Source organism: Microbacterium sp. SA39, from assembly GCF_000967865.1.
Taxonomy (GTDB): domain Bacteria; phylum Actinomycetota; class Actinomycetes; order Actinomycetales; family Microbacteriaceae; genus Microbacterium.
Genome location: NZ_JXRU01000030.1, coordinates 113,911 through 169,785, shown reverse-complemented (window position 1 = coordinate 169,785; position 55,875 = coordinate 113,911). Strand labels below are relative to the sequence as shown.

The 55,875-nt window shown below is 67.9% G+C and carries 50 protein-coding genes, 2 tRNA genes and 1 pseudogene (1 of these 53 only partly in view); 10 read left to right on the top strand and 43 right to left on the bottom strand.

The window, feature by feature from the left end; genetic code table 11:
* From obgE to rplU, 3 genes and pseudogenes are all read right to left on the bottom strand, one after another.
* A pseudogene (gene obgE / locus RS85_RS06705) lies at positions 1-370 on the bottom strand (GTPase ObgE); the annotation flags it as partial.
* A 114-nt stretch (positions 371-484) separates the two neighbouring features.
* Positions 485-742 carry a 50S ribosomal protein L27 gene (gene rpmA / locus RS85_RS06700; RefSeq protein WP_028501603.1) on the bottom strand — a complete coding sequence of 86 codons (258 nt, stop codon included), beginning with the start codon at positions 740-742 and terminating at the stop codon, positions 485-487.
* An 18-nt stretch (positions 743-760) separates the two neighbouring features.
* On the bottom strand, positions 761-1,069 hold the full coding sequence (gene rplU / locus RS85_RS06695) for a 50S ribosomal protein L21 (protein ID WP_046012653.1): 309 nt from the start codon (positions 1,067-1,069) through the stop codon (positions 761-763).
* A gap of 213 nt (positions 1,070-1,282) precedes the next feature.
* On the opposite strand from rplU, the gene RS85_RS06690 reads away from it, so the two are divergent.
* Entirely contained in the window at positions 1,283-1,552 is a 270-nt protein-coding gene (locus tag RS85_RS06690) for a DUF4031 domain-containing protein (protein ID WP_046012652.1), read from the top strand.
* Here the strand turns inward: RS85_RS06690 and RS85_RS06685 are convergent.
* A complete protein-coding gene (locus RS85_RS06685; protein WP_152642349.1) occupies positions 1,514-4,048 on the bottom strand; it encodes an Rne/Rng family ribonuclease in 2,535 nt (844 codons plus the stop codon). The two genes, RS85_RS06690 and RS85_RS06685, sit on opposite strands and share 39 nt — an antisense overlap.
* Before the next feature lie 284 nt (positions 4,049-4,332).
* Between RS85_RS06685 and RS85_RS06680 the strand changes: the two genes are divergently transcribed.
* A complete protein-coding gene (locus RS85_RS06680) occupies positions 4,333-4,944 on the top strand; it encodes a vitamin K epoxide reductase family protein (protein WP_046012651.1) in 612 nt (203 codons plus the stop codon).
* Between the two features lie 65 nt (positions 4,945-5,009).
* Here the strand turns inward: RS85_RS06680 and ndk are convergent, their stop codons facing one another.
* The 5 genes from ndk to RS85_RS19975 form a co-directional block, all read right to left on the bottom strand.
* Positions 5,010-5,426 (bottom strand): nucleoside-diphosphate kinase, encoded by a 417-nt coding sequence (gene ndk, locus RS85_RS06675; protein ID WP_046012650.1) that lies wholly within the window; start codon positions 5,424-5,426, stop codon positions 5,010-5,012.
* A gap of 1 nt (position 5,427) precedes the next feature.
* On the bottom strand, positions 5,428-5,850 hold the full coding sequence (locus RS85_RS06670; RefSeq protein WP_046012649.1) for a DUF4233 domain-containing protein: 423 nt from the start codon (positions 5,848-5,850) through the stop codon (positions 5,428-5,430).
* A complete protein-coding gene (locus RS85_RS06665) occupies positions 5,838-7,190 on the bottom strand; it encodes a bifunctional folylpolyglutamate synthase/dihydrofolate synthase (protein ID WP_046012648.1) in 1,353 nt (450 codons plus the stop codon). Before RS85_RS06665 ends, RS85_RS06670 begins: the two co-directional genes overlap by 13 nt.
* Positions 7,187-10,654, bottom strand: coding sequence for an isoleucine--tRNA ligase (ileS, locus tag RS85_RS06660; RefSeq protein WP_046012647.1), 3,468 nt, complete (start codon positions 10,652-10,654; stop codon positions 7,187-7,189). Before ileS ends, RS85_RS06665 begins: the two co-directional genes overlap by 4 nt.
* Before the next feature lie 339 nt (positions 10,655-10,993).
* A complete protein-coding gene (locus RS85_RS19975; protein WP_235282360.1) occupies positions 10,994-11,524 on the bottom strand; it encodes an endonuclease domain-containing protein in 531 nt (176 codons plus the stop codon).
* A 539-nt stretch (positions 11,525-12,063) separates the two neighbouring features.
* Between RS85_RS19975 and RS85_RS06650 the strand changes: the two genes are divergently transcribed.
* On the top strand, positions 12,064-12,714 hold the full coding sequence (locus RS85_RS06650; protein WP_046012646.1) for a pentapeptide repeat-containing protein: 651 nt from the start codon (positions 12,064-12,066) through the stop codon (positions 12,712-12,714).
* Here RS85_RS06650 and RS85_RS06645 read toward each other — a convergent pair.
* The 4 genes from RS85_RS06645 to RS85_RS06630 all read right to left on the bottom strand — a co-directional run bounded on the left by RS85_RS06645 (position 12,704) and on the right by RS85_RS06630 (position 17,647).
* Positions 12,704-14,212, bottom strand: coding sequence for an ATP-binding cassette domain-containing protein (locus RS85_RS06645; protein ID WP_046012645.1), 1,509 nt, complete (start codon positions 14,210-14,212; stop codon positions 12,704-12,706). The genes RS85_RS06650 and RS85_RS06645 overlap by 11 nt on opposite strands.
* Entirely contained in the window at positions 14,209-15,021 is an 813-nt protein-coding gene (locus RS85_RS06640) for an ABC transporter permease (protein ID WP_046012644.1), read from the bottom strand. Before RS85_RS06640 ends, RS85_RS06645 begins: the two co-directional genes overlap by 4 nt.
* Positions 15,018-15,953 (bottom strand): ABC transporter permease, encoded by a 936-nt coding sequence (locus tag RS85_RS06635; RefSeq protein WP_235282359.1) that lies wholly within the window; start codon positions 15,951-15,953, stop codon positions 15,018-15,020. Before RS85_RS06635 ends, RS85_RS06640 begins: the two co-directional genes overlap by 4 nt.
* Before the next feature lie 80 nt (positions 15,954-16,033).
* The gene (locus RS85_RS06630) at positions 16,034-17,647 is read right to left on the bottom strand and encodes an ABC transporter substrate-binding protein (RefSeq protein WP_046012643.1); all 1,614 of its coding nucleotides are present in this window, start codon (positions 17,645-17,647) and stop codon (positions 16,034-16,036) included.
* A 191-nt stretch (positions 17,648-17,838) separates the two neighbouring features.
* Here RS85_RS06630 and valS point away from each other — a divergent pair, with 191 nt between their 5' ends.
* The 3 genes from valS to RS85_RS06615 all read left to right on the top strand — a co-directional run bounded on the left by valS (position 17,839) and on the right by RS85_RS06615 (position 22,798).
* Positions 17,839-20,448, top strand: a complete 2,610-nt coding sequence (gene valS, locus RS85_RS06625; protein ID WP_046012642.1) for a valine--tRNA ligase — start codon at positions 17,839-17,841, stop codon at positions 20,446-20,448.
* Entirely contained in the window at positions 20,448-20,681 is a 234-nt protein-coding gene (locus RS85_RS06620) for a hypothetical protein (RefSeq protein WP_046012641.1), read from the top strand. Before valS ends, RS85_RS06620 begins: the two co-directional genes overlap by 1 nt.
* Positions 20,682-20,746: 65 nt before the next feature.
* Positions 20,747-22,798, top strand: coding sequence for a M3 family metallopeptidase (locus RS85_RS06615; RefSeq protein ID WP_046012640.1), 2,052 nt, complete (start codon positions 20,747-20,749; stop codon positions 22,796-22,798).
* 37 nt (positions 22,799-22,835) lie between these two features.
* On the opposite strand, the gene clpX is transcribed toward RS85_RS06615, so the two are convergent.
* From clpX to RS85_RS06565, 10 genes are all read right to left on the bottom strand, one after another.
* Positions 22,836-24,104 carry an ATP-dependent Clp protease ATP-binding subunit ClpX gene (gene clpX, locus RS85_RS06610; protein ID WP_046012639.1) on the bottom strand — a complete coding sequence of 423 codons (1,269 nt, stop codon included), beginning with the start codon at positions 24,102-24,104 and terminating at the stop codon, positions 22,836-22,838.
* Between the two features lie 157 nt (positions 24,105-24,261).
* A complete protein-coding gene (locus RS85_RS06605) occupies positions 24,262-25,113 on the bottom strand; it encodes an aldehyde dehydrogenase family protein (protein WP_046012638.1) in 852 nt (283 codons plus the stop codon).
* A 64-nt stretch (positions 25,114-25,177) separates the two neighbouring features.
* Positions 25,178-26,620 (bottom strand): aldehyde dehydrogenase family protein, encoded by a 1,443-nt coding sequence (locus tag RS85_RS06600; protein WP_046012637.1) that lies wholly within the window; start codon positions 26,618-26,620, stop codon positions 25,178-25,180.
* A gap of 8 nt (positions 26,621-26,628) precedes the next feature.
* Complete coding sequence (gene deoC / locus RS85_RS06595) at positions 26,629-27,630, bottom strand: deoxyribose-phosphate aldolase (RefSeq protein ID WP_152642348.1); 1,002 nt, start codon at positions 27,628-27,630, stop codon at positions 26,629-26,631.
* Complete coding sequence (locus RS85_RS06590; RefSeq protein WP_235282358.1) at positions 27,627-28,562, bottom strand: sugar-binding transcriptional regulator; 936 nt, start codon at positions 28,560-28,562, stop codon at positions 27,627-27,629. The genes deoC and RS85_RS06590 overlap by 4 nt, the downstream gene beginning before the upstream one ends.
* A 149-nt stretch (positions 28,563-28,711) precedes the next feature.
* The gene (locus RS85_RS06585) at positions 28,712-29,353 is read right to left on the bottom strand and encodes an ATP-dependent Clp protease proteolytic subunit (protein WP_046012636.1); all 642 of its coding nucleotides are present in this window, start codon (positions 29,351-29,353) and stop codon (positions 28,712-28,714) included.
* A 20-nt stretch (positions 29,354-29,373) separates the two neighbouring features.
* Complete coding sequence (locus tag RS85_RS06580) at positions 29,374-29,970, bottom strand: ATP-dependent Clp protease proteolytic subunit (protein WP_046012635.1); 597 nt, start codon at positions 29,968-29,970, stop codon at positions 29,374-29,376.
* Between the two features lie 79 nt (positions 29,971-30,049).
* Positions 30,050-30,544, bottom strand: coding sequence for a tetratricopeptide repeat protein (locus RS85_RS06575; protein WP_046012634.1), 495 nt, complete (start codon positions 30,542-30,544; stop codon positions 30,050-30,052).
* A 69-nt stretch (positions 30,545-30,613) separates the two neighbouring features.
* Complete coding sequence (gene tig, locus RS85_RS06570) at positions 30,614-32,137, bottom strand: trigger factor (RefSeq protein ID WP_046012633.1); 1,524 nt, start codon at positions 32,135-32,137, stop codon at positions 30,614-30,616.
* Between the two features lie 63 nt (positions 32,138-32,200).
* Positions 32,201-32,274: transfer RNA gene (locus RS85_RS06565), tRNA-Pro, on the bottom strand.
* 140 nt (positions 32,275-32,414) lie between these two features.
* Between RS85_RS06565 and RS85_RS06560 the strand changes: the two genes are divergently transcribed.
* Both RS85_RS06560 and RS85_RS06555 read left to right on the top strand, forming a co-directional pair.
* Positions 32,415-32,485, top strand: a tRNA-Gly gene (locus tag RS85_RS06560).
* A 102-nt stretch (positions 32,486-32,587) separates the two neighbouring features.
* The gene (locus RS85_RS06555) at positions 32,588-33,823 is read left to right on the top strand and encodes a hypothetical protein (RefSeq protein WP_046012632.1); all 1,236 of its coding nucleotides are present in this window, start codon (positions 32,588-32,590) and stop codon (positions 33,821-33,823) included.
* 72 nt (positions 33,824-33,895) lie between these two features.
* Here RS85_RS06555 and RS85_RS06550 read toward each other — a convergent pair whose 3' ends face one another.
* The 11 genes from RS85_RS06550 to RS85_RS06500 form a co-directional block, all read right to left on the bottom strand.
* A complete protein-coding gene (locus tag RS85_RS06550) occupies positions 33,896-34,249 on the bottom strand; it encodes an RNA polymerase-binding protein RbpA (RefSeq protein WP_046012631.1) in 354 nt (117 codons plus the stop codon).
* Complete coding sequence (secG, locus tag RS85_RS06545) at positions 34,249-34,497, bottom strand: preprotein translocase subunit SecG (protein ID WP_029261623.1); 249 nt, start codon at positions 34,495-34,497, stop codon at positions 34,249-34,251. Before secG ends, RS85_RS06550 begins: the two co-directional genes overlap by 1 nt.
* 81 nt (positions 34,498-34,578) lie before the next feature.
* On the bottom strand, positions 34,579-35,370 hold the full coding sequence (gene tpiA, locus RS85_RS06540) for a triose-phosphate isomerase (RefSeq protein ID WP_046012630.1): 792 nt from the start codon (positions 35,368-35,370) through the stop codon (positions 34,579-34,581).
* Positions 35,361-36,575 (bottom strand): phosphoglycerate kinase, encoded by a 1,215-nt coding sequence (locus RS85_RS06535; protein ID WP_046012629.1) that lies wholly within the window; start codon positions 36,573-36,575, stop codon positions 35,361-35,363. The genes tpiA and RS85_RS06535 overlap by 10 nt, the downstream gene beginning before the upstream one ends.
* A gap of 10 nt (positions 36,576-36,585) precedes the next feature.
* Positions 36,586-37,596 (bottom strand): type I glyceraldehyde-3-phosphate dehydrogenase, encoded by a 1,011-nt coding sequence (gene gap / locus RS85_RS06530; protein ID WP_046012628.1) that lies wholly within the window; start codon positions 37,594-37,596, stop codon positions 36,586-36,588.
* A gap of 103 nt (positions 37,597-37,699) precedes the next feature.
* Positions 37,700-38,326 carry a superoxide dismutase gene (locus RS85_RS06525; protein WP_046012627.1) on the bottom strand — a complete coding sequence of 209 codons (627 nt, stop codon included), beginning with the start codon at positions 38,324-38,326 and terminating at the stop codon, positions 37,700-37,702.
* A gap of 186 nt (positions 38,327-38,512) precedes the next feature.
* Positions 38,513-39,490: a DNA-binding protein WhiA gene (gene whiA, locus RS85_RS06520; protein WP_046012626.1), complete on the bottom strand. Its 978-nt coding sequence runs from the start codon at positions 39,488-39,490 to the stop codon at positions 38,513-38,515.
* 67 nt (positions 39,491-39,557) lie between these two features.
* On the bottom strand, positions 39,558-40,427 hold the full coding sequence (gene rapZ / locus RS85_RS06515) for an RNase adapter RapZ (RefSeq protein ID WP_046012625.1): 870 nt from the start codon (positions 40,425-40,427) through the stop codon (positions 39,558-39,560).
* 34 nt (positions 40,428-40,461) lie between these two features.
* A complete protein-coding gene (gene uvrC, locus RS85_RS06510) occupies positions 40,462-42,336 on the bottom strand; it encodes an excinuclease ABC subunit UvrC (protein ID WP_046012624.1) in 1,875 nt (624 codons plus the stop codon).
* Complete coding sequence (uvrA, locus tag RS85_RS06505; RefSeq protein ID WP_046012623.1) at positions 42,336-45,224, bottom strand: excinuclease ABC subunit UvrA; 2,889 nt, start codon at positions 45,222-45,224, stop codon at positions 42,336-42,338. Before uvrA ends, uvrC begins: the two co-directional genes overlap by 1 nt.
* Positions 45,225-45,279: 55 nt before the next feature.
* Entirely contained in the window at positions 45,280-45,723 is a 444-nt protein-coding gene (locus tag RS85_RS06500) for a MarR family winged helix-turn-helix transcriptional regulator (RefSeq protein WP_235282357.1), read from the bottom strand.
* Positions 45,724-45,767: 44 nt separating this feature from the next.
* Here RS85_RS06500 and RS85_RS06495 point away from each other — a divergent pair, with 44 nt between their 5' ends.
* A complete protein-coding gene (locus tag RS85_RS06495; RefSeq protein ID WP_046012621.1) occupies positions 45,768-46,010 on the top strand; it encodes a hypothetical protein in 243 nt (80 codons plus the stop codon).
* A 28-nt stretch (positions 46,011-46,038) separates the two neighbouring features.
* Here the strand turns inward: RS85_RS06495 and RS85_RS06490 are convergent, their stop codons facing one another.
* Both RS85_RS06490 and uvrB read right to left on the bottom strand, forming a co-directional pair.
* On the bottom strand, positions 46,039-46,377 hold the full coding sequence (locus RS85_RS06490; protein ID WP_046012620.1) for a TfoX/Sxy family protein: 339 nt from the start codon (positions 46,375-46,377) through the stop codon (positions 46,039-46,041).
* Between the two features lie 14 nt (positions 46,378-46,391).
* Complete coding sequence (gene uvrB / locus RS85_RS06485; protein WP_046012619.1) at positions 46,392-48,464, bottom strand: excinuclease ABC subunit UvrB; 2,073 nt, start codon at positions 48,462-48,464, stop codon at positions 46,392-46,394.
* An 89-nt stretch (positions 48,465-48,553) separates the two neighbouring features.
* On the opposite strand from uvrB, the gene RS85_RS06480 reads away from it, so the two are divergent.
* Entirely contained in the window at positions 48,554-49,174 is a 621-nt protein-coding gene (locus tag RS85_RS06480; protein ID WP_046012618.1) for a DUF4126 domain-containing protein, read from the top strand.
* Between the two features lie 15 nt (positions 49,175-49,189).
* Here RS85_RS06480 and RS85_RS06475 read toward each other — a convergent pair whose 3' ends face one another.
* The 7 genes in view from RS85_RS06475 to RS85_RS06445 are tightly spaced (at most 32 nt apart) and all read right to left on the bottom strand, a layout consistent with a single transcriptional unit that may run on beyond the window.
* Positions 49,190-50,413 (bottom strand): MFS transporter, encoded by a 1,224-nt coding sequence (locus RS85_RS06475; protein ID WP_082087517.1) that lies wholly within the window; start codon positions 50,411-50,413, stop codon positions 49,190-49,192.
* Positions 50,410-51,009, bottom strand: a complete 600-nt coding sequence (coaE, locus tag RS85_RS06470; RefSeq protein WP_046012616.1) for a dephospho-CoA kinase — start codon at positions 51,007-51,009, stop codon at positions 50,410-50,412. The genes RS85_RS06475 and coaE overlap by 4 nt, the downstream gene beginning before the upstream one ends.
* A gap of 32 nt (positions 51,010-51,041) precedes the next feature.
* Entirely contained in the window at positions 51,042-51,626 is a 585-nt protein-coding gene (locus RS85_RS06465) for a CoA-binding protein (RefSeq protein WP_082087516.1), read from the bottom strand.
* Positions 51,623-52,927: an O-acetylhomoserine aminocarboxypropyltransferase/cysteine synthase family protein gene (locus RS85_RS06460; protein ID WP_046012615.1), complete on the bottom strand. Its 1,305-nt coding sequence runs from the start codon at positions 52,925-52,927 to the stop codon at positions 51,623-51,625. Before RS85_RS06460 ends, RS85_RS06465 begins: the two co-directional genes overlap by 4 nt.
* A gap of 7 nt (positions 52,928-52,934) precedes the next feature.
* The gene (acs, locus tag RS85_RS06455) at positions 52,935-54,953 is read right to left on the bottom strand and encodes an acetate--CoA ligase (RefSeq protein ID WP_046012614.1); all 2,019 of its coding nucleotides are present in this window, start codon (positions 54,951-54,953) and stop codon (positions 52,935-52,937) included.
* Positions 54,944-55,801: an ABC transporter permease gene (locus tag RS85_RS06450; protein WP_046012613.1), complete on the bottom strand. Its 858-nt coding sequence runs from the start codon at positions 55,799-55,801 to the stop codon at positions 54,944-54,946. Before RS85_RS06450 ends, acs begins: the two co-directional genes overlap by 10 nt.
* Positions 55,798-55,875, bottom strand: the 3' end of a protein-coding gene (locus RS85_RS06445) for an aliphatic sulfonate ABC transporter substrate-binding protein (protein ID WP_046012612.1). Its footprint extends 975 nt past the window's final position; the window shows 78 of its 1,053 coding nt (coding positions 976-1,053); its start codon lies off the right edge, out of view; it ends in the stop codon at positions 55,798-55,800. Before RS85_RS06445 ends, RS85_RS06450 begins: the two co-directional genes overlap by 4 nt.

The following is a 55,875-nucleotide window of genomic DNA, read 5'->3' as shown; positions in this document are numbered from 1 at the left end:
CGCCCATCCCGCCCTTCGCGACGACGAAGCGCTCGCCCGGATCGATCATGTCGATCAGGACCTCGCCGGCCGTGTTCTTCACGACGGTGCCGACGGGGACCGGAAGCTCCAGCGTCTCGCCGATGAAGCCGGAACGGTGATCGCCCATGCCCGGGCCGCCATTGCCCGAGCTGCGATGCGGCGAGTGGTGGTACGACAGGAGGGTGCCGACCTGCGGATCGGCGACCAGCACGACATCCCCGCCGTCGCCGCCGTTGCCGCCGTCCGGTCCTCCGAGCGGCTTGAACTTCTCGCGGTGGACCGAGACACAGCCGTTGCCGCCCTTGCCCGCACGCAGGTGCAGCGTCACGGTGTCGACGAACGTGACCATGTCTCGATCTCCTCCTGATTTGTTCTCTGCGCCCGGCCGAACACTCGGCGGGCAGATACACGGACGGGGCGAGCCGAAGCCCGCCCCGTCCGGATGATTACTCTCGCGCTGTGATCACTCAGCAGCGGCGACGATGTTGACGACCTTGCGGCCACCCTTCGCGCCGAACTGGACCGCACCGGCGGCCAGGGCGAAGAGCGTGTCGTCGCCACCACGGCCGACGTTCACGCCGGGGTGGAAGTGCGTGCCGCGCTGGCGGACGATGATCTCGCCGGCGAGGACCTGCTGGCCGCCGAAGCGCTTCACGCCGAGGCGCTGGGCGTTGGAGTCACGACCGTTACGGGTGGAGCTTGCGCCCTTTTTGTGTGCCATGTCTTGGTCTCCTCAGCCTTACTTGATGCCGGTGATCTTGACGCGCGTGAGCTCCTGGCGGTGGCCCTGACGCTTCTTGTAACCGGTCTTGTTCTTGTACTTCTGGATGATGATCTTCGGGCCGCGGAGGTTGCCGATGACCTCGGCAGTGACCTTGACCTTGGCCAGCTTGTCGGCGTCGGTGGTCACCGTAGCGCCGTCGACGAGCAGCACAGCGGCGAGCTCGATCTTCTCGCCCTGGGCAGCCTTGACACGATCGAGCTGAACGATCGTGCCGACCTCGACCTTCTCCTGCCGCCCACCGGCGCGCACTACTGCGTAAACCACTTCATACCTGTTTCGTTGGGGAGCACGAGGACTCCGAGAATCTCACGGGAAGACTGTTGCTTGCATGCGTCGCGGACGACGAGTGCGAAGGCAAGGCTCTCCGCTCCGGCCGACGAGGACGGGACGGCATACGCACCAAGGAACTACTTTACCGGATGCGGGACGGTGTCGCAAAGCGAGCCCGGTGGCGTGTCCGCGTCATAGGCTGACGGGATGACCGTACTCGTCGACGATCCGCTGTGGCCCGCGCACGGGCGCCTCTGGGCGCACCTCGTCAGCGATGCGGATCTCGACGAGCTCCACGCCTTCGCGAAGGCGCACGACGTCCCCGCACGCGCCTTCGACCTGGACCACTACGACGTGCCCGCCGACCTCGTCCCCCGGCTCATCGCCGGGGGCGCTCAGCACGTCGAAGGCAAGGAGCTGGTGCGCCGGCTGATCGCCTCAGGACTCCGAGTCCGCGGCCGCGACCGGCGCCGCTGACGCGTCGTTGTTCACCGACACCGGAGTGCCGGTGAGAGCGGCCGTGGACACGCGACGACGACCGCGTCCCTGCCCCGGAGCCTTGGGCTCGGGGAGGGCGTCGAGCACGGAGTCGAGCAGCGCTTCCGCCGGCGACTTCGGCCCCTTTCGGTCGGAGCTGCGCTTCTTCCGCAGCTTCTTCGCCCGCTCGGGTGCGACGTCCTGAGCGGCTTCGGCCGAACCGGCATCCGCGGCGATCTCGACCGGCTCGAGGCTCGGTGCGAGAGTCGATGCGGCGATCTGAGCCAGCGCTGACTTCGCGCCCTCGGGGATGCTGTGCGTGACGTTCGGTGCGGGCGGCGCGCTCTGGTTCTGGCCGTTGCTGCCCCCGCGCTGGCGGCGGTTGCTCTGGCTGCCGCCGTTGCTGCCGCCGTTTCCGTTGCCGTTGCTGCGCTCGTTGCCGTTGGACCGGTGCTTGACGACGGGGTCGTGGTGCACGATGACGCCGCGACCGGCGCAGACCTCGCAGTTCTCGCTGAAGGTCTCCAGCAGGCCGAGCCCGAGCTTCTTGCGGGTCATCTGCACGAGACCGAGAGAGGTGACCTCGGCGACCTGGTGCTTGGTCCTGTCGCGGCTGAGGCACTCGATGAGACGACGCAGCACGAGGTCGCGGTTCGACTCGAGGACCATGTCGATGAAGTCGACGACGATGATGCCGCCGATGTCACGCAGGCGCAGCTGGCGGACGATCTCCTCCGCGGCCTCGAGGTTGTTCTTGGTGACCGTCTCCTCGAGGTTTCCGCCGGAACCGACGAACTTGCCCGTGTTGACGTCGACGACCGTCATGGCCTCGGTGCGGTCGATCACGAGCGAACCGCCGGAGGGCAGCCACACCTTGCGGTCCAGCGCCTTCTCGATCTGCTCCGTGATGCGCAACGCGTCGAACGGGTCGGTCTCGTCCTCGTAAGGCTCGGTCCGCTCGAGAAGGTCGGGGGCGACGCTCTCGAGGTACGCGCGGATGGTCTGCTGCGATTCCTCGCCCTGGATGAGCATCTTCGTGAAGTCCTCGTTGAAGACATCCCGGACGATCTTGACGAGCAGATCAGGCTCTGCGTGCAGCAGCGCGGGAGCCTGCTGGTTCTCGACCTGCTTGCGGATGTGCTCCCACTGCGCGGTGAGGCGCTGGACATCGAGGGTGAGCTGATCCTCGGTGGCCCCCTCGGCCGCGGTGCGGACGATGACGCCGGAGGACTCGGGGAGCACCTCCTTGAGGATGCGCTTGAGGCGCGCGCGCTCGTTGTCGGGCAGCTTGCGGCTGATGCCGTTCATCGACCCGCCCGGAACGTACACGAGGTAGCGCCCGGGAAGCGAGATCTGGCTGGTCAGGCGTGCGCCCTTGTGGCCGATCGGATCCTTCGTCACCTGCACCAGGACACGGTCGCCCGGCTTCAGCGCGAGCTCGATGCGACGTGGCTGGTTGCCGGTCTCGACGCCGTCCCAGTCCACCTCACCGGAGTACAGCACGGCGTTGCGGCCGCGGCCGATGTCGACGAAGGCCGCCTCCATGCTGGGCAGGACGTTCTGCACGCGACCGAGGTAGACGTTGCCGATGAGCGACGCGTCCTGGTTGCGGGCGACGTAGTGCTCGACGAGGACGCCGTCCTCGAGGACGCCGATCTGCGTGCGGCCGTTCTTGGCGCGGACGACCATCTTGCGGTCGACGGACTCGCGGCGGGCGAGGAACTCCGCCTCGGTGACCACCGGGCGGCGGCGACCGGCATCGCGTCCGTCGCGGCGACGCTGCTTCTTCGCCTCGAGGCGCGTCGAGCCCTTGATGGCCTTCGGCTCGGTGATGTACTCGACGACGCGCTGCCGCTGACGCGGCTCGTCGCGCTGATCGCGCTGGTCGTCTCCGTCGGAGCCGCCGCGGCGACGGCGACCACGACGACCGGCCCCCTGCTCATCCTGGTCGCGATCGGCGATGCGATCGAAGATGCGCTCGCTGCGCTCTTCGCGCTCGGGTCGTGCCGGCAGCGGAACGATCGCGGGAGCATGGAAGTGCAGCTGCGTCGAGACCTGCGAGACGAAGACCTCGGGAAGCAGACCCAGTGAGACGGCGGTGACGGGGGCGTCGGCGTCGTCGTCCGCCTCGGTGTCCGCGGTCTCGGCCTTCGTCTCCGCGACCGACTCGGTCGTCTCCACGTCCGACTCGATCTCGAGGGTGGAGGCCACGAGGGCTTCGGCGATGACCTCGGCGTCGGCCTCCGGCGCGACCGCGAGCGGCTCCTCCGCAGTACTCGCGTCATCGGCGGCGACGGTTTCGTCCACGCCCGGCGCGTCCGTCACGCCGTTGGCCGCGTCCGCGGCGATCTCAGCCTCGGCGAGTGCCACGGCGACCGCCTCGGAATCGATGACGGCCTCGTCGGCCTCCGGAGTCTGCGACTCCGTCAGCGGCTCCGCGGCGTCAGCCGGGATGTCGAGGGTAGGGACGTTGTTGTCATTGTTCTCATCGGCCATCTCTGGCTTACTCCCTGCGCGGGGCACCAGGTGCTCCGCGAAATCTCATGCGGTACCCGCAGGTGCCGCGAACTCAATCGGTGTGCGACCGGCTCATGGCTCTGATCGCGTGGGGCATGGGGCCCCGAAGTCTGTTCGTCGATGCGCGTAGCGGCGGCGCCGTTCATCGCATCACAGGCCATTATCGCACCAAGTCGCACGGAATACGGCATCCCGGGGTCGCGCGCGCGTTTTCCCCGGCCGGTTCTCCCGACTTCCATAGCCGTCACTGAGATAATCCGACCATGAGTGAGCAGCGCACCCGCCCCGTCGCCTACGCCGTCTGGCTGATCATCGCCGGCGTCGTCGGCTGGTTCGCCGCGTTCCAGCTGACGGTCGAGAAGTTCGCGCTGCTGAAGAATCCAGCGGAAGCGCTGGCGTGCGATGTGAGCCCGTTCATCCAGTGCAGCAAGAACCTCGAGTCCTGGCAGGGCGAGGTGTTCGGGTTCCCGAACCCGCTCCTCGGGCTGACCGGCTGGATGGCGCCGATCGTCATCGGCGTCGCGATCCTCGCGGGCGCGCGCTTCCCCCGCTGGTTCTGGGCGGCCTTCGGCGCCGGGATCACCCTCGCTTTCGGGTTCGTCTGCTGGCTGATCGGACAGAGCCTCTACGACCTGTACGTCCTGTGCCCCTGGTGCATGGTGACGTGGGCCGTCACGATCCCGACGTTCTTCGCGACGATGCTCCATCTCACACGCAACGGGACGTTCACGCGCAACGAGAAGACGCAGGAGCGCGCTGGGAAGATGATGATCTGGGTGCCGCTCGCCACGATCGTCGCCTACGCCGTCATCATCATGATGGCTCAGCTCCAGGGGCTCGAGTTCCTCGGCGAGATGGCGAAGCTCATCTTCTGAGACGCCGGACGCAATGACGAAAAGCCCGTCCCCTTGCGAGGGGACGGGCTTTCGTGTGTGAGGTGTCAGTCGAACCAGATGCCGAGCTCGCGCGCGGCGGACTCGGCGCTGTCGGAACCGTGCACCAGGTTCTGCTGCACCTTGAGGCCCCAGTCCCGGCCGAAGTCGCCGCGGATCGTGCCGGGCGCTGCGGTCGTCGGGTCGGTCGTGCCGGCGAGCGAGCGGAAGCCCTCGATCACGCGGTTGCCCGCGAGACGGATGGCGACCGACGGCCCGGACAGCATGAACTCGATCAGCGGCTCGTAGAACGGCTTTCCCTCGTGCTCCGCGTAGTGCGCGGCGAGGCGGTCGCGGTCGGGCTCGACGAGGCGGATGTCGACGAGCGCGTAGCCCTTCGCCTCGATTCGCGCGAGGATCGCCCCGGTGAGGCCGCGGGCGACGCCGTCGGGCTTGACGAGGACGAGTGTTTCTTCGGTGGCCATGTCATTCACTCTCTGTCGGAGTCTCGGTCGAGGTCTCGGTCGGACGCCGTGCGTCCAACCGGGCCCCCATGATCGTCGCATACGCCCACATGCCGCCAAAAATCAGGACGACGAACAGGATGGCGGGCTCGAGGAAGGCGGCCAGCGCGATGACGACCTGGATGATCCATCCGGCGGCGACCGCCCACGGCTTCGTGATCATCCCGGCGACGACGATGCAGGCGAGTCCGACGACAGCACCCGCCACAATGGCCCACCACGGCTCGATGCCGGCTGGAAGCGCCTTCAGTCCGAAGATCGTCAGCCCCGCGAGGAACACGACGATCGCCTCGAAGCCCAGCACGATGGGCGCCAGCTTCTGCACCAGTGTGCGCGGCGGCCGCGGACGGCGGACGGGCGCGGCATCCGCATTCACGCGCGCCACCCCGACTTCCAGTCCTCTTCCTCGGCCAGGGCGATCGCCTCGCCCGCGAGCACCACGGATCCCGCAATGACCACGGCGCGACGGTCGGAGGATGCCGCCCATTCGCGTGCCGCGTCCGCAGCGTCGGCCAGCGAGGGGTGCACGGTCGCACGGTGCCCCGCCTGCTCGACGAGATCGGCGAGTGCATCGGCATCGCTCGCTCGGTCGGACACGGGCGCAGTGGCGAAGACGTGCGCCGCCGCCGGGGCGAGCTGCGCGATGATTCCCGCAGCGTCCTTGTCGGAGAGCACGCCGAGCACCACGCCCCACTCGTCGAAGTCGAAGCTGTCGTCGAGGGCCTGCGCGAGCGCCTTCGCGCCGTGCGGGTTGTGCGCAGCGTCGACGACCACGGTCGGCGCGATGCCCAGCAGCTGCAGGCGACCGGGAGAGGTCGCGCCCTGCAGGCCGTCTGTGACGATGTCCGCCGCGATCCGCTGCGAGCCGCCGCCGATGAGCGATTCGACGGCGGCGACCGCGAGCGCCGCGTTGTGTCCCTGGTGGGCCCCGTAGATCGGCAGGTACTCCTCGACGTACTCCCCCGCGAGACCGCGGATCGTAAGGAGCTGCCCGCCGACCGCGAGCTTCTGGTCGGCGAGACCGAACTCCTCGCCCTCGAAGGCGATGGTGGCGTTCATCTCGGCCGCGACGCGGCGCAGCACCTCCGCCGCTTCCGGTGGCTGCTGGGCGGAGACGACGGCCGCGCCCTGCTTGATGATGCCCGCCTTGACCTGGGCGATCTCCGCGATCGTGCTGCCCAGGCGATCGGCGTGATCGATGTCGATCGGAGCGAAGACGGCGACATCCCCGTCGGCGGTGTTGGTGGAATCCCATTCGCCGCCCATCCCCACCTCGAGCACGAGCACGTCGATCGGAGCATCCGCCGCCGCCACGAACGCTAGCACCGTGAGCAGTTCGAAGAAGGTCAGCGGGGCGTCGCCCGCCGCTTCGAGCTCGGCGTCGACGATGCCGACGAACGGCTCGATCTCGTCCCAGGCATCCGCGACCGCGGCGTCTGCGATCGGCTCGCCGTCGATCATGATCCGCTCGGTGAACCGCTCCAGGTGCGGACTCGTGAACAGTCCTGTGCGCAGTTCGTGGGCGCGGAGAAGGCTCTCGATCATCCGCGCGGTGGACGTCTTCCCGTTCGTACCCGTGATGTGCACGACCCGGTACGTGCGCTGCGGGTCGTCGAGGAACGTCAGGATGCGCGCGGTGCGCTCCTTGCGCGGCTGCACCCACCGCTCCCCCGCCCGGCTCAGCAGCGCCTCGTAGACCGCATCGGCCCGCTCGCGATCGCTCATGATGCTGCCTCCCTGCTGACCGCTGCCGTGGCGTCGATCGTCACGATGATCGGGGCCTTCACCGAGCCCAGCGCTCGTGCGCCCGACCGGAACACGCCGTCGCCCGGGCTCGTGACGTCGTCGACCAGAGCGTCGATGTCTTCCGTCGGCTGCACCGCGAAGGCGATGGCCAAGGTCTCGGCGGCGATGAGGTCGGCGTGCTCCTCGAGCGCTGCCGCGTGGTCCGGCGCCGCGTTCAGGGCGAGGACGATGCGGTCGCTCACGTCGAGGCCCGCGTTCTTGCGTGCTTCCTGCACGACGCGGATGGCGTCACGCGCGAGGCCCTCTGCCTCGAGCTGCGGCGTGGTCTGCGTGTCGAGGAGCACGAACCCGCCCGAAGGGACGATCGCGAGCGCCTCGCCCTCCGGCCTTCCGGTGGTCTCCAGCGCGAGCTCGTACTCCGACGGCTCGAGGGCGAGCCCGCCCGCCGTCACGACACCGTCGACCTGCGCCCAGTCGCCGGCCTTCGCCGCCTTGATCGCCGTCTGCACGTTCTTGCCGAGACGCGGACCGGCGGCGCGCGCGTTCACACTGAGACGGTGCGTGATGCCGTAGTCGGCTGCGGTGTTCTCCGCCAGGGCGACGAGCTCGACCGACTTGACGTTGAGCTCTTCCCGGAGGATGTCATCGAACTGTCCGAGTGAGGCGGCCTGCGCCGACACCACCGTGAGACGCGCGAGAGGCAGGCGCACGCGCAGCTTCTCCTTCTTGCGAAGGGCGTTGCCGACGCTGGAGAGCTCGCGGACGGCATCCATCGCGTCACGGATGTCGTCGGCCGCGGGGAACGCCGCGGCATCCGGCCAGTCCTGCAGGTGCACGCTTCGTCCTCCGGTGAGGCCCTGCCAGACGCGTTCGCTGACCAGCGGCACGAGCGGAGCCGCGACGCGGGTGAGCGTCTCCAGCACCGTGTAGAGCGTGTCGAACGCCTCCCTGCTCTTCGGGTCGGCGGTGACGCCCACCCAGAACCGGTCCCGCGAGCGACGGATGTACCAGTTCGTCAGCACCTCGGCGAAATCGCGCAGACGAGCGGATGCCGTCGTCGAGTCGAGTCCTTCGAGATCCGTGCGCACCTCGCGGACGAGGTCGCCGAGGCGCGCCAGGATGTACCGGTCGAGCACATCCGTGGAATCGGTGCGCCACTGCGCCTCGTACCCCTGGCCGGACTGGGTCTGCGTTCCGTCTCGCTGCGCTCGCTCAACGACCGAGGTGGATGCATTCGCGTAGGTCGCGAAGAAGTACCAGGAGCTCCAGAGCGGCAGCAGGAACTCGCGCACTCCGGCACGGATGCCCTCTTCGGTCACCGCGAGGTTGCCACCGCGCAGCACCGAGCTCGACATCAGGAACCAGCGCATCGCGTCGGAGCCGTCGCGGTCGAGCACCTCCGACACGTCGGGGTAGTTCCGCAGCGATTTCGACATCTTGTAGCCGTCGCTGCCGAGCACGATGCCGTGGCAGCTCACGCCGGTGAAGGCGGGGCGGTCGAACAGCGCCGTCGAGAGCACGTGCATGACGTAGAACCAGCCACGCGTCTGCCCGATGTACTCGACGATGAAGTCGGCGGGCGAGTGCGACTCGAACCACTCCTGGTTCTCGAACGGGTAGTGCACCTGGGCGTACGGCATCGAGCCCGAGTCGAACCACACGTCGAAGACATCCTCGATGCGGCGCATCGTGCTGTTGCCCGTGGGGTCGTCCGGGTTCGGACGTGTGAGCTCGTCGATGTACGGGCGGTGCAGGTCGATCTCGCCCTCGGGGTTGCGCGGCAGCGTGCCGAAGTCGCCCTCCAGGTCCTCCAGCGACCCGTACGCGTCGACTCGCGGGTACTCCGGGTCGTCGCTCTTCCAGATCGGGATCGGCGAGCCCCAGTAGCGGTTGCGGCTGATCGACCAGTCGCGCGCACCCTCGAGCCACTTGCCGAACTGCCCGTGCTTGACGTTCTCGGGCACCCAGGTGATCTGCTCGTTGTTCGCGAGCAGATCGTCCTTGATGTCGGTCACCCGGATGAACCAGCTCGAGACCGCCTTGTAGATCAGGGGGTTCCGGCAGCGCCAGCAGTGCGGGTACGAGTGCTCGTAGCTCTGCAGGCGCACCAGCCGCCCGTTGTCGCGGATGATGCGCACGAGCGGAGTGTTCGCCTCCATCCAGAGCTCACCGGCGACGTCGGTGACGTTCGGGAGGAAGCGTCCGCCGTCGTCGAGCGAGAGGATCGTCGGAATGCCGGCGGCACCGGCGACCCGCAGGTCGTCCTCACCGTAGGCGGGAGCCTGGTGCACGATGCCCGTGCCGTCGGTGGTGGTGACGTAGTCGTCGACCAGGATGCGCCAGGCGTTCTGGGTGCCGTAGGTCTCCTCGTCCGCGTAATAGTCGAACAGACGGTCGTAGGTGACGTCCTGCAGCTCGGCGCCGCGGAGCGTCGCATCCACCGCGGCGAGCGCATCCTCGGCGCTCTCGTAGCCGAGGTCCTTCGCGTAGCCCCCGAGCAGGTCCCGGGCGAGCAGGTAGCGGTGGGCGGAGGCCTCGACAGCGGCATCCGTCGTTCCGGGCGTCCGGTGCACGTCGGCGGCGCCCGCGGGTCCGGCAGGAAGCACGACGTAGTCGATCTCGGGGCCGACGGCGAGCGCGAGGTTCGTCGGGAGGGTCCAGGGCGTGGTGGTCCAGGCCAGGGCGCGCACGCCGGTGAGGCCGAGCGACTCCGCCTTCGCACCGGTCAGCGGGAAGGTCACCGTCACAGAGGGGTCCTGGCGCATCTGGTAGACGTCGTCGTCCATGCGCAGCTCATGCGCGCTCAGCGGCGTCTCATCGCGCCAGCAGTACGGCAGCACGCGGTAGCCCTCATAGGCGAGGTTCTTGTCGTACAGGGTCTTGAACGCCCAGAGCACGCTCTCCATGTAGCCGAGATCGAGCGTCTTGTAGCCGCGGTCGAAGTCGACCCAGCGGGCCTGTCGGGTGACGTAGTCCTGCCACTCGTCGGTGTACGCCAGCACCGAGCTCTTCGCCTTCGCGTTGAAGACGTCGATGCCCATGGCCTCGATCTCGCTCTTCTCGGTGATGCCGAGCTGCTTCATCGCCTCGAGCTCGGCGGGCAGGCCGTGCGTGTCCCAGCCGAAGACGCGATCGACCTTGTGGCCGGTCATGGTCTGGAAGCGCGGGAACACGTCCTTCGCGTAGCCGGTGAGCAGGTGGCCGTAGTGCGGCAGGCCGTTGGCGAACGGCGGCCCGTCGTAGAACACCCACTCCGGCGATCCCTCGCGCTGCTCGATCGATGCGCGGAAGGTGTCGTCGTCCTTCCAGAACGCGAGCACCTCCTCCTCGATCTGCGGGAAGCGGGGGCTGGGCGCGACGGAGTCGGCGGCGGGGCCGAAGGAGGACGCGCCTGATGCGGCGTCCTGGGTCCCTGAGCGTGTCGAAGGGCGCGGGTAGGTCATGTCGTCTCGCAGTGATCGTCGTGGCGGATGCTCCTGCGAGGACGATCCTCACGGACCGCGGTACCACCTCGCGTGCGCGCCTCCCGGCGGGCCACTCTCACTGCGGCTGTGACGGGCCTGCCCCGCTCGGTTCTACTGGGCCGTCTCTCTGTCGAGAGGAGGCTGTTCTTCCGAGAGCTCCCCGGTGATGACGGATCGACGCTCGTTCGTCCATTGTACGCGCGTGGGACGGTCGCGGCGATCGCCCGGGAGACTCCCGCAAGGCTTTGCGCGGCTCAGAAGGTCTGCTGCGTGGCATCCGTCCTTGCGAAGCGCACATTACCGCGCGAGGCGTACAGCTCAACGAGCCCGGTGCAAACCTTGAGCGACCGCCCGCATGATCACATCCTGCACGGTCGCCCAGTCGAACATCATCTGGGTGTACGACACCCGGATGACGTGATAGCCCATGAGCATCAACTCCGCGTCGTGGCTGATGTCCTCGGACCGCTGCGCTCCGACGTGGTGCGCGCCATCGATCTGCACGATCAGGCGATCCCCGATGAGAGTGTCGACGCGGTGCCCGGCGATCCAGATCTGCACGCGGATCGGCTCTCGCAGCCAGCGAAGTCTCGCCCGAAGGTATGTCTCCAGCCCTGCATCGGCGAACGGGGTGGCGCGTCCGAGTACACGACGCGCCGCGGGCCGCCACGGGAACGCGCGCAGCCCCTCGACCGTGACGAGCGATTTGTTAAGCGCCGATTCCCATGTGGCGAGAGCCTGCTCGAACGGTTCGCACTCGGCGATGTGGGCCAGCACGTTCTCGATCGGGTCGACAAGAGTGCCAGGCTGTCTCGGCAATGGAGGCGTACCCCAGTGGTACTTCGCCACGACGGGCCTTCTGCCCACCGCGTTCGGAGGAATCGCGAAGTGGGGTTTTCCGCTGTGGTCGTGCAGCCAGAGACTAAACGGCTCGCCTGGGTGCGGCACGTCAGGATGACGCCGAGGCGAGCCGCGGCCACCAACACTCGGTCGGCTTCCCGCAGCGCCAGCCATCCCCGGCGAGGGCGGGTGAGGATCCCGCGAGCCACGGCCGTGTCGATGGCACGGCGGCTGAATCCGTTCTCAGTGACGACGGACGCACGAACGACGCCGTCGCGGTCGGCCAGAAAGGCGATCAGCTCATCGACAGTCTTCATGGGCGTAAGGGTGGCCCGGTCGCCGTCTTCTGCGAGGCGGATCGGCTCGCACCCGACGTGTTTCGGGGACAACTCGTTTCTTTTGCGCTAGGTCGTGGGCTAGTGGCTGAGCGCCCCACCCGGACATCTGCGTCTACCAAGGTCCCTTGAGCACGGAACGGCCTTGCGAGGAGCAATTGGCCGAGCGACCGGGGTGCCTGCCGTGTCCGCACCTCGGCATACCCTCGGAGGATGGCCCGCACGACTGACTCCCCCGCCGCTCCCCGCGTCTCGCCGCCCGATCTGCCCGACGAGTTCGCCTCGGCATCGGCCGCCCGCAGCGCGGACCTCCTCGCCGCGCGCCTCGACCTCGCCGGCAACGCCGACCTGGCGTACGCATCACTCGAGCAGTGCACGATCCGAGCGGATGCCGATGAAGTCGACCTCACCGGAGCGACGATCCTCGACGTGGCCATGACGCACGTGCGCATCGCCGCGCTGAAGCTGCGCGGCGCGGGGATCCGGCGTCTACAGATCGTCGGAGGCCGCATCGGCACCCTCGACCTCAGCGGTGCCCGCATCGACGAGCTCGAACTCCGCGACCTGCGCGTGGACTATCTCAACCTGGGCGCGGCGCGCGCCACCGACGTCGAGATCACCGGGTGCAGCATCCGGACCATCGACCTCCCCCAGGCCGAGCTCACGCGCGTCCGCTTCGATACGACGTCGACCGACGAGGTCGATCCGCGCGGCATGCGAGCCCTCGACGTGGATCTTCGTGGACTCGACGCACTGTCCTACCTCGACGCGAACAGCCTGCGAGGCACGACCCTGACCGGCTTCCAGGTGCAGCAACTCGCTGCCGTGATCGCCGCGGGCCTCGGCATCCAGCTCAAGGACTGACGGTCCCGCTCGCCTCGAGCAGCTCTCTCGTGAACGGGTGCTGCGGCGCGGCGAACACCTCGGCGGTGCTCCCCTGCTCGACGATGCGCCCGTCCTGCATCACGAGGATCTCGTCGGCGACCGCCCCGACGACGCCGAGGTCGTGCGACACCAGGATCATCGTGAGACCGCGCTCGCGCTGCACCCGGTCGAGCAGACCGAGGATGCGCTCACGCACCGAGGGATCGAGCGCGGAGACGGGTTCGTCCAGGACGAGCACCTCGGGATCGGCGGCGAGCGCGCGGGCGATCGCCGCCCGCTGTCGCTGTCCGCCGGAGAGCGCGTGCGGACGTCGCGCGGCCAGCCCCGGCTCGAGATCGACTTCGGCGAGAAGCGCCGCCACGCGGGCGGCGCGCTGAGCGCGCGGCACGCCGCCGGCCTCCAGCGCCTCTCGCAGCGAGCGGCCGACGGTCCACCGGGGATCGAACGCACCGAGCGGATTCTGATGCACGAGCTGCACCCGCCGGTCCCCGATCCAGCGAAGGGCGCCGTCGTCGGGCTGCTCCACCCCGACGATCATACGCGCGAGGGTGGTCTTGCCCGATCCCGACTCTCCGACGATCCCGAGCGTGCGTCCCTCGTGCACGGAGAAGGATGCCGCGACCACCGCCGACACCTCACCGAAGCTCGTCGAGACCTCGGTCACCACGAGCACGGGATCGGCCGCCGCGCCCGTCGACGACCGCGGCTCGTGGATCGTCGCGGCGATGAGCTGCTTCGTGTACTCGTGCTGCGGTCGTTCGAGCACCTCCGCGACTTCGCCGCTCTCGACGACAGCGCCGTGACGCATGACCAGCACCCGGTCGGCGAGGCGACGGACGGCCGCGAAGTCATGGCTGATGAACACGACGGCCGTGCCCGCATCGGCGATCTCCCGCAGCAGGTCGAGGATCCGTGCCTGCACGGTCGCATCGAGCGCGGTGGTGGGCTCGTCGGCGATCAGCACGGCAGGATCGGCGGCGAGAGCGGAGGCGATCAGCGCGCGCTGACGCAGGCCCCCCGAGAGCTCGTGCGAGTACTGGCGCGCACGGCGCTCGGCGTCGGGCATCCAGACCCGTCGCAGAAGCTCGCGCACACGTTCGGCCACCGCTGCACGACCTCGGACCATGCCGTGCAGCTGCAGAGGCTCGGCGATCTCGGCTCCGATCCGGCGCAGCGGGTCGAGCGACACCAGCGCATCCTGCGACACGAGGGCGATGCGCGCTCCCCGCAGGCGCCGCCAGTCGCGCTCGGCGAATGCCGCGACATCGGTCCCGCCGAGGGAAAGCCTTTCGACCGTCACATCGGCATCTGCCGGCGTGAGGCCGAGAAGCGCGCGGGCGGTCAGCGACTTGCCGGCGCCCGACTCCCCGACGATCGCGACGCACTCCCCCGGCGCCACGGAAAGCGAGACCCCGTCGACGACGGTCGTGCCGTCGAAGGCGATGCGAAGTCCCTGCAACTCGAGCGCCGCGCTCATGACGACCGGCCTTCCGCGCGTGCGCGGAGGATGCGCCCGACGACCGTCGCCGCGACCACGGTGAGTGTGATCGCGATGCCCGGGAACACCGAGATCCACCAGGCCTGCCCCAGCACGTTGCGACCGCCCGCGAGCATGAGCCCCCACTCCGGTGTCGGCTCGGACGGGCCGAGGCCGAGGAAGCTCAGACCTGCCGCGGCGAGGATGCTCGAGCCGATACCGATCGTCGCGAGCACGCTCAATGCCCCCAGCACCCCGGGGGCGACGTGCCGGAGGAAGGCCCGCGTCGGCTGAACACCCAGGATGCGCGCCGCCTCGACGTGCTCCGCGACGCGCAGCGTCCTCGTCTGCACGCGTGCGAGCCGGATGTACACCGGAACGGCCGCGAGGGTCACGGCGATCGCGATGTTCACCGGTCCGGGCCCGAGCACAGCCACGACGACGAGCGCCACGAGGAACTCGGGAAACGCCATCAGCACGTCGTTGATCCGCATCATGGACGCATCGACACCGCGAGGTGCGACACCGGCGAGCGCCCCCAGCAACAGGCCGGCGATGAGGGCCACGCTCGTCGCGAGCAGTCCGATGCCGAGCGAGCGGCTCGCGCCGTGGACCACTCGCGAGTACACGTCGCGTCCGCTCTGGTCCGTGCCGAAGAGGTGCTCGGCGCCGGGAGGGAGGAGCGCAGCGCGCACGTCGGTCTGCAGCGGATCGTGGGTCGCGAGAACTGCGGGCCAGACGGCTGCGAACGCGATCAGGATCAGCACGGCGATCGCCGCCCACAGGAGCACCCGCTGCGCGCGCCTCATCGGACACCGCCAGGACGAGAGGCCGTCACCCGCGGGTCGATCAGCGGATGCACGAGCTCGACGACGAGATTCACCAGGACGAAGACCACCGCGCTCAGCAGGATGATCCCGGTGATCACCGGCAGGTCGCGATCACTGATGGCGGCAAGCGTGACGCGCCCGAGCCCTGGGCGCGCGAAGACCGTCTCCACGAGCACCGCGCCGCCGAGCACCGAACCGGTGAGGTAGGCCGCGAGGGTCACGGCGTTCGCGGCGCCGTGCCGCAGACCGTGCCGGAGAGTGAACCAGGTGGGGCCGGCGCCCCGCGCACGGACCGTCACGGCGAACGGCATCCGCTCCGCCTGCACGAGGCCGTCGCGCAACACCTGGCTGAGCAGGGCGGCGACCGGCAGGGCCAGCGTGATCGCCGGGAGCACGATCGTCGCGGGATTGCGCGCTCCTGACACCGGGAACCACCCCAGGCCGAACGCGAAGACGCTCAGCAGGATCAAGCCGATCCAGAACACTGGCGACGAGAGCACCACGAGCTCGATGCTCGCGGCCACCGCACGCCCGGCCTGCCCCCGGACGAACAGCGCCACGGCGAGGGCGAGGACGACAGCGATCAGCAGGGCCAGCACCGAGAGCTGCAGTGTCGCGCCGAGCTGACGTCCGATGACCTCTGTCACCGGCATCCGCAGCTGGTACGACTCGCCCAGGTCTCCGCGCGCGAGCCGGCCGATGAAGGTCACGTACTGCTCGAGCGGCGGCCTGTCGAGACCGAGATCGCGGCGGATGCCGTCCTTCACCGCCTCGCTGACCTGGGCCTGCGGCCCGAGCATCACCGATACGGGGTCGCCCGGGATTACCCGGAAGGCGAGGAAGGCGACCGTCGCCGCGCCCCAGAGCACGATGACGACGGATGCTGCGAGACCGGCGACACGGAGAAGCACAGCCTTTATGCCTCTCCTCCGGCGCAGACCAGCACTGAGCGAGCGAATGCGAGTCGAAGTGTCGCTCAACGACCGATGTTTCAGCCGACGCTCACATCGTAGAACAGCGGCCGGCCGTAGAGGTCGTACTCGAGACCCTGGACCCGCTCACCGACCGCGGTGATCGCGGACGGGCTGTAGAGCGGAACGATGGCCGTGTGCTCGGCGTTCCACTCCTGCAGCTGCGTGTAGAGGGAGTTGCGCACGTCCTGGTCGCTGGAGGCGACGGCCTGTTCGAGCAGGTCGTCGACCGCCGGGTCGGAGACCTGCGAGGCGTTCTGGAATCCCTCGGTGTGCAGGTGGCTGCGCAGGAAGTCGGCATCCACACCGGAGAATCCCCAGTCGGTCAGGTCGAAGGTCTTCGGACCGTACTGCTCGTTGTACGCACCAGGCTCGAGGACCTCGCGCTTCACATCGAACCCGATCTCCTTGAGATCGGACTGAATCGCGTTGGCGAGCGCAGCGCGGTCGTCGGGGACGGGAGTCCAGGCGATCCAGCGTGCAGACAGCGGCTGTCCGTTCTTGGTGCGGATGCCGTCGGCGTTCCGCTCCGTCCACCCGGCCTCGTCGAGGAGCGCGTTCGCCGCCTCCTGGTCGAACGGCCAGCTGCCCTCGAGGGCGGCGTCGTATCCCGGCGTGGTCGAACCCAGCACGCTCCATGCGCGTGGGAACTGACCGAAGAAGATCTCCTTCACGGCCGGCTCGATGTCGATGCCGCGGGCGAATGCCTGCCGCACCTTCTCGTCTGCGAACACGCCGTACTTCTCGTTCAGGTACAGCGAGTACGGGAGGCCGGGGTATTCGACGGACTCGACCGTGATGCCGTCACCCAGGTCCTTCGCGAGGTTCGGCGGGATGTTGCTGGCCAGGTCCGCCTCGCCGCTCTCCACGACGCCGGTGCGCACGGAGGCCTCCGGCTGGATCTCGACGCGCAGCGTCTCGAACTTCGGAGCCTTCTCGCCGTGCGGGCCCCAGGCGTAGTCGTCGTTGCGCGTGTAGACGATCTCCTGGTCGGGGGTGTACTCGGTGAGCTCGAAGGGACCGGTGCCCACCGTGATTCCGGGACCGCCGGCTTTGAGCTGGTCGGCGGACTCCTCGAGCACCGCCGGCGAGTAGAAGCCGAGCAACGGTGTACTGGCCGCCTGCAGGAAGGGCGCATACGGCTGCGTGAAGCTGACCTTCACGGCGTGCTCGTCAATGACCTCGGTGCCCTCGTAGAAGTCGGCGCCCATCATGCTGGCCGCCTGCGCGGATGCGGTCTCCGGGTCGACGATGCGATCGAAGTTCGCCTTGACCGCCGCGGCGTCGAAAGCCTCACCGTCGGTGAACGTGACGTCGTCGCGGAGGGTGAAGGTGTACTCGGTGCTGTCATCCGAGACCTCCCACTCCTTCGCCAGCCACGGGGTGAAGGAGCCGTCGTCCTCCTGGAACACCAGCGAGTCGAGCACGGCGCGCTGCACCATGCCGGACACGTCGAGCTGGCTCACCTGCGGGTCCATGTGTCCGGCCGAGAGGTTGGCGCCTTCGATGGACCAGACGAGCTCGCCGTCGCCGTCGGTCTGGTCTGCGGGTCCGGCGCAGGCGCTGAGCACGAGAGAGGTGGCGGCAGCGAGTGCGGCGAAGGGCAGAACACGGCGCGCGGAATGTGCGGGCATGACGATTCCTCAGAACGAGCGGGTCGGGATGCCTCAAGTCTACGACCGAATTGTTGGACGGGGTCGATGTGCGTCCCTTCTCCGGCCGAGGCGTCGGCCGACGGTCGAGCCTCTGCTCGGTAGACTGGTCTGCACAACTCACACTCAGGCACGCTCACACAGTGCCGCATACATCGCTCAAGGAGACCGTCATGTCCATTCCCGACAAGCCCGTACTCGAAGGTCTCGAAGCGAAGTGGGACGCCGCGTGGGCGGAGCAGGGCACGTACCTGTTCGACCGCCTCCGCGCCGCCGAAGCCGGACGCGAGGGCGTCTACTCGATCGACACCCCGCCGCCCACGGCATCCGGCAGCCTCCACATCGGGCATGTGTTCTCCTACACCCACACCGACGTCAAGGCCCGCTACGAGCGCATGCGCGGCAAGACCGTCTTCTACCCGATGGGCTGGGACGACAACGGCCTGCCCACCGAGCGCCGTGTGCAGAACTACTACGGCGTGCGCTGCGATCCGTCGCTCCCCTACGACGCGGACTTCGCGCCGCCGTTCGAGGGCGGAGACAACAAGTCGAGCCGTGCGGCCGACCAGCAGCCCATCAGCCGTCGCAACTTCATCGAGCTCTGCGAGCGCCTGACGATCGAGGACGAGAAGCAGTTCGAGGCGCTGTTCCGCCAGCTCGGGCTCAGCGTCGACTGGACCCAGACGTACCGCACGATCTCGGACGACACCATCCGGCAGAGCCAGCTCGCGTTCCTCCGCAACATCGAGCGCGGTGAGGCGTATCAGGCGCTGGCACCAACGCTCTGGGACATCGACTTCCGCTCCGCGATCGCGCAGGCCGAGCTCGAGGACCGCGATCAGCAGGCGGCGTACCACACCATCGAGTTCCCCTTCGCAGACGGATCCGGCTCGATCGCCGTCGACACGACGCGGCCCGAGCTGCTCCCCGCGTGCATCGCGATCGTCACCCATCCCGAGGGTCCGCACAAGCACCTGATCGGCACGAAGGTGAAGACCCCGTTCTTCGGGGCGGAGATCGAGATCCACGGTCACCACCTGGCGCAGCCCGACAAGGGCACCGGTGCGGCCATGGTCTGCACCTTCGGCGACGTGACCGACATCATCTGGTGGCGCGAGCTGCGGACGACAGGCGGCGACTCTCTCCCCAACATGACCACGATCGGACTCGACGGACGTTTCCTTCCGGAGGCTCCGGAGACGGTCGCCGATGACGAGGCGCGTGCCTGGTACGCCGACGAATTGGGCGGCAAGACGGTCTTCAGCGCGCGCAAGGCGGTCGTCGAGAAGCTGCAGGAGACCGGCGACATGACCGCCGTCGGCAAGCCGTTCAACCATGCCGTGAAGTTCTTCGAGAAGGGCGACCGCCCCCTCGAGATCGTCTCGACCCGCCAGTGGTACATCCGCAACGGCGCACGCGACGGCGAGCTGCGCGACCAGCTGATCGCACACGGCCAGGAGCTCGCCTGGCATCCCGAGTTCATGCGCGTGCGCTACGAGAACTGGGTCGGCGGTCTGACCGGCGACTGGCTCGTGTCGCGTCAGCGCTTCTTCGGCGTGCCGATCCCGCTCTGGTACGCCCTCGACGAGAACCGCGAGCGTGACTACGACCGGGTGCTGACCCCGGACGCCGCATCGCTGCCCATCGATCCGACGACCGACGTGCCAGCCGGGTTCACCGAGGATCAGCGCGGTGCGGCGGGCGGCTTCGAGGCCGAGGCCGACATCCTCGACACGTGGGCGACGTCCTCCCTCACGCCCCAGCTGGCCGGCGGCTGGCAGCGCGACGAGGAGCTGTGGAACCTCACCGCTCCATTCGACCTGCGCCCGCAGGGTCAGGACATCATCCGCACGTGGCTGTTCTCCACGATGCTGCGGTCCACTCTGGAAGACGGCAGGACGCCGTGGCGCAACGCCGCGATCTCCGGCTTCATCGTCGACCCCGATCGCAAGAAGATGTCGAAGTCGAAGGGCAACGTCGTCACTCCCGCGGACGTGCTCGAGAATCACGGATCGGATGCTGTGCGCTACTGGGCGGCGTCGAGCCGCCTGGGCATGGATGCCGCTTTCGACCCGCAGAACCCGACGCAGGTGAAGATCGGTCGTCGTCTCGCGATCAAGGTGCTGAACGCGGCGAAGTTCGTGCTGTCGTTCCCGGTACCCGAGGGTGCCGAGGTCACGCATGCCCTGGACGCGTCGATGCTCGCAGCCCTCGACGGCGTGGTGACCGAGGCCACGAAGGCCTTCGACCGGTACGACGCCGCGCGCGCGCTGGAGCTCACGGAAGGGTTCTTCTGGACCTTCTGCGACGACTACCTCGAGCTCGTCAAGGAGCGCGCATACGACCAGACAGATGTGGGACAGGCATCCGCCGCCCTCTCGCTTCGCCTGGCGCTGTCGACGCTTCTCCGACTCCTCGCCCCGGTTCTGTCCTTCGCCACGGAAGAGGCCTGGTCCTGGTTCGAAGAGGGCTCGGTGCACACCGCAGCGTGGCCGGAGCCGCTCGGGTCCCTGAGCTCGTCGAAGGGCGAGGGCGACCCCGCCGTGCTGTCGGTCGCGAGCGAGGCACTCATCGGCATCCGCCGGGCGAAGACCGAGGCCAAGGCGTCGCAGAAGACCCCGGTATCTCGCGCCGCGATCGCCGCCCCTGCCGCCAAGCTCGACGCCCTTCGCGCCGCAGCCGACGACCTGCGCGCGGTCGGCCGCATCGCCGAACTCGAGTTCTCCGAGGCTGAGGAGTTCGCGGTCACCGCGATCGAGCTCGCCCCGGTCGAGGCATCGTGATGCAGCTGGGCACACGCTGGGCGACGGGAGCCGAGCCGCCGGCTTCGGTCCCCGCCGCCCTGCGGCCGGCGATCGCCGAGGTCGAGTCGAACCTGTCCGGGCCCCTGAGCCAGTCGACGGGGCATTGGACTCTCACCTGGCTGGAGGGCCGCGCGATCGCTGAGCTCGACGCGGGCTGGGAGGTCCTCCAGACCGCATCCGGAGAGGTCGTCGCTCGCCCCTTCCAGGACTGAGCCGGCGGAGCGTCGCGCTCGATGACATCAGGGAGCGGGAGCGCCGCGGTGGCTAGGCTCGGATGATGACCGACGCCTCGAATCCGCTGCTCCACCCTCCCGTCCTCCCCTACGGCCTCCCGGACTACAGCGCGATCCGCCCGGAGCATTATCTCCCCGCGTTCCACGCGGCGTTCGAGGAGCATCTGGGCGAGATCTCGCGGATCACGATGGTGCGGTCGATGCCGACCTTCGAGAACACCATCGACGCGATCGAGCGTTCCGGCGAGCTGCTCGATCGGGTGTCGCACGCGTTCTACACCGTGAGTTCGGCCGACGCGACCCCGGAGATCCAGGCGGTGGACGAGCAGCTCGCACCGCTGATGGCGGCGCATCAGGATGCCGTGGCCCTCGACAGCGCGCTGTACTGGCGCGTGCGGCAGGTGCACGACCAGCTCGACGCCCTCGGGCTGAATGCGGAACAGCGTTACCTCGTCGAGCGCCACCACCGCGAGATGACCCACGCCGGCGCGGCGCTCGACGATGAGGCCAAGGCCCGCCTGACGCACCTCAACCAGCAGCTCTCCACGCTGAGCAACACGTTCGAGCGCAATCTCCTGAACGACACGAACGACCTGGCGGTCGTGTTCGACTCTGCGGACGAACTCGTCGGTCTCAGCGCTGGCGAGCTCTCTGCGGCGGCCCGCGCCGCGCAAGATCGTGATTTGGACGGAAAGTACCTGATCGCGCTGCCGCTCTTCACCGGTCACCCGTACCTCGCACAGCTCCGTGATCGCGAATCCCGCCGCCGCATCATGGCCGCATCGCGTGCGCGCGGGTCGCGCGACAACGGCGACGACAACCGCCCGGTCCTGTACGAGATCGTGCGTCTCCGTGGGGAACGCGCAGAGCTGCTCGGGTACGCGTCGCACGCGGCCTACGTCACGGCTGACGAGACGGCAGGAAACCCCGAGGCCGTGGAACGGATGTTGCGCCAGCTCGCCGCTCCGGCCGCACGCAATGCCGAGGCGGAGCGCGAGGCCCTTCAGGCGATCGTGGACGAAACGGAGCAGCATCCGTTCGCGATCGAGGCGCACGACTGGGCCTTCTACACCGAGAAGGTGCGCAGCGCGCGCTACGACATCGACTCCGCCGCCCTCCGGCCATGGTTCGAGGCAGAACGGGTCCTGCAGGACGGCGTGTTCTTCGCCGCGACGCAGCTGTACGGGGTGACGTTCGCGGAGCGCCGCGACCTCGTCGCCTACCACCCCGGAGCGCGCGTCTTCGAGGTCAGCAACGCCGACGGCAGCACCCTGGGGCTCTACATCCTCGACCTGTACACGCGCGATGCGAAGCGCGGAGGCGCGTGGATGAACCCGATCGTCAGCCAGTCGCGGCTGCGCGGGACGGCTCCCGTCGTGGTGAACAACCTCAACGTGCCGCTTCCCGGCGAGGGCGAGCCCACGCTCCTCACGCTCGACGAGGTGACGACCCTGTTCCACGAGTTCGGGCACGCCCTGCACGGTCTCTTCGCCGAGGTGACATATCCGCATTTCGCCGGGACGAACGTCTTCCGCGACTTCGTCGAGTTCCCCAGTCAGGTGAACGAGATGTGGATCCTCTGGCCCGAGGTGCTCGACAACTACGCGAAACACTACGAGTCGGGCGAACCTCTCGATCCCGCGATCGTGGAGCGCCTTCGGGCGACCGAGACGTTCGACCAGGGTCATGCCACGAGTGAGTATCTGGCGGCGGCATGGCTGGATCAGGCGTGGCATCGAATCGGGACGGATGCCGTCATCGACGATGTCTCCGCATTCGAGCAAGCCGCCCTCGCCGATGTCGGGCTGAACAACCCCGTCGTGCCGACCCGCTACTCGTCGACGTACTTCGCACATGTCTTCTCGGGCGGGTACAGCGCGGGGTACTACTCGTACATCTGGAGCGAGGTGCTCGACGCCGACACCGTCGAGTGGTTTCTCGAGAACGGCGGCCTGACACGCGAGAACGGCGACCGCTTTCGGGCGCGCCTTCTCGGAGTCGGCGGTTCGAAGGACCCGCTCGAGGCGTACCGCGACTTCCGTGGCCGGGATGCCGAGATCGCGCCACTCCTCAAGCGCCGCGGACTCGAGGCCTGAGCCGGCGCGCGAGTGCTCCGCGTCAGCTTTCGGTCGCTTACGCGCTCTTGCGCTTGCGCTCCATCACGATGGTGGGCGGTGCGCCCTCGTCGACGGCGGCGCGGGTCACGATGACCTTGGCCACGTCTTCGGCGGAGGGGATCTCGAACATGATCGGCCCGAGCACGTCTTCGAGGATCGCGCGGAGACCGCGGGCGCCCGTCTTCCGTTCGACGGCGAGGTCAGCGATCGAACGCAGCGCTTCCTCATCGAACTCGAGCTGGACCCCGTCGATCTCGAACATGCGCTGGTACTGCTTCACGAGGGCGTTTCGGGGACCCGTGAGGATCTCCATCAGCGCATCCTGGTCCAGCGGCGAGACGTTCGTGACGATGGGCAGACGACCGATGAACTCCGGGATGAGCCCGAACTTGTGCAGGTCTTCCGGCAGGACCTCGCTGAACAGGTCGAGGTCCTTGGTCTTGTCGTGGAGCGGGGCGCCGAAGCCGATCCCGTGCTTGCCGACGCGAGCCGAGACGATGTCTTCCAGGCCCGCGAACGCACCGGCGACGATGAAGAGCACGTTCGTCGTGTCGATCTGCAGGAACTCCTGGTGCGGGTGCTTGCGACCGCCCTGGGGCGGAACCGAGGCGACCGTGCCCTCGATGATCTTCAGCAGCGCCTGCTGCACGCCCTCACCCGACACGTCGCGCGTGATCGAGGGGTTCTCGGCCTTGCGGGCGATCTTGTCGACCTCGTCGATGTAGATGATGCCCTGCTCGGCGCGCTTCACGTCGTAGTCGGCGGCCTGGATCAGCTTGAGGAGGATGTTCTCGACGTCTTCGCCGACGTAGCCGGCCTCGGTGAGCGCGGTGGCGTCGGCGACCGCGAACGGCACGTTGAGGCGCTTCGCGAGGGTCTGCGCGAGATACGTCTTGCCGCAACCGGTCGGCCCGATCAGCAGAATGTTGCTCTTGGCGATCTCGACCTCTTCGGCCTTCTGCTCGGCCGTCTGGAGCGTGCCGTGCGCGCGGACGCGCTTGTAGTGGTTGTACACCGCGACGGCGAGAGCGCGCTTCGCGGGCTCCTGGCCGACGACGTACTCCTCGAGGAACGAGAAGATCTCCCGCGGCTTCGGAAGGTCGAACTCCGCGACGCCCTCGGCGGAGGATTCCGCCATCCGCTCTTCGATGATCTCGTTGCACAGCTCGACGCACTCGTCGCAGATGTATACACCGGGGCCAGCGATGAGCTGCTGCACCTGCTTCTGGCTCTTTCCGCAGAACGAGCACTTGAACAGGTCAGCGCTTTCACCGATACGGGCCATGCGCGTCCTCCTAGGGGGGATCCAGAGATCGTCCTTCGAGCCTAACCTCTGCGTACGACACAGGGCCGCATTGGCGCGTACCGGTTCAGACACAGCCACGAACGGCGAGAGGCCCGGTCCGCAGTCGCCTGCGGGCCGGGCCTCTGCTGGTCTCAGATCAAACGAGACTCTTCGTGTGCCAGACCGTCTTCACCTCGGTGAAGGCGCCGATGCGCTCCGGAGAGGCGACGACCTCTCCGGGAGCGAGTACGCGCTTGAGCGTCTCGGCTGCGGCGATCTGCATGTCGACCCAGTCCAGGTCACCGGCGCCGGCGAGGTCGAGCGCGTTCACGTCCTGGTGCGAGGCGAGCCACGGAGCGATCTCGGCGGGCGAGCCGGTGAGCACGTTGACGACTCCCCCGGGCACGTCGCTCGTCGCGAGCACCTCGGCGAGGCTGATGGCAGAAAGCGGATGCTGTTCGCTCGCGATCACGACGACGGCGTTGCCGGCGACCAGGGCGGGCGCGACGACCGACACGAGCCCGAGCAAAGCCGAGTCCTGCGGGGCAACGATGGCGACCACGCCGGTCGGCTCTGGGACCGAGATGTTGAAGTACGGACCCGAGACGGGGTTGGCGTTGCCCGCGACCTGCGCGTACTTGTCGCACCAACCCGCGTACCAGACCCAGAGGTCGATCGCTTCGTCGACCTGCGCGGCAGCAGCCGACGAAGATCCGCCCTCCTGCGCGACGATCTCATCGATGAACTGTGCACGTCGGCCCTCGAGAACCTCGGCCACGCGGTACAGCACCTGCCCTCGGTTGTAGGCGGTCGCTCCCGCCCAGCCCTTCACCGCGGCGCGCGCCGCGACAACGGCGTCGCGGGCGTCCTTGCGGGAGCCCTGTGCGGCGTTCGCCAGGAAGGCCCCCTTCGGCGACAGCACCTCGTAGGTGCGTCCGGATTCGCTCCGCGGGAAGGCCCCGCCGATCGCGAGCTTGTACGTCTTCGGAACGGTCAGTCGCTTGCTCATGCGGAGATCTCCTTCTTGCGGGAAAGCGTTTCGTCTCGCTTCGCTCGCTCAACGACCGAGAGGCTCATGCTGCGGCTCCCTTGAGGTAGGCGGTAAGACCCTGGCGTCCGCCCTCGCGGCCGTATCCGGACTCCTTGTAGCCGCCGAACGGGCTCGACGGGTCGAAACGGTTGAACGTGTTGGCCCAGATCACGCCGGCACGCAGGCGATCAGCTACCGCGAGGATGCGCGAGCCCTTGTCGGACCAGATGCCGGCCGAGAGGCCGTAGGGAGTGTTGTTCGCCTTGGCGATCGCCTCGGCCGGGGTGCGGAACGTGAGCACCGACAGTACGGGCCCGAACACCTCGTCCCTCGCGATGCGGTGCGACGCCTCGACACCCGTGAAGATCGTCGGCGCGAACCAGAAGCCCTTCTCCGGGATCACGCAGTCGGCGGTCCAGCGCTCGGCGCCCTCGGCCTCGCCGATGTCGCTGAGCTCGCGGATGCGGGCCAGCTGGGCAGCGGAGTTGATGGCGCCGATGTCGGTGTTCTTGTCGAGCGGGTCGCCGAGGCGCAGGGTCGACAGGCGGTTCTTGAGCCGGTCGATGACCTCGTCGTGGATCGACTCCTGCACCAGCAGACGGCTGCCCGCACAGCACACGTGTCCCTGGTTGAAGAAGATGCCGTTCACGATGCCTTCGACCGCCTGATCGATGGGCGCGTCGTCGAAGACGATGTTGGCCGCCTTGCCGCCGAGCTCGAGCGTGAGCTTCTTCTTCGTGCCGGCGACAGCCTTCGCGATGTCGCGGCCGACGCCGGTCGAACCGGTGAAGGCCACCTTGTCGACGTGGGGGTGGCGGACGAGCGTGGCACCGGTCGCACCGGCGCCCGTCACGATGTTCACGACACCCGCGGGCAGGTCGGCCTGCTGCAGGATCTCGGCGAAGATCAGCGCAGTGAGCGGCGTGGTCTCGGCCGGCTTCAGCACGACGGTGTTCCCCGCGGCGAGAGCCGGAGCGAGCTTCCAGGCGAGCATCAGCAGCGGGAAGTTCCACGGGATGACCTGCGCGGCGACCCCGAGTGCGCGGGGGTTCGCGCCGAGCCCGGCGTAGTCGAGCTTGTCGGCCCAGCCGGCGTAGTAGAAGAACCACGACGCGACGAGCGGCACGTCGACGTCACGGCTCTCCTTGATCGGCTTGCCGTTGTCGAGGCTCTCGGCGACAGCGAGCTCACGAGCGCGCTCCTGCACCAGGCGGGCGATGCGGAAGAGGTACTTGCCGCGATCACGGCCGCTCATCCGCGACCAGGTCTTGTCGTAGGCGCGACGCGCCGCGGCGACCGCCCGGTCGATGTCGTCGTCGTTCGCGGTGGCGATCTCCGCGATGCGCGACTCGTCGGCCGGCGAGATCGTGCTGAAGCTCGCGCCGGAGCCGTCGACGAACTCGCCGTCGATGAACAGCCCGTAGCTGTCCTTCAGGTTGAGGACCGCCTTCGACTCCGGGGCGGGAGCGTATTCCAGAAATGACATGTGAATCCCTAGTCGATCGTGACGTAGTCGGGGCCGGAGTAGTGGCCGGAGCTGAGCTTCTGACGCTGCAGCAGCACGTCGTTCAGAAGGCTCGACGCGCCGAAGCGGAACAGGTGCGGCTGCAGCCACTCCTCGCCCACGGTCTCGGCGACGGTGACGAGGTACTTGACGGCATCCTTCGACGCGCGGATGCCGCCGGCGGGCTTCACGCCGATCTTCTCGCCCGTGCCGCGATACCAGTCGCGGACGGTCTCGAGCATGAGGAGCGTGGTCGGCAACGTGGCTGCAGGCTGGACCTTGCCGGTCGACGTCTTGATGAAGTCCCCACCCGCGAGGATGCCGAGCCAGGACGCCCGCTTGATGTTGTCGTAGGTGTTGAGCTCCCCGGTCTCGAGGATCACCTTGAGAGAGGCGTACGTGCCGTCTTCGCGACGGCAGGCCTCCTTCACCTGGGCGATCTGATCGAAGACGAGTCCGTAGCGCCCGGAGAGGAACGCCCCGCGGTCGATCACCATGTCGATCTCGTCGGCACCGGCGGCGACGGCCTCGGCGGTGTCGGCGAGCTTGATCGCGAGTGACGAGCGACCGCTCGGGAATGCCGTGGCCACCGCCGCGACCGAGATCAGGCCTTCGTCGGGGTCGCCGTGCAGCGAGCCGAGAGCGGTGACGGCGTCGCCGACCATGTCGCCGTACACGCAGACAGCGGCGACCCGAGGGGTCGACGGGTCGGCGGCATCAGGGTTCTTCGCCTTCGCGACGAGCGAGCGCACCTTGCCGGGGGTGTCCGCGCCCTCGAGCGTCGTGAGGTCGATCAGCTTGATGATCGTGTCGAGCGCCCAGGCCTTCGATGTGGTCTTGATCGAGCGGGTGCCGAGACCGGCGGCGCGCTGCTCGAGCCCCACGGCATCGACGCCGGGAAGGCCGTGCAGGAAGCGTCGGAGCGTGGCGTCGTCCGGCTCACCGCCGAGAACGTCCACCGCCGTCCTGCGGCTGAGTTCTTTGGTCGTCACAGTTCCTCCAACAATGCTCGTGCTGTGGTCTCATCGGTCACCAGAACGCCGCACAGGCCGCTGGTCACGACTGTACGCGCGATGTCGTGCTTGGCAGGGCCTGCCGTGACGAAGATCGCGCGCTTCGCTCCGCGCAGACGGTCGAGCGAGACGCCCACCGTCCGGGCGTCGAGTTGCGCGTCGACGATGTTGCCCTCGGCGTCGACGTATCGTCCGAGAACGTCGCCGACCGCGCCTCTCCGCGCGAGTTCTTCCACGTCCTCAGCGCTGAGGTATCCGTTCTCGACGTGGGCGGATGTCGCGTCGCAGGGTCCCGCCGTGAAGAGGAAGGCCTGCGCTTCGGCGGCCTCTTCGAGGACGGCCGCGACGGTGCGATCGGCCTCGATCGCGCGCTTCGTCTCGACGCGCTCCAAGATCGCGGGGCTCGGAAGCAGCGACACATGCCCCGACGCCCGTTGCGCGATGGTGACAGCGAGACCTGCGGCACCGCCGGAGCGACGATTCAGGCTGACACCGCCGTTGAGCTGCACGACCGTGACGCCCTGGGCCCATCCGTCCGGAAGCGCCTCGGCGACCGCGCGGAGTGTGCGACCCCAGCTGACGGCGAGCGTGCGCGGGGCCGGCCTGAGCGCGGCCAGGAAGTCGGCGGCGGCCTGCGCGACGCGCTCGAGAGTTCCGTCGTCGCCCTCCGGGGCCGGGACCACGACGGCATCCGAGAGTCCGAAGCGCTCGACGAGCAAACGCTCGAGTCCGAGGCGACGGGCGCGCGGGTGCACGATCTCGATGCGGACGATGCCGCGCTCACGTGCCTGGGTCAGCAGCCGGCCGACCTTCCATCGCGAGATCTTGAGGAGTCCGCCGATCTCGTCCTGAGTCTTGTCCTCGTCGTAGTACAGCTCGGCGACACGGACCATCAGCAGATCGTCTTCCACGGCATCCTCCTTCCTCTTCCAGAGTAGGCCGTGAACCGCGTACGCGCACTGCATTGCGCATATGAGCAATCTCCGGAGGCCGCGTGCACATCTGCGGGAACGACGAAGGGCGCCCGTCGCGATGACGAGCGCCCTTCGATTCGACCTGCCTACGCGCGCTTGCGCGTGGTGAGCACCTGGTCGACGATGCCGTACTCGAGCGCCTGCGCGGCCGAGAGGATGTTGTCACGATCGATGTCGCGGTTGACCTGCTCCACGGGCTTGCCCGTGTGTGCGGCCATCGTCTCCTCGAGCCACGTACGCATGCGGAGGATCTCCGCCGCCTGGATCTCGATGTCGGATGCCTGGCCCTGACCGGCCTCGCCCATCGCGGGCTGGTGGATCAGCACGCGAGCGTTCGGAAGCGCCAGACGCTTGCCGGGGGCTCCGGCGGCGAGCAGCACGGCCGCGGCCGATGCGGCCTGACCCAGCACGACCGTCTGGATCTGCGGCGCGACGTACTGCATCGTGTCGTAGATCGCGGTCATGGCCGTGAACGAGCCACCGGGCGAGTTGATGTACATCGTGATGTCGCGCTCGGCGTCCTGGCTCTCCAGAACGAGCAGCTGCGCCATCACGTCGTCGGCGGACGCGTCGTCGACCTGCACGCCCAGGAAGATCACGCGGTCTTCGAAGAGCTTGTTGTACGGGTCCTGGCGCTTGAAGCCGTAGGCCGTGCGCTCCTCGAACTGCGGGAGGACGTAGCGACTGGAGGGCATGTCGCCTGCGGATTGGAAAGTGGGGGTGTACATGGTGTCCTTTCGAATCCGGATTACGCTGCGTCGTCCGCGGTGCCGCCGCCGCCGGTGACATCGCTGGCGTGCTCGCGGATGTGGTCGACGAAGCCGTACTCGAGAGCCTCATCCGCAGTGAACCAGCGGTCGCGGTCACCGTCGGCGTTGATCTGCTCGACCGACTTGCCGGTCTGCCCGGCCGTGATCTCCGCGAGGCGCTTCTTCATCGAGAGGATGAGCTGCGCCTGAGTCTGGATGTCGCTCGACGTGCCGCCGAACCCGCCGTGAGGCTGGTGCAGCAGAACGCGCGCGTTCGGCGTGATGTAGCGCTTGCCCTTGGTTCCGCTCGTGAGCAGGAGCTGGCCCATGGATGCGGCCATGCCGATGCCCACGGTGACGATGTCGTTCGGCACGAACTGCATGGTGTCGTAGATCGCCATGCCTGCCGTGATCGAGCCACCGGGCGAGTTGATGTAGAGGTAGATGTCCTTCTCTGAGTCTTCTGCGGCGAGAAGAAGGATCTTCGCGCAGATCTCGTTGGCGTTCTGATCGCGCACCTCTGAACCGAGCCAGATGATGCGATCCTTCAGCAGCCTGTCGAAGACGCTTGTCGCGACGAGGGGTTCTGCAGCCATTTCAGCTCCTGTTTCCTTGTTCGTGCTTCGAATCTACCGGCGGCGGCGCGGCGCTCAGGCCGTGTTCGCCGTCGGCATATCAGGTGTCGGATTCGGCGATCTCCCGGGCATACGCGGTCATCGACCGGTGGTAGCGCGGGAGGTGCGGCACGAGCGCCAGGAGCGCCACCGAGAGCCCGTGCGCCGGGCGACCCGCGCTGGCGAGCACCAGCGCATGGACAGCCGAGATCGCATCGGCATACGGGCTGTCGGGGAACGACTCCCGCTCCTCGCGGATAACCTCGAGCGCGGCGTCGTACTCGCCCATGTTGCGAAGTGAGCTCGCGAGCTGCACCACGCACTGCGGGCGGTGCTCGTCGTCCAGGCCCAGGCCGAGAGCGCGCCGGTAGAGCGCGACCGCCTCCGCGGGACGGCCCGCCGAGTCGCGCGCTCCCCCGCGTTCGAACTCTGCACGGGCGTCATCCGGCCCGCGTTCCGCCGCCAGGGCGTCGATCCGCGCGATCGTGTCGTCGCCGACCTCGTCGCCCGCGGCATCCGCCCAGACGTCGTCGATCCGCTCGTCCCAGCTCTTCATGCTCTCTCCCCCGATGCGAAAAGAGGGCGGATGCCGCAGCATCCGCCCTCTTCACTGGATCATGTCCGATCACTCGGCCTTGTCGGCTGCTGCCTTCTTCTTGGCCGGAGCCTTCTTGGCGGCCGGCTTCTTCTCGGCAGGCTTCTCGGCGGCGGGCTCTTCAGCGGCCTCCGCGTCGTCTGCCTTCTTCGCCGGAGCCTTCTTGGCGGGAGCCTTCTCTTCGGCAGGCTCAGTGCGGCGCTTGGCGGGAGCCTTCTTCGCCGGCTTCTCCTCGGCGTCCGCAGCGTCGGCCTCGGTCGACTCGGCAGCCTCGTCATCGGTCACGACGAAGTCCGACAGATCCACGGGCTTGCCGTTGGTGTCGACGACCTTCACCTTGCCGAGGGCGATCGCGAGGGCCTTGTTGCGGGCGACCTCGCCGACGAGCGCGGGCAGCTGGTTCGAGGACTGCAGTGCCTCGACGAACTCCTGCGGGGCCATGCCGTACTGCGACGCGGACTGGATGAGGTACTGGCTCAGCTCCTCCTGCGAGACCTGCACGTCGGCCTGCTCGGCGATCGTGTCGAGCAGCACCTGCGTGCGGAACTGCTTCTCGCTCGCCTCGGTGACCTCGGCGCGGTGCACGTCGTCCTCGAGGCGGTTCTCGCCCTCGAGGTGGGTGTGCACCTCGTCCTCGATGAGCTTCGGCGGCACGGGGATGTCGATCTTCTCGAGCAGCGTCTCGACGAGCTTGTCGCGCGCGGCGGAGCCCTGCGTGAAGACGCCCTGCTGAGCGACGCGCTCGGCCAGGCTCGCGCGCAACTCGGCGATCGTGTCGAACTCGCTCGCGATCTGAGCGAAGTCGTCGTCGGCCTCGGGAAGCTCGCGCTCCTTGACGGCCTTGACCGTCACGGAGACCTCGGCTTCGGCGCCGGCGTTGTCGCCGCCCACGAGAGTCGAGCGGAAGGTGGTGTCCTCACCCGCGGTGAGGGACTCGACGGCGTCATCGATGCCCTCGAGCAGCTCGCCGGAGCCGATCTCGTAGGAGACGCCCTCGGCACGGTCGATCTCGGCGCCGTCGATCGTGGCGACGAGGTCGAGCTCCACGAAGTCGCCCTTCGCGGCTGGGCGGTCGACGGTGACGAGCGTGCCGAAGCGCGCACGCATGTTGTCGAGCTCGGCGTCGAGGGCGGCGTCATCGGCCTCTACGGCGTCGACGGTGACCGTGATGCCGTCGTACGAGGGGATCTCGATGTCGGGACGGACGTCGACCTCGACATCGACGAGCAGGTCGCCAGAGAAGTCCTTCTCGTTCGGCCACTGCGTGATGTCGGCCGCCGGGCGTCCGACGACGCGCAGCTTGTGCTCGGCGCTCGCCTCGCGGAAGAACTTGTCGAGGCCCTCGTTGACGGCGTGCTCGATGACCGCGCCGCGACCGATGCGCTGATCGATGATCGGAGCCGGGACCTTGCCCTTGCGGAAGCCGGGGATCTGGACGTCCTGAGCGATGTGCTCATAGGCGTGAGCGATGCTCGGCTTGAGGTCGTCCGGGGTGACCGTGATGCTGAGCTTGACCCGGGTCGGGGTCAGCTTCTCGACGGTGCTGTTCGCCATGCTTGTGTGTTCTCCTTGTTGTCTCCGCGCTGAACCGCGGCTGTCAGGCCTGAGGATGCCGTGTCGGGGCGACAGGAGTTGAACCTGCGACCTCCCGCTCCCAAAGCGGGCGCTCTACCAAGCTGAGCTACGCCCCGGGGAATCCGCACGCAGATTCAGCCCCATCGAGTCTAACGGACAGGAGCACCCCTCACGTTCCGGTATGATCGATGACGCCGGAGTTCCGACCCCGGTCCGATCTCCTGGTCACTGAGCATGTCGAAGTGCACTGAGATTCGGGGCTGTAGCTTAGTGGTAAAGCCTTAGTCTTCCAAACTAATGATGCGGGTTCGATTCCCGTCAGCCCCTCCGATTCAGAAGGCCCTCACCGCACGGTGGGGGCCTTCTCGCATACGCTGACAGTGTTGACCCCCTGCTGCTCGCACGCGAGGCCGATCGAATGAGGATGACGTGACCGCTCTCCCCCCGTCTGTCCCAGACGCGCCGGCATCCGTGCCTCGCGGCGGGCACGAGCTGCCGGCGCGCCTCGCCGGCACAGGCGCTGGCGCAGCAGCGGCCCCTCGAACGCCGCGACGCAAGCGCACGCGGTTCGTTCTCGGGTTCGTGGGCGGTGCCGTCGTGATCGCCGCGCTTGCGATCACGCAATTGTCCGCCAGCATCGGATACGACAGCGCAGCCGACGAGAACGCGGATGCCGTGGCCGCAGCGAGCACCGAGAAGACGCAGCTCCAGGGCACGAGCACTGCTCTCAAGGCCGTCGCAGACAGCGCCGGCCTGATCCTCGCGAGCGAGAACGAGGCGATCGTCGCTCCCCCGGAGGCGGAACAGTCGCTCGCGGACGCTGTCACCGACGCCCAAGACACCGCGACGGCCGCAGACGACGTGATCACCACCGAGATCGTTTCCGCCGGCGAGAAGCCCGTCTGGTTCTGGGAGCTCTTCGGCGCGAGCGCCCGCCTCGAGCAGAACACCGACGATGCCCTCGAGCTCACTGACGATCTGCGAGCCGAAGCGAACGAAGTCACAGGAGCGTCCGACGCGGTCACCGAGAACGGAGTCGCGCTCCTCGCCGCCGCGGGTCAGGCGACCCCCGCCTTCGAGGCTGCGCACATCTCGGCACGCAATGATGCCGTGATCGGCCTGCGCGATGCCGCGGCCGACGTGATCGCGACGACCATCATCGATGAGACGGCCGTGAGCACCTACGCGGCGCTCCAGACCGCGGCGGCTCAGGTCGTGGCGACGGAGAACGAGGAACTCGCCGAGAAGGCCGGACCTCTCATGAATGCCCGGCTCGAGGTCGAGGCGTTCGCACGTGAGCTCGCCCCCGGCGTCCTGCTGGAATTCGACTGGGCGCCGATCGTCAACGGCGCAGGCAACAACGGCAGCATGGGCGGATACACGACCTGGTGGTGGGATGAGCCTGACCGATCCGTCATCCAGCTGTCGAACTCCGTCGCCGAGCAGTGGCCCGCCGAGCGGAGCAGGGCACTCGTCGCGCACGAGGTCGGTCATGCGATCAGCGTCAAATGCGAGGACATGTACGACTCGTCGACGCAGGACAGCATCGAGAAGTGGGCCACGGGCTGGGCCATCAGCATGGGTTTCACCGATGACGCGAACGGTGTCTGGGCGTACGGCTATCCGCCGCAGAGCTACATCGACGCCGCGGCGGGCTGCCGCTGAGCCGCCCGCGGATGAGACGAAAGAAGCCGCCGCGAATGCTCGCGGCGGCTTCTTCGATGTCAGATCAGAAGGTCACTGGCCCCGACGCTCGCGCAACTGCGTGAGAGCGTCCTCGAGGAGCTGTACGGCTTCCTCGTCGGTGCGACGCTCCTTCACGTAGGCGAGGTGCGTCTTGTACGGCTCGGCCTTCGCGAGAGCAGGAGGGTTCTCCTTGTCGCGTCCCGCCGGCAGACCCGACTGCGGGTGGTCGATCGTTTCGGGGATCTCGTCTTCGGGGAGACCGGCGGCGAAGTAGCGGACGGTCTCGTTGCCGAGTCCGTCCCAGTACGACACCGCGATGCGGTCGGCATGGTAGCCGTGGTCCTGTTCGCCCATCGGGCCGGAGCCCACGCGGGTGCCGCGGATCGCGTTTCCACCGGTAGCCATCAGATGACCTCGAATTTCGTGATGAGGCCCAGCGCGACGATGGCGACGAACCATGTCAATGCCAGGACGACGGTGAAGCGGTTCAGGTTCCGCTCCGCGAGACCGGAGGACCCGACCGCCGAGGTCATGCCTCCGCCGAACATGTCGGAAAGGCCACCACCGCGGCCCTTGTGCAGAAGAATGAGGAGGGTCAGCAGCACGCTGGTGATGCCCAGCACGACCTGCAGGACGAACTCGAGAATTGCCACGAGAAAGAGCCTTTCGCTGGGGCAGGTGCGCCCCCGTAACGGTCAAGTATACGGTGCAGCGGGGCCGCAGCCCCGCTGCACTCACACGCCGACGTGCTTCTCGAAGCGGATGATCGCGGCGAACTCGTCGACGACGAGGCTCGCGCCGCCGACCAGGGCACCGTCCACGTCGGGCTCCCGCATGAAGCTCGCGATGTTCCCCGACTTCACCGAACCGCCGTACAGGATGCGGGTGCGCGCAGCGGCATCCTCGCCCAGGACGGTCGCGATCACGGTGCGGAGCGCCGCGCAGACGTCCTGTGCCTGCTGCGGCGTCGCAGCCTGACCGGAGCCGATCGCCCAGACGGGCTCGTACGCGACGACGATGTCGGCCTTCGGGGAGACGCCCTGGAGCGCCGCCTCGAGCTGACCGGCCGGTACGGCGCTGGCACCGAACTTCTCGAGGTCCTCCGCGGTCTCGCCGACGCAGATGACCGGGACGACTCCGTGCTTGAGCGAGGCCTTGACCTTGGCGGCGACGATCTCGTCGGACTCCGCGTGGTACTCACGGCGCTCGGAGTGTCCGATGATGACGTACTTCGCGTCGAGCTTGGCGAGGAAGGCCCCCGAGATCTCGCCGGTGTATGCACCGGAATCGTGCGCCGAGACGTCCTGTGCGCCGAGGGCGAACGGGATCTTGTCCGCGTCGATCAACGTCTGCACGCTCCGGATGTCCGTGAACGGCGGGAACACCGCCACCTCGACCGATCCGTCCTCGTGCTTGGCATCCTTCAGAGTCCAGTGCAGCTTCTGCACGAACGCGACCGCTTGCAGGTGGTCGAGGTTCATCTTCCAGTTGCCCGCGATCAGCGGGGTACGGGTCGTCATGCCCATCCGAGCACCTCCAGGCCGGGTAGTTTCTTGCCCTCGAGGAATTCGAGGCTGGCGCCGCCGCCGGTCGAGATGTGACCGAACTGGTCGTCGGTGAAGCCGAGCTGGCGCACTGCTGCTGCGGAGTCGCCGCCGCCGACGACGCTGAGGCCGTCGACCTCGGTGAGCGCCTTGGCGACGGTCTTGGTTCCCGCGGCGAACGCGGGGAACTCGAACACGCCCATGGGCCCGTTCCAGAACACCGTCTTCGAGCCCCGGATGACCTCCGCGAACTTCGCCGCGGTCTCCGGTCCGATGTCGAGTCCGATGCCCGAGGCGCCGAACGCCGTGGACTCGATCGCGTCGGCGGGGACGGTCTCATGCGCGGCATCCGCACTGAACGACGCCGCGACGACGACGTCGGTCGGGAGCACGAACTCCACGCCGCGCTGCTCGGCCTCCGCGATGTAGCCGCGGACGGTCTCGAGCTGATCCTCCTCGAGCAGGCTCGAGGCCACGGCGTGGCCCTGAGCCTTCAGGAACGTGAACAGCATGCCGCCGCCGACCAGGATCCGATCCACGCGCGGGAGCAGGTGCGAGATCACACCGAGCTTGTCGCTGACCTTCGAACCGCCGAGCACGACCGCGTACGGGCGCTCGGGCTTCTCGGTCAGACGGTCCAGCACATCCAGCTCGGTCTCGATCAGCAGACCCGCGGCGGACGGCAGCAGCTCGGCGAGCTCGTACACGCTCGCCTGCTTGCGATGCACGACGCCGAAGCCGTCGGAGACCAGGACATCGCCGAGCTTCGCGAGCTCTGAGGCGAAGGCGCCGCGCGTGGCGTCGTCCTTCGCAGTCTCCCCCGCGTTGAAACGGAGGTTCTCGACGACGACGACTCCGCCGTCTTCGAGGGAGGCCACGGCATCCTGCGCGGATTCGCCGACCGTGTCGCGCGCGAACGCGACAGGGGCGCCGAGCAGTTCCGACAGCCGCTGAGCCACCGGCTCCAGGCTGTACTGGGGGTCGGGGGCACCGTCGGGGCGTCCGAGGTGGGAGCACACGACGACGCGGGCTCCCGCGTTGATGAGTGCATTGAGAGTCGGCAGCGAGGCGCGTACACGGCCATCGTCCGTTATGACCCCGTCCCGCAGGGGGACGTTGAGATCACAACGGACGATGACGCGCTTGCCCTCGAGCGAACCCAGTGATGCCAGGGTGCGCAGAGTCATGAGTCAGAGCTCAGAGACGCTCGGCGACGTACTCGGTGAGGTCGACCAGACGGTTGGAGTAGCCCCACTCGTTGTCGTACCAGCTCGAGACCTTGATCAGGTTGCCGCTGACGTTGGTCAGCGTCGAGTCGAAGATCGAGGAGTGTGGGTTGTGCACGATGTCGCTCGACACGATCTGGTCCTCGTTGTACTGCAGGTAGCCCGCGAGGCGACCGTCGGCCGCAGCCTTCTTGTACGCCTCGTTGACCTCTTCGACCGTCAGGTTCTCACGGTCGGTGACGAGGGTCAGGTCGACGATCGAGCCGGTGGGAACCGGCACGCGGTACGAGGAGCCGCTGAGCTTGCCCTGCAGCTCCGGGAGAACCTCGCCGATGGCCTTGGCGGCACCGGTCGATGCGGGGGTGATGTTGATCGCCGCGGCGCGCGCACGACGGAGGTCGCTGTGCGGGCCGTCCTGCAGGTTCTGGTCTGCGGTGTACGCGTGTGCGGTCATCATGAAGCCGCGGTCGATTCCGAAGGCGTCGTTGAAGACCTGAGCGAGCGGAGCCAGGCAGTTCGTGGTGCACGACGCGTTGGAGATGATGTGGTGCGTCTCCGGGTTGTACGTGTCCTCGTTCACGCCCATCACGAACGTGCCGTCGACGCCGGTGCCGGGAGCCGAGATCAGGACCTTCTTGGCGCCGGCCTCGATGTGCTTCTTGGCGGCCTCGGCCTTGGTGAAGAAGCCGGTCGACTCGATGACGATGTCGACACCGAGCTCGCCCCAGGGGAGGTTGGCGGGGTCGCGCTCAGCGAACGCCTTGATCGTCTTGCCGTTGACGGTGATGCTGTCCTCGTCGTAGCTGATCTGAGCGTCGAGCACGCCGCCGGACGAGTCGTACTTCAGCAGGTGCGCGAGGGTCTTGTTGTCGGTGAGGTCGTTGACCGCGACGATCTCGAGGTCTGCTCCCTGCGCGAGAGCCGCGCGGAAGTAGTTTCGTCCGATGCGGCCGAAGCCGTTGATACCGATCTTGACAGACACAAAGGTCTCCTGATTTCTCGTGCGCATACGCGCGGTTTCAACTAGACAAGCATGGACAACGGCGTCCCGACGGGAGAGATGTCCGTCGGGACGCCCGTCTTGTTTACGACAGTACCAGCAGGCCGTTCGTCTGCTTGCGGGCGATCTCGAGGCGCTGAGCGACGTTCTCCCAGTTGGCGATGTTCCATGCCGCCTTGACGTAGTCCGCCTTGACGTTGAGGTAGTCGAGGTAGAAGGCGTGCTCCCACATGTCGAGCTGGAACAGCGGGATGGTGCCCTGCGCGGTGTTCGACTGCTGGTCGAACAGCTGCTGGATGATCAGGCGCGAGCCGATCGAGTCCCAGCTCAGGACGGCCCATCCGGAGCCCTGGATGCCGGTCGCCGCGGCGGTGAAGTGCGCCTGGAACTTCTCGAACGAGCCGAAGTACTCGTCGATCGCAGCCTTCAGCTCGCCTTCGGGCTGCCCTCCGCCGTTCGGCGACAGGTTGGTCCAGAAGATTGAGTGATTGACGTGGCCGCCGAGGTTGAAGGCGAGGTCCTTCTCGAGCTTGTTGACGTTTGCGAGGTTGCCGCTGTCGCGAGCCTCCGCGAGCTGCTCCAGCGCCGTGTTCGCACCGGCGACGTAGGTGGCGTGGTGCTTGTCATGGTGGAGTTCCATGATCTTGCCGCTGATATGCGGCTCCAGTGCTGCGAAGTCGTAGGGAAGGTCGGGGAGCGTGTAAATCGCCATATCGCTTTTCATCCAATCCGCGCCGCGCCGCGGCGCTTGCCGATCCTCCGCGCCGCCGATGTGCGGCGTAGAGCGGACGTTACTCATCCTACTGACGACAACGCGGGGCCGGACCAGAACCTTCCGTCATATGACGTTGTTCTGCTATGCCGACCGGTGTCGCAGCCGGAGCTCCACCGCGAGGTCTCAGACGTCGAGGCCCACCGGCACGGCAGCTTCAGTGCCGGGAATGCCGTCCTGCTGCGCCTTCTTGTCCGCCATCGCCAGCAGACGGCGGATGCGCCCAGCCACGGCATCTTTCGTCAATGGCGGATCGGCGTGGTGGCCGAGCTCGTCAAGGCTCGCGTCGCGGTGTGCCAGACGCAGCTCTCCGGCGACCTTCAGGTGATCCGGTACCTCGTCAGCGAGGATCTCGAGGGCCCGCTCGACGCGGGCGCACGCGGCGACGGCAGCCTGTGCCGAACGCCGCAGGTTGGCGTCGTCGAAGTTGACCAGACGGTTGACCCCGGCCCGGACCTCGCGGCGCTGACGGAGCTCCTCCCACGTGATGGCGGTCTTCTTCGCGCCGATCTCGTTGAGGATGGTGCGGATGGCCTCGCCCTCGCGCACCACCACGCGCGGCATGCCGCGGACTTCGCGCGCCTTGGCGGCGACGCCCAGACGGTGAGCGGCGCCGACGAGTGCCATCGCCGCCTCCGAGGAGGGGCAGACGACCTCGAGCATGGCGGAACGGCCCGGCTCGCTGAGCGTTCCGGCTGCGAGGAAGGCACCGCGCCACAGGCCGGCGACCTCGGCACGTGATCCGGTCGTGAGGCGATTGGGCAGGCCGCGCACCGGCCGACGGCGCTGGTCGAGGAGACCGGTCTGGCGGGCCAGGGTCTCGCCCTGCGAGATCACGCGGACAGCCCACCGTGCACCGTCGTTCGCCGTGCTCGACTGCACCTGAGCGATCTCGGGGCGCACACCGTAGATCTCAGCGAGATCCCGGGCGACGCGACGCGCGAGGGTCTCGGCGTCGACCTCGGCTTCCACGGCCACACGGCCGGCGATCGAGTGCAGCCCACCGGCGAACCGGAGGATCGCGGTCACCTCGGCGACGCGCACCGTCGGGGGTGCGTTGCGGATGCTGACCAGCTCAGCCTTGACGTCGGTGGTTAGTGCCACGACACTCCTTCACGTTCACGCGCCGGATCGCGACGCAAACGTCCAGCCTACTCGGCCGGGCGACCGGCTACTCTCTCCCGAGGTCTCGGTGACGGACATTCACGGCCACGCCGGGGACGGCCGAGAGCCTGCGCGCGAGCTCCTCCGACATCGCGACGGAGCGGTGCTTGCCACCTGTGCAGCCGATGGCGATGGTCGAGTGGCTCTTGTTCTCGCGTTGATACCCCTCCAGCACGGGAATCAACGCTGCGGAGTAGGCGTCGAGGAACTCCGTGGCACCCTCGCGGGAGAGGACGTAGTCGCGGACCGTCTCATCCTTGCCCGTCAAACCGCGGAGTTCCTCGTTCCAGAACGGGTTCGGGAGGAACCGCATGTCGGCGACGATGTCGACATCAGTCGGCAGGCCGTACTTGAAGCCGAAGCTCAGGAGAGTCACGCGGTGGCGGGCTGCGCCTTCCTCGGAGAAGATGTCCGAGACCTGCGTCGCCAGCTGATGGATGTTCAGCGCCGAGGTGTCGATCACCAGGTCGGCCGCTTCACGGATCGGCGCGAGTCGCGTGCGCTCGATGCGGATGCCGTCGAGCAGGGTTCCATCGCCCTGGAGCGGGTGCGGCCGTCGCACGGATTCGAAGCGTCGCACCAGCACGTCGTCCGAGGCATCGAGGAAGAGGACGCGGACGGATCCGCGGGATCGGAGGGCGCGAGCCACGCCGGGGAAGTCGTCGAAGAGGTTGCGGCCGCGGACGTCGACCACCGCGGCGACCTTCGGCAGCGCGTTGCCGCCCATGTCCGTCAGGTCGAGGAGCGGGCGGAGGATCTGCGGAGGCAGGTTGTCGACGACGTACCAGCCGAGATCTTCGAGGGCGTTCGCCACCGTCGTGCGCCCCGCGCCCGACATCCCCGTGACGATGAGAAACTCGCCCTTGTCCCCAGTCATTGCTCCGCGCTCCCTCTCCCCCGTGCGTTCCAGCCTAGCGAGTGGAGAGGTGCGTGTGGATATTCTGCGCGAGGACCGGGCCGATCCCCTGAACAGCGAGGATCTCGTCGGGTTGGGCGGCGCGCAGCGCCGTGACGGATCCGAAGTGCTTGAGCAGGACCTTGATCCGTGAAGCACCGAGTCCGGGGACCTCGGCCAGCACCGTGGTGATGTCGCCGCGGCGCTTCTTGCGCTGGTGGGTGATCGCGAAGCGGTGGGCCTCGTCGCGGAGACGCTGCAGAAGGTAGAGAGCCTCGCTGCTGCGCGGCAGGATCACCGGAAAGTCATCGCCGGGGATCCAGACCTCCTCCAACCGCTTGGCGATGCCGCACACGGCGATCTCGGTGTGCCCGGCGTCGCGGAGCGCACGAGCCGCGGCTTCCACCTGGGGCTGACCGCCGTCGACGAGCAGCAGCTGCGGCGGGTACGCGAATCGCGGCTTGCGTCGCACGATCCCGTCTTCGCCTGCGGGCTCCTCCGGCTCCTCGGGTCGATCCAGATACGCGAGCCGACGCCGCAGCACCTGGTACATCGAGTCGGTGTCGTCGGTGGTCTCGGGGATTCCGAAGGAACGGTACTGATCTTTGCGGGGCAGTCCGTCTTCGAAGACGACCATCGAGGCGACGACGTTCGTGCCGCCGAGATGCGAGATGTCGAAGCACTCGATGCGCAGCGGCGCCTCGGTCATGCCCAGCGCGTTCTGCAGGTCGGTGAGAGCCTGCGTGCGCGCGACGTAGTCGCTCGTCCGCCGCGTCTTGTGCCGGATCAGTGCCTGCTGAGCGTTCAGCGTGGCGGTGCGCATCAGGTCGGCGCGCTGGCCGCGCTGAGCCACGGCGATCTCGGTCTTCTTCCCTCGCCGCTCGCGAAGCCAGACCTCGAGTTCCGCGGCGTCGTCCGGGAGAGTCGGGACGAGGATGCGGCGCGGCACGTCCTGAGCGTCGCCGTATGCGCGCTGCAGGACTTGGTCGACGAGCTCACCCGTCGTGATGTCGATCTCCTTCTCGATGGTCATCGCCCGCACGCCGCGCACGCGACCGCCGCGGATGACGAAGTGCTGCACCGCCGCCGCGAGCTCGTCTTCGGCGATCCCGAACAGGTCGGCATCCTCATCGGGCTGAAGCACCAGCGCGCTCCTGCCGAGAACGGCCTCGATCGCCGTGAGCTTGTCGCGATACTTCGCGGCCGCCTCGTAGTCCATCGCCGCGGACGCGGCCAGCATCCGCGTGGTGAGCTCTTTCGTGAATCGCTCGTCTCCCCCGGCCATGAAGGCGACGAAGTCGTCGACCATCGCACGGTGCTCCTCGATGGTCACCGTCATCGAGCACGGCCCGCCGCACTTGCCGATCTGCCCGGGGAAGCACGGCCTTCCCGTCTGCATCGCTCGCTTGTAGCTGGCGTCGCTGCAGGTGCGGATCGGGAACGCCTTGACCATCAGGTCGATGGTCTCGTGCACCGCCCACACCTTCGGGAACGGACCGAAGTAGCGCGCGCCCGGAATCTTCCGGTTGCGCGTGACGATGACGCGGGGCGCTTCGTCGGCGAGCGTCACTGCCATGAACGGGTACGACTTGTCGTCTTTGTAGCGGACGTTGAAGGGCGGATCGAACTCCTTGATCCACATGTACTCGAGCTGCAGCGAGTCGACGTCGGTCGGCACCACGGTCCATTCGACCGAGGCCGCCGTCGTCACCATGCGCCGAGTGCGCTCATGCAGCGTACGGAGCGGAGCGAAGTAGTTCGACAGACGCTGGCGGAGGTTCTTGGCCTTGCCGACGTAGAGCACGCGTCCGTCGGCGTCACGGAACCGATACACCCCGGGGTTGGTCGGGATCTCGCCCGTCCGTGGTTTGTACGCCACGACGTCGGCCATCAGCTGGCCTTCCGCGCGGAGCGCCCCTCACCCAGGATCTCGCCGAGGAACAGGCCGGTGTGGCTCTCCTCGACGCGTGCGATCTGCTCAGGGGTGCCGGTGGCGATGATCTGCCCGCCGCCGGAGCCGCCCTCCGGTCCGAGGTCGATGACCCAGTCCGCCGACTTGATCACATCGAGGTTGTGCTCGATGACGATCACCGTGTTGCCCTTGTCGACCAGACCATTCAGCACTTCGAGGAGCTTGCGGACGTCTTCGAAGTGCAGCCCTGTCGTCGGCTCGTCGAGCACGTAGATGCTGCGGCCGTTGCTGCGACGCTGGAGCTCGGTCGCGAGCTTGACGCGCTGCGCCTCACCACCGGAAAGAGTCGTCGCCGACTGACCGAGCCGGACATAGCCGAGGCCCACGTCGACGAGCGTCTTCATGTAGCGGTGGATCGCCTGGATCGGCTCGAAGAAGTCTGCCGCCTCTTCGATCGGCATCTCGAGGACCTCGGCGATGTTCTTGCCCTTGTAGTGGACGGCGAGCGTGTCGCGGTTGTACCGCTTGCCGTGACACACCTCGCAATCGACGTACACGTCGGGCAGGAAGTTCATCTCGATCTTGATCGTGCCGTCGCCGGAGCACGCCTCGCAGCGGCCGCCCTTGACGTTGAAGCTGAACCGTCCGGGCAGATAGCCGCGGACCTTGGCCTCGGGCGTCTCGCTGAAGAGCGTGCGGATACGGTCGAACACACCGGTGTAGGTCGCCGGGTTCGATCGCGGCGTGCGACCGATCGGCGCCTGGTCGACGTGCACGACCTTGTCGAGGTTGTCGAGTCCGGTGACACGCGTGTGCTTGCCCGGGACCGTGCGCGCCCCGTTCAGCTTCGACGCGAGCACCTGGTACAGGATGTCGTTCACGAGCGACGACTTGCCCGAACCGCTGACGCCCGTGACGGCCGTCAGGACTCCGAGCGGGAAGTCGGCCGTGACGTTGCGGAGGTTGTTCGCCCGCGCTCCGACGACGCTCAGCATGCGCTTCTTGTCGATCTTGCGACGCTTCTTCGGCATCGGGATCTCGCGCCGGCCGGAGAGGTACTGGCCGGTCATCGACTCGCTGTCCTTGAGCAGGGCCGAGTACGGTCCGGAGTGCACGACGGCACCGCCGTTGACACCGGCACCGGGACCGATGTCGACGACCCAGTCGGCCGCCTCGATCGTCTCTTCGTCGTGCTCCACCACGATGAGCGTGTTGCCGAGGTCGCGGAGCTTGATGAGCGTGTTGATGAGGCGGCGGTTGTCGCGCTGATGCAGTCCGATCGAGGGCTCGTCGAGCACGTACAGCACTCCGGTGAGTCCGGAGCCGATCTGGGTCGCGAGGCGGATGCGCTGGGCCTCACCACCGGAGAGGGATCCTGCCGAGCGGCTGAGGTTGAGGTACGAGAGCCCGACCTGCAGCAGGAAGTCGAGGCGCAGACGGATCTCGCGCAGAACCTGAGCGGCGATCTGCGCCTCTCGGTCGGTCAGCGTGAGCGTCTCCATGAACGAGCGGGCGTCGGCGAGGCTGAGGTGCGAGACCTCGGCGATCGAGTGGCCGTGCACCTGCACCGCGAGGACCTCGGGCTTGAGCCGGTTACCGTCGCAGACGGGGCACGGGACCTCGCGGAGGTACTCGCCCCAGCGGCTGCGCTGCGTGTCGGACTCGGCCTGCAGATACTGCCGCTCGATGTACGGCACGACACCCTCGAACCCCGATGCATAGCGCATCTCACGCCCGTAGCGGTTCTTCCACTTGACCGTCACCTTATAGTTCTCGCCGCGCAGCACTGCGTCCTGCACGTCGGAGTGGAGCTTGTGCCAGGGCGTGTCGAGCGAGAAGTCCAGGTCGCGCGAGAGACCCTCGAGCAGTCGTTCGTAATACTGGAACAGCCCCTTGCCCTGAGTGGTCCAGGGAATGATGACACCCTCGCGGATGGACAGATCGGTGTCGCCGAGCATCAGATCGCTGTCGACCGACATGCGCGTGCCCAGTCCGGAACAGGCGGGGCAGGCGCCGAACGGCGCGTTGAACGAGAAGGTGCGCGGCTCGATCTCGGTGAGCGTCAGCTCGTGACCGTTGGGGCACGACAGCTTCTCGGAGAACGTCTGCCAGGCGTCGTCGCCCTCGCCGTCGACGAAGTTGACCCGCACGACGCCGCCCGCGAGACCGAGGGCCGTCTCGACCGAGTCGGTGACCCTGCTGAGGATGTCATCGGATGCCACGAGGCGGTCGACCACCACGGCGATGTCGTGCTTGTAGCTCTTCTTCAGGGTGGGCGGTTCGGCGAGCTGAACGAGGTCTCCGTCGACGATCGCGCGCGAGTAGCCCTTCGCGCCGAGCTCACGGAACAGGTCGACGAACTCGCCCTTCTTCTGCGAGACGATGGGCGCGACGATCTGGTACCTCGTGCGCTCCGGCAGCTCCATGAGCTGATCCGCGATCTGCTGCACGGTCTGGCGCTGGATCTTCTCGCCGCATTCGGGACAGTGCGGGATGCCGATGCGCGCCCACAGCAGACGCATGTAGTCGTAGATCTCGGTGATCGTGCCGACCGTCGACCGCGGGTTGCGGTTCGTCGACTTCTGGTCGATGGAGACCGCAGGGCTCAGCCCTTCGATGAAATCGACGTCGGGCCGGTCGACCTGGCCGAGGAACTGGCGCGCGTAGGCGCTCAGCGATTCAACGTAGCGGCGTTGTCCCTCGGCGAAGATCGTGTCGAACGCGAGGCTGGACTTGCCGGAGCCGGACAGGCCGGTGAACACGACGAGCGAGTCGCGCGGGATGTCGATGTCGACGTTCTTGAGATTGTGGACTCGGGCGCCGCGAACGCTGAGTTTTCCTGGGGTGGCAACGGGGACGATAGGCACTGGTCAAGTCTACGAGGGGCCACCGACATCGGCTCCGCGCAGCCTGTGAGAACGCTCAGCCGAGGTCCGGTCGGCGTCCCGCGAACGCGCCGAGCCCGTCGCGCAGCGTGGAGACCTCGGACACGTCCATTCCCACGGCGGCCATCACCTGCCGAGGTACGTCCAGCGCCCGATCCCGCAGCGCCGCCCCGGCAACCGTCAGAGTGATCTCGAGTCGCCGCTCGTCCTCGTTGCTGCGTTGCCGCATGACGAGGCCCTCCGCCTCCAGCCGCTTCACGAGCGGCGACGCCGTCGCGGGTTCGAGGGCGAGATCCGCTGCCAGGTCGTTGAGCGTCCGAGGTGCACGCTCCCACAGCGCCAACATCACGAGGTACTGCGGGTGGGTCAGACCGAGCGGCTCGAGGATCGGCCGGTAGATGGCCACCACGTTGCGCGCCGCGGTCACCAGGGCGAAGCAGAGCTGGTTCTCCAAACGGAGCAGGTCATCGGATGCCGTCACACCGCGACTATACATTGACACTAATCATTAGTACACTAAGCAACATGGCCCACGACCCGAACCGCGCTCCTCTTCGCACTCGCATCCGCGAAGCCGGTGGACTCTATGCCTGGGTCAACACCAACCTGATCCGGTTCGCTGGTCCGGCATCCGTGGGGCCGTATGAGAAGACTCCCCCGCCCAGCGCCGCAGAGCGCGCCGAGCGGGCCTGTCCCCTCTGCGGAGCACCGATGACGGAGCACGAGATCGACCGCAGCGGACCGAAGACCTTGGTTCACTGCCCCTGAGGGCGCCCGTCGCAGCGCGGCATCGAGGTCATTCAGCTCTCGAAGCTTCATTCACCTCTCGCGCCGCGTCGAGCCAGAACATCAGCGTGTCATCGTCGGCCAGCACCTCGGGCGACACATCAAGCCAGCTGTTGCCCATCGTCTTCGCGCCCATCACGGCGACTTCGACGCCCGGCTGTGTGAGAAGCGCAGCTCCAGTCTCCTCGTCGACGCGCACCAGCAGGACACCGTTCTTGCGCGCCCCCACCAGGATGCGGCCGTCGACCAAGAAGGCTCGGGTGCCGAACATCCGCTTCTCCTCGAGGTCGGCTCCGGTGCCCAGAAGCGCACGCACGCGGTCGGCTAGTTCCTCCCCCGCGGCATCCATCGATCAGCTCCTGTTCACGCGTGTCCCGCGCGTTCCATGGCGCGAAGCTCTTTCTTGAGATCCTGCACCTCGTCGCGCAGACGGCCGGCCAGCTCGAACTTGAGCTCCGCGGCCGCCGCGAGCATCTGATTGGACAGATCCTGGATGGTCGCCTCGAGCTGCTGCGCGCCCTCAGCCGCGATCCCGGTGCGCCGCAGGTTGGGCGTCGGAGACTTGCCCTTGCCCGACTGACGCCCGCGTCCCGAGAGCATGTCGGCCGTGTCGGCGCCCTCACGGGCCAGCACCTCGGTGATGTCGGCGATGCGCTTGCGCAACGGCGTGGGGTCGATGCCGTGCTCGAGGTTGTAGGCGACCTGCTTCTCGCGGCGCCGATCGGTCTCGTCGATCGCCTTCGCCATCGAATCGGTGATCTTGTCGGCGTACATGTGGACTTCGCCCGAGACGTTTCGCGCCGCTCGCCCGATGGTCTGGATCAGTGAGGTTCCCGATCGCAGGAAGCCCTCTTTGTCGGCGTCGAGGATTGCGACCAGCGACACCTCGGGAAGGTCGAGACCTTCTCGCAGCAGGTTGATGCCGACGAGCACGTCGTAGACGCCCGCACGCAGTTCGCTGAGCAGCTCGACGCGTCGGAGCGTGTCGACGTCGGAGTGCAGGTACCGCACGCGCACGCCATGCTCGCCGAGGAAGTCTGTGAGCTCCTCCGACATCTTCTTCGTGAGCGTCGTGACCAGCACCCGCTCGTTGCGCTCCACGCGCAGACGGATCTCCTCGAGCAGATCGTCGATCTGCCCCTTCGACGGCTTCACCACGATGTGCGGATCGACCAGGCCCGTCGGACGGATGATCTGCTCGACGACGCCGTCGGCGATACCCATCTCGTACTTACCCGGAGTCGCAGACAGGTAGACCGTCTGACCGATGCGGTTCTTGAACTCGTCCCAACGCAGCGGACGGTTGTCCATCGCGCTCGGCAGGCGGAAGCCGTGGTCGACCAGCGTGCGCTTGCGGGAGGCATCGCCTTCGTACATCGCGCCGATCTGGGGCACCGTTACATGCGACTCATCGATCACCATGAGGAAATCGTCAGGGAAGAAGTCGAGCAGTGTGTGCGGCGGCTCGCCCGGCATCCGTCCGTCCATATGGCGGGAGTAGTTCTCGATGCCCGAGCAGAACCCGAGCTGCTGGAGCATCTCGAGGTCGAAGGTCGTGCGCATGCGCAGCCGCTGAGCCTCGAGGAGCTTGCCCTGGCGCTCGAACTCCGCCAGCCGCTCCTCGAGTTCGTGCTCGATGGTCCCGATCGAGCGCTGGATGACGTCGGTGCCGGCAACGTAGTGCGACGCGGGGAAGATCGGCACGGAGTCGAGCTTCTCGATGACCTCGCCGGTCAGCGGATGCAGCGAGTACAGGCCTTCGATCTCGTCGCCGAACAGCTCGATACGGATCGCGTGCTCTTCGTAGACCGGGATGATCTCGATCGTGTCGCCGCGCACACGGAAGTTGCCACGCGAGAAGTCGACGTCGTTGCGGTTGTACTGCATGGCGATGAACTGGCGGATCAGGGCGTCGCGGTCGTACCGCTCACCCACCTGCAGCGCGACCATCGCGCGGAGATACTCTTCCGGCGCCCCGAGCCCGTAGATGCAGGAAACCGTGGACACGACGATGACGTCACGCCTGCTGAGAAGGGAGTTCGTCGTGGAGTGCCGCAGGCGCTCGACCTCGGCGTTGATCGAGGAGTCCTTCTCGATGAACGTGTCCGTCTGCGGGACGTACGCCTCCGGCTGGTAGTAGTCGTAGTACGAGACGAAGTACTCGACGGCGTTGTTGGGCATCAGCTCGCGGAACTCGTTGGCGAGCTGCGCGGCGAGCGTCTTGTTGTGGGCAAGCACGAGGGTCGGACGCTGCACCTGCTCGACCAGCCACGCCGTCGTCGCCGACTTTCCGGTACCGGTGGCGCCCAGAAGCACGACGTCGGTCTCACCTGCTTTGATGCGCCCGGCGAGGTCGGCGATGGCCTTCGGCTGGTCACCGGCGGGCGCGTACTCGCTGATGACCTCGAAGGGGCGGACGCTGCGCGTAGTCTGCATGACTCCAGCGTATGCCGCCCCTCCGACATAGAGGCCGTCAGGCGTTGAGGCTGGCCTTCTCTGCCGACGACGCCGCCTAGAGTGGGGCCGTGATCGAGTTCATCATCGGCTCCAGCCTCGCCGCCGCCGCAGGGCTGAACGCGTGGATGCCGTTGTTCCTGCTCGGTCTCGCCGATCGCCTGCTCCCTGCCTTCGCGTTGCCCGCCGGATGGTCGTGGCTCTCCAGCGACGTCGCGCTCTGGGTCCTCGGAGCGCTGCTCATGCTCGAGATCGTGGCCGACAAGATCCCGGCTCTCGACTCGGTGAACGACATCATCCAGAGCGTCATCCGCCCCGCAGCCGGAGGTATCGCATTCGGTGCGGGAGCGGGATCCCAGACCGTCGCCATGGACGACCCGGGGTCGTTCTTCGCGGACGGCACCTGGGTGCCGGTCGTCGTCGGCGTCGCCATCGCGCTTGCCGTGCACATCCTGAAGGCGTCGGCCCGCCTCGCAGCCAACGCGACGACCGGCGGGATCGCGGCTCCGGTCCTGAGCACGGTCGAGGACGGCGCGTCTTTCGCCCTCGCAGCCGCGGCGATCGTGGTGCCCGTGCTCGCCGGCATCCTGCTGCTCGGTCTGGTCATCGGCGCCGTGCTGCTGCTCCGGCGGCTGGCCCGTCGTCGCCGTCGGAGTCGGGATGCGGCCATCGAGGGCCCTGTCCAGACCTAGGGGCGTGAGTTCCGCTCAGACCGCGCGCTCGATCCGACCCGTCGGAGCCTGTCGCAGAGCCGACCAGGCAGCGAGAGCGGCCGCTGCGCACATCGCGACGACGACCGCGACGAACCAGCTCCAGCTCGCCGAGCCCAACACCAGGCCGAGCATCCAGCCGAACACGCTCGAGCCCGCGTAGTACGCGAAGTAATACAGCGACGAGGCCTGTGCCCTACTGGCAGGATCTACCGCGACGGGGGTCCAGCCGGACGCCACCGCATGCGCTCCGAAGAACCCGGCGGTGAACAGCAGGAGCCCGACGAGGACGACAGGTGCGGCCGCGACGAGCATCAGGCCGGCACCCGCGACCATCACGCCGATCGACGTGAGCAGCACCGGGAAGCGCCCGATCCGGGAGGCGATCGCCCCCGCCCACGGCGAGGAGACGGTGCCGGCGAGATAGGCGAGGAAGAGCAGCGTCACCAGCCACGACGGCAGCTCGAAGGGCTCCCCCGAGAGATGGAACCCCAGGTAGTTGTACACCGCGACGAAGGCCCCCATCAGCAGGAATCCCTGCGCGTAGAGCGCCCACTGCACCGGCGACCGCAGGGGTGCGCGCAGGCGCTGGAGGATGCCCGGCCCGCGGTCAGCGCGCAGACGCCCGGGCACGAATCCTCGGGAACGCGGCGTGAGCCAGAGGAACAGCACGGCGGCCACAGCGCAGAGCACCGCGACGGACAGGATCCCGGACTGCCATCCGCCGACCTCGCCGACGATCCCCGAGACGACACGGCCGAGCAGGCCGCCGACGGTCGTCCCGGCGATGTAGCTCCCCGCCGCGGTGGCGGCGTATCTCCCCGCGACCTCTTCGCTCAGGTAGGCGAGGGCGACGGCGGGGACGGCGCCCAGAGCCACGCCCTCCGCGAACCGCAGTGCGAGCAGCACCGCGATCTCGCCGCTCAACGGGGCCGCAAGTCCGAAGGCGGTGGCGGTGAGCACGCCCGCCGCCATCGCCGGAACCCGGCCGATGCGATCGGCGACGACCGACCACGGGATGACGGCGAGGGCGAGGCCCAGCGTTGCCGCCGAAACGCTCAGGGCGGCCGTCGCGGGTGTGACCGCGAGATCCGCCGAGATCTGAGGCAGCACGGCCTGCGCCGAGTACAACTGGGCGAAGGTGGCGATGCCGGCGAAGAACAGCCCGACGATCAGGCGCCGGTACTCACGAGACCCTGGTGCATGACCGGAGAAGGTCACCTCTCGCGGATCCGCTCCCAGAGGGCGTCAGTCTGCGCATGCGTCTCTGCGAGGTCGCCGGCCGTGTCGATCACGACGTCGGCGATGGCCAGGCGCTGCTCGTCGGAGACCTGTGCGTCGATGCGCTCCTGTGCGGCACGCTCGTCCATCCCGCGCAGCTCGACGAGGCGACGCAGACGCTCGGATGCCGGCGCATGAGCCACCACGATGGTGTCCCAGGGGTCGTCCACCCGCGCCTCGACCAGCAGCGGCACGTCGTACACGACCACCGCGTGCGCGTCTCCGGCGAGAGCCGCCTCGAAGCGTCGCTGAGACTCGGCGCGCACGGCAGGGTGCACGATCGCGTTCAGCTGCTTCAGCAGTGCCGGATCGCCGAAGACCTTCGCTCCCAGTGCGGCACGGTCCAGAGCACCCTCAGAGCCGATGACCTCGTCACCGAATGTCTCGGCGATGCGCTGCAGCACCGGAGATCCCGGAGCCTGCACGTCTCGCACGATCTGATCGGCGTCGACGATGATCGCGCCGCGCTCCGCCAGACGCCGGGCGATGGTCGATTTCCCGGACGCGATGCCGCCGGTGAGAGCGATGAGGGGCATGCGGCAAGTCTAGAGTTCGACCGACGCGGCTCTCACCGAGAGAGAAGCTGTCGGCGCGAGCTGATGACTCCCGTGTCGAAGCCCGCGAGGTGCAATCCCCCGTGGAATCTCGCGTGCTCGATCTTGATGCAGCGATCCATGACCACCGAGAGCCCGGCTGCTTCGGCCAGCGCCGCCGCTTCTTCGTTCCACGAGCCGAGCTGCAACCAGAGAGCTTTGGCGCCGACATCGATTGCCTCCTGCGCGAGACCCGGAAGGTCGTCGTGCCGGCGGAAGACGTCGACGACATCCGGCACCACGGGAAGGTCGGCGAGCGAAGCGTAGACCGGCTGCCCGAGAATCTCGGTCTCGCGCGGATTCACGAGGTACACGTCGTAGGCGGTGCTGGAAAGCAGGTAGGTCGCCACGAAGAACGAGGCGCGAGCCGGGTTGTTCGACGCGCCGACGATCGCCACCGACTTAGCTCGCCGCAGCAGGGCGAACCGCTCCTGCTGGTTCGGGCCGATCCAGGTGCGTCCGGCAGCGGCCGGGGCGGCTCCCGGCAAGGCGCACGCCGCGGCATCCGTCACAGTGGGGATCTCGCAGGCATCCGCCGCCGCAGGATTCGTCGCGCTCATCGGTTCGCTCCGGTCGCGATGGTGAGGGCCTGATCGAGGTCCCAGATGATGTCGTCGGCGTCTTCCAGACCCACTGAGATGCGGATGAGGTCGGGCCGAACTCCGGCCGCCTCGAGCTGCGCCTCCGTGAGCTGACGGTGCGTCGTAGATGCCGGATGGATCACGAGCGTACGCGCATCACCGATGTTCGCCAAGTGCGACGCCAGCTGGAGGTTCTCGATCAGGGTCTCCCCCGCGGCGCGGCCGTCGTCGGAGGCGACCCCGAACGCGAACACCGAACCAGGGCCGAGCGGAAGGTACTTCGACGCGCGCTCTCGGTGCGGATGACCCTCGAGGCCGGCCCAGGTGACGTAGGCGACCCGCGGGTCCGATGCGAGCCAGTCGGCCACGATCCTCGCGTTCGCGAGGTGCGCGTCGATGCGCTGCGGGAGCGTCTCGATGCCCTGGAGCAGGTTGAACGCGGACTGCGGACTGAGCGCCGGCCCGATGTCACGCAGCTGCTCGGAGCGGAGCTTCGTGAGGAAGCCGTACTCCCCGAAGTTGTCCCACCACTTGATGCCGCCGTAGGAGTCGACCGGCTCGGTCATCTGCGGGAACTTGCCGTTGCCCCAGTCGAAGGTGCCCTTCTCGATGACCACGCCGCCGAGCGTGGTGCCGTGGCCCCCGAGGAACTTCGTCACCGAGTGGATCACGATGTCCGCGCCGTGCTCGAGCGGGCGCGCGAGATACGGGGTCGCGAGGGTCGCATCCACGACGAGCGGGACGCCCGCCTCGTGAGCGACGGCGGCGAGTCCTTCGATGTCGGCGATCTCACCGGACGGGTTGCCGATCATCTCGACGTAGACGACCTTCGTCTCCGGACGGATCGCGGCAGCGTAGTCGGCCGCGTCCGTCGAGGCGACGAACGTGGTCTCGACGCCGAAGCGCCGGAGCGTCACATCGAGCTGGGTCACCGTGCCGCCGTACAACTGCGCGGCCGCGACGACATGGTCCCCGGCGCCGACGAGGGCCGCGAACGTGATGAACTCCGCGCTCATGCCGGATGCCGTGGCGACGGCGCCGATCCCGCCCTCGAGCGAGGCCAGTCGCTCCTCCAGTGCCGCGACCGTCGGGTTCCCGATGCGCGAGTAGATGTTGCCGTACTTCTGCAGAGCGAACAGGTTCCCGGCATCCGCCGCGTCCTCGAAGACGAAGGAGGTCGTCTGGTAGATCGGCACGGCGCGTGCGCCGGTCGCGGCGTCGGGCGTGCCGCCGGCGTGCAGGGCCCTGGTGCGGAACCCGAAACGGTGTTCTTCGGTCATGGTGTCCTCAGTTCGGCTGTGGTGCGAGTTCGGCTGCGGCGAGCACGTCGGCGATGTCGTCGACGGCCCAGGGATTCTGCAGCGAAGTGGTGTCTCCGAGCGCCTGGGGCTCGCGGCCCGCGCGGCGGTCCTGTTCAGCCTCCCAGAGTTGGGCGAGCAGACGGCGCATGATCTTGCCCGAGCGTGTCTTCGGCAGGTCGGGCACGACCACGACGTGCTTCGGCTTCGCGACAGGCCCGATGGCCTGGGCGACCTGGGCGCGGAGATCGGATGGCGTGACCTGCGCCCTGCCCGACGGCGTCACGAACGCGACGACTGCCTGACCTGTCACCGGGTCCGACACTCCGGCCGAGCCCGCTTCGCCGACGGTGTCGTGAGCGACCAGCGCCGACTCGATCTCGATGGTGGAGAGCCGGTGCCCGGACACGTTCACGACGTCATCGAGGCGTCCGAGGATCCAGATGTACCCGTCCGCGTCACGGGTCGCTCCGTCGCCGGCGACGTAGTAGCCGCCGAACTCGCCGTGCCCGGCATAGGTCGACCAGTAGGCGTCGCGGTAGCGCTGCGGGTTGCCCCACACGGTGCGCGCCATCCCGGGCCACGGCCGACGCACGACAAGCGTTCCCGAGCGGCCGGGTGCGACCTCCACGCCCTGCTCGTCGACGACGGCGACGTCGATTCCCGGCAGCGGCACCGTCGCGGAACCGGGCTTGAGCGTCGTGACTCCGGGAAGCGGCGCGATCATCGCGGCCCCCGTCTCGGACTGCCACCACGTGTCGACGATCGGCAGCTCGTCGCGGCCGAAGTTGCGCCGGAACCACACCCAGGCCTCGGGGTTGATCGCCTCACCGACCGTGCCCAGCAGGCGAAGGGTCGTGAGGTCGTGCCCTGCGGGCAGGTCGGCGCCGAACCACGTCATGAACGTGCGGATCAGCGTCGGAGCCGTGTAGTAGACGGTGACGCCGTAGCGCTCGATGATCTCGAGGTGCCGTTCGCGGTGCGGCGCGTCAGGCGTGCCCTCGTAGATCACCTGGGTGAGGCCGTTCGACAGCGGACCGTAGATCTCATACGTGTGCGCCGTCACCCAGGCGAGGTCGGCGGTGCACCAGTGCACGTCGTCGGGCTTGGCGTCGAAGTGCGCCCAGTGCGCCCAGCTCGCGTGCGTGAGGTAGCCGCCCGAGGTGTGGACGAGCCCCTTCGGCTTCCCGGTGGTTCCCGACGTGTAGATGATGAAGAGCGGATGCTCGGCGTCGAACGGCTGCGCCTCGTGCTCGGTCGCGGCGGTGTCGACCACGTCGTGCCACCAGACGTCGCGGCCCTCGGTCCAGGGAACGTCCTGTCCGGTCCGGCGCAGCACCAGCACATGCTCGAGGTCGGCGAGGTCGGCCGCGGCGATGTCGGCGGTCGACTTGACCTCGGTGGCTGTTCCGCGGCGGAACTGCCCGTCGCTCGTCACGAGCAGCTTGGCCCCCGTGTCTTCGAGCCGGAACCGCACGGCCTCGGCCGAGAACCCGCCGAAGACCAGCGAGTGCACCGCGCCGACCCGCGCGCAGGCGAGCGTGATGACGACGGTCTCCACGAGCACCGGCAGATAGATCACGACCCGATCGCCCGGTCGGATGCCGAGCGCAAGCAGCCCGTTCGCCGCTTGAGCGACTCGTCGCTGCAGGTCGGCGTAGCTGACCGACAGGCGGTCGCCCGGCTCGCCCTCGAAGTGGAGCGCGACCTTGTCACCGCGGCCCGCGACGACGTGCCGGTCCACGCAGTTGTAGGCGACGTTGAGCGTGCCGCCGAGGAACCAGCGCGCGGCGGGGACGGCGTCGCCGACCGGCGGCTCCCACTCGTGCGCCGTGTGCCACGGCTCGAACCAGTCCAGACGCCGCGCAGCGTCTTCCCAGAACGCGGTCGGATCGGCGGCGGCCCGCGCATAAGCCTCCTCGTCGAGGTTCGCCTGCGCTGCGAACCCGGCGGGTGCCGGGTACGCCCGCGACTCGAGCAGTCGGGCTTCGGTCACCGTCACGTCCATCTCTTGAGCAGGTACTTCTCGAGCAGCGCGAGGATGCCGCTGGTGATCGTTCCGAGCAGCGCGAGCAGCACGATCGAGAGCAGGATGCGGTCCACGCGTCCGTTGCTCTGCGAATCGGTCAGCAACCAGCCAAGCCCCATCGACGATGCGATCAGCTCGGCCGCGACGAGGAACAGCCACGACTGTGCGAGCGCGAGACGGAGTCCAGACACCACGGAGGGGATCACGGCGGGCAGCTGCACGGTGCGGAACAACGACCAGCCCCGCAGGCTGAACGACCGCCCGGCCTCGACCAGGTGGGGGTCGACGTGCCGCAGGGCCGACGCGACCGTCGTGTACACGGGGAAGAAGGCGCCGATAGCGATGAGCGTGACCTTCGAGTCCTCACCGATCTGCATCCAGAGGATGAGGAGCGGGACCCAGGCGAGCGACGGCACGGCGCGCAGGGCGGCGAGCGTCGGACTGAGCAGCACGTCCCCCAGTCGGGACAGGCCCACCAGGCCGGCGATGGCGAGGCCGATCACCGAGCCGATCGCGAAGCCGAGCAGCACGCGCTGCACGGAGATCGCGATGTGGGTCCAGAGCTGCCCGCTCTCGGCCAGCTCGACGCCTGCCTGGAAGACGGATGCCGGTGCGGGCAGGCGATACGGCTCGATGAGGCCGGAGGTGGTGACGATCTGCCACGCGATGAGGATGATCGCCGGCAGCACGAGCCCCGCGAGAACGCGCATGGCAGGGCGGTCCCAGACGCGGCGAGCAGTGGCATCCGTTCGCCGGTACTTCCCCTTGGCGAAGTCGAGCGCGTCCCGCGAATCCTCAGGGACGATCAGCCGGTCGGGAATCGTCACTCGCCGTCGACCGCCTTCTTCGCGAACGTGTCGTTCACGATCGACGAGAGCGCCTTGTCGACGGAATCCTTGCC

What these genes read in the sequence shown, in the direction of transcription:
- rpmA (WP_028501603.1), bottom strand. Translation starts at nt 742, where the DNA reads ATGGCACACAAAAAGGGCGCAAGCTCCACCCGTAACGGTCGTGACTCC.
- RS85_RS06690 (WP_046012652.1), top strand. Translation starts at nt 1,283, where the DNA reads ATGACCGTACTCGTCGACGATCCGCTGTGGCCCGCGCACGGGCGCCTC.
- RS85_RS06685 (WP_152642349.1), bottom strand. Translation starts at nt 4,048, where the DNA reads ATGGCCGATGAGAACAATGACAACAACGTCCCTACCCTCGACATCCCG.
- RS85_RS06680 (WP_046012651.1), top strand. Translation starts at nt 4,333, where the DNA reads ATGAGTGAGCAGCGCACCCGCCCCGTCGCCTACGCCGTCTGGCTGATC.
- ndk (WP_046012650.1), bottom strand. Translation starts at nt 5,426, where the DNA reads ATGGCCACCGAAGAAACACTCGTCCTCGTCAAGCCCGACGGCGTCGCC.
- RS85_RS06665 (WP_046012648.1), bottom strand. Translation starts at nt 7,190, where the DNA reads ATGAGCGATCGCGAGCGGGCCGATGCGGTCTACGAGGCGCTGCTGAGC.
- ileS (WP_046012647.1), bottom strand. Translation starts at nt 10,654, where the DNA reads ATGACCTACCCGCGCCCTTCGACACGCTCAGGGACCCAGGACGCCGCA.
- RS85_RS06650 (WP_046012646.1), top strand. Translation starts at nt 12,064, where the DNA reads ATGGCCCGCACGACTGACTCCCCCGCCGCTCCCCGCGTCTCGCCGCCC.
- RS85_RS06645 (WP_046012645.1), bottom strand. Translation starts at nt 14,212, where the DNA reads ATGAGCGCGGCGCTCGAGTTGCAGGGACTTCGCATCGCCTTCGACGGC.
- RS85_RS06640 (WP_046012644.1), bottom strand. Translation starts at nt 15,021, where the DNA reads ATGAGGCGCGCGCAGCGGGTGCTCCTGTGGGCGGCGATCGCCGTGCTG.
- RS85_RS06630 (WP_046012643.1), bottom strand. Translation starts at nt 17,647, where the DNA reads ATGCCCGCACATTCCGCGCGCCGTGTTCTGCCCTTCGCCGCACTCGCT.
- valS (WP_046012642.1), top strand. Translation starts at nt 17,839, where the DNA reads ATGTCCATTCCCGACAAGCCCGTACTCGAAGGTCTCGAAGCGAAGTGG.
- RS85_RS06620 (WP_046012641.1), top strand. Translation starts at nt 20,448, where the DNA reads ATGCAGCTGGGCACACGCTGGGCGACGGGAGCCGAGCCGCCGGCTTCG.
- RS85_RS06615 (WP_046012640.1), top strand. Translation starts at nt 20,747, where the DNA reads ATGACCGACGCCTCGAATCCGCTGCTCCACCCTCCCGTCCTCCCCTAC.
- clpX (WP_046012639.1), bottom strand. Translation starts at nt 24,104, where the DNA reads ATGGCCCGTATCGGTGAAAGCGCTGACCTGTTCAAGTGCTCGTTCTGC.
- RS85_RS06605 (WP_046012638.1), bottom strand. Translation starts at nt 25,113, where the DNA reads ATGAGCAAGCGACTGACCGTTCCGAAGACGTACAAGCTCGCGATCGGC.
- RS85_RS06600 (WP_046012637.1), bottom strand. Translation starts at nt 26,620, where the DNA reads ATGTCATTTCTGGAATACGCTCCCGCCCCGGAGTCGAAGGCGGTCCTC.
- RS85_RS06585 (WP_046012636.1), bottom strand. Translation starts at nt 29,353, where the DNA reads ATGTACACCCCCACTTTCCAATCCGCAGGCGACATGCCCTCCAGTCGC.
- RS85_RS06580 (WP_046012635.1), bottom strand. Translation starts at nt 29,970, where the DNA reads ATGGCTGCAGAACCCCTCGTCGCGACAAGCGTCTTCGACAGGCTGCTG.
- RS85_RS06575 (WP_046012634.1), bottom strand. Translation starts at nt 30,544, where the DNA reads ATGAAGAGCTGGGACGAGCGGATCGACGACGTCTGGGCGGATGCCGCG.
- tig (WP_046012633.1), bottom strand. Translation starts at nt 32,137, where the DNA reads ATGGCGAACAGCACCGTCGAGAAGCTGACCCCGACCCGGGTCAAGCTC.
- RS85_RS06550 (WP_046012631.1), bottom strand. Translation starts at nt 34,249, where the DNA reads ATGGCTACCGGTGGAAACGCGATCCGCGGCACCCGCGTGGGCTCCGGC.
- tpiA (WP_046012630.1), bottom strand. Translation starts at nt 35,370, where the DNA reads ATGGGCATGACGACCCGTACCCCGCTGATCGCGGGCAACTGGAAGATG.
- RS85_RS06535 (WP_046012629.1), bottom strand. Translation starts at nt 36,575, where the DNA reads ATGACTCTGCGCACCCTGGCATCACTGGGTTCGCTCGAGGGCAAGCGC.
- RS85_RS06525 (WP_046012627.1), bottom strand. Translation starts at nt 38,326, where the DNA reads ATGGCGATTTACACGCTCCCCGACCTTCCCTACGACTTCGCAGCACTG.
- rapZ (WP_046012625.1), bottom strand. Translation starts at nt 40,427, where the DNA reads ATGACTGGGGACAAGGGCGAGTTTCTCATCGTCACGGGGATGTCGGGC.
- uvrC (WP_046012624.1), bottom strand. Translation starts at nt 42,336, where the DNA reads ATGGCCGACGTCGTGGCGTACAAACCACGGACGGGCGAGATCCCGACC.
- RS85_RS06495 (WP_046012621.1), top strand. Translation starts at nt 45,768, where the DNA reads ATGGCCCACGACCCGAACCGCGCTCCTCTTCGCACTCGCATCCGCGAA.
- RS85_RS06490 (WP_046012620.1), bottom strand. Translation starts at nt 46,377, where the DNA reads ATGGATGCCGCGGGGGAGGAACTAGCCGACCGCGTGCGTGCGCTTCTG.
- uvrB (WP_046012619.1), bottom strand. Translation starts at nt 48,464, where the DNA reads ATGCAGACTACGCGCAGCGTCCGCCCCTTCGAGGTCATCAGCGAGTAC.
- coaE (WP_046012616.1), bottom strand. Translation starts at nt 51,009, where the DNA reads ATGCCCCTCATCGCTCTCACCGGCGGCATCGCGTCCGGGAAATCGACC.
- RS85_RS06465 (WP_082087516.1), bottom strand. Translation starts at nt 51,626, where the DNA reads ATGAGCGCGACGAATCCTGCGGCGGCGGATGCCTGCGAGATCCCCACT.
- RS85_RS06460 (WP_046012615.1), bottom strand. Translation starts at nt 52,927, where the DNA reads ATGACCGAAGAACACCGTTTCGGGTTCCGCACCAGGGCCCTGCACGCC.
- acs (WP_046012614.1), bottom strand. Translation starts at nt 54,953, where the DNA reads ATGGACGTGACGGTGACCGAAGCCCGACTGCTCGAGTCGCGGGCGTAC.